This is a genomic window from Algivirga pacifica (assembly GCF_039543525.1).
GTDB lineage: Bacteria > Bacteroidota > Bacteroidia > Cytophagales > Flammeovirgaceae > Algivirga > Algivirga pacifica.
Genome location: NZ_BAABJX010000017.1, coordinates 115,344 through 173,014 on the forward strand (window position 1 = coordinate 115,344; position 57,671 = coordinate 173,014).

At 38.5% G+C, this 57,671-nt stretch carries 41 protein-coding genes (2 of these 41 cut by a window edge); 26 read left to right on the forward strand and 15 right to left on the reverse strand.

The window, feature by feature from the left end; all coding sequences use genetic code 11:
- From rfbB to ABD985_RS04700, 13 genes are all read left to right on the forward strand, one after another.
- Positions 1 to 795 carry the 3' portion of a dTDP-glucose 4,6-dehydratase gene (gene rfbB, locus ABD985_RS04640; RefSeq protein WP_345369597.1) on the forward strand. 258 nt of this gene lie to the left of the window's left edge, so the window shows 795 of its 1,053 coding nt (coding positions 259-1,053); the start codon falls outside the window, past its left edge; the stop codon is at positions 793 to 795.
- Positions 796 to 829: 34 nt separating this feature from the next.
- Positions 830 to 1,705, forward strand: coding sequence for a glucose-1-phosphate thymidylyltransferase RfbA (gene rfbA / locus ABD985_RS04645; RefSeq protein ID WP_345369599.1), 876 nt, complete (start codon positions 830 to 832; stop codon positions 1,703 to 1,705).
- A 68-nt stretch (positions 1,706 to 1,773) separates the two neighbouring features.
- The gene (locus ABD985_RS04650) at positions 1,774 to 2,679 is read left to right on the forward strand and encodes a sulfotransferase (protein ID WP_345369600.1); all 906 of its coding nucleotides are present in this window, start codon (positions 1,774 to 1,776) and stop codon (positions 2,677 to 2,679) included.
- A 20-nt stretch (positions 2,680 to 2,699) separates the two neighbouring features.
- Positions 2,700 to 3,251 (forward strand): dTDP-4-dehydrorhamnose 3,5-epimerase, encoded by a 552-nt coding sequence (rfbC, locus tag ABD985_RS04655; protein ID WP_345369601.1) that lies wholly within the window; start codon positions 2,700 to 2,702, stop codon positions 3,249 to 3,251.
- The gene (gene rfbD / locus ABD985_RS04660) at positions 3,248 to 4,114 is read left to right on the forward strand and encodes a dTDP-4-dehydrorhamnose reductase (RefSeq protein WP_345369603.1); all 867 of its coding nucleotides are present in this window, start codon (positions 3,248 to 3,250) and stop codon (positions 4,112 to 4,114) included. Before rfbC ends, rfbD begins: the two co-directional genes overlap by 4 nt.
- A 58-nt stretch (positions 4,115 to 4,172) precedes the next feature.
- Positions 4,173 to 5,420 carry a flippase gene (locus ABD985_RS04665; RefSeq protein ID WP_345369605.1) on the forward strand — a complete coding sequence of 416 codons (1,248 nt, stop codon included), beginning with the start codon at positions 4,173 to 4,175 and terminating at the stop codon, positions 5,418 to 5,420.
- Between the two features lie 76 nt (positions 5,421 to 5,496).
- A complete protein-coding gene (locus ABD985_RS04670; RefSeq protein WP_345369607.1) occupies positions 5,497 to 6,420 on the forward strand; it encodes a sulfotransferase family protein in 924 nt (307 codons plus the stop codon).
- A 76-nt stretch (positions 6,421 to 6,496) separates the two neighbouring features.
- Positions 6,497 to 7,795, forward strand: coding sequence for an O-antigen ligase family protein (locus ABD985_RS04675; RefSeq protein WP_345369609.1), 1,299 nt, complete (start codon positions 6,497 to 6,499; stop codon positions 7,793 to 7,795).
- Complete coding sequence (locus tag ABD985_RS04680) at positions 7,761 to 8,696, forward strand: glycosyltransferase family 2 protein (protein WP_345369611.1); 936 nt, start codon at positions 7,761 to 7,763, stop codon at positions 8,694 to 8,696. Before ABD985_RS04675 ends, ABD985_RS04680 begins: the two co-directional genes overlap by 35 nt.
- A gap of 110 nt (positions 8,697 to 8,806) precedes the next feature.
- Positions 8,807 to 9,631, forward strand: a complete 825-nt coding sequence (locus tag ABD985_RS04685) for a sulfotransferase family protein (RefSeq protein WP_345369612.1) — start codon at positions 8,807 to 8,809, stop codon at positions 9,629 to 9,631.
- Between the two features lie 151 nt (positions 9,632 to 9,782).
- Positions 9,783 to 10,667 (forward strand): putative capsular polysaccharide synthesis family protein, encoded by an 885-nt coding sequence (locus ABD985_RS04690; RefSeq protein WP_345369613.1) that lies wholly within the window; start codon positions 9,783 to 9,785, stop codon positions 10,665 to 10,667.
- Positions 10,643 to 11,803 carry a glycosyltransferase family 4 protein gene (locus ABD985_RS04695; RefSeq protein WP_345369615.1) on the forward strand — a complete coding sequence of 387 codons (1,161 nt, stop codon included), beginning with the start codon at positions 10,643 to 10,645 and terminating at the stop codon, positions 11,801 to 11,803. Before ABD985_RS04690 ends, ABD985_RS04695 begins: the two co-directional genes overlap by 25 nt.
- 15 nt (positions 11,804 to 11,818) lie before the next feature.
- A complete protein-coding gene (locus ABD985_RS04700; protein WP_345369618.1) occupies positions 11,819 to 12,916 on the forward strand; it encodes a DUF1972 domain-containing protein in 1,098 nt (365 codons plus the stop codon).
- Positions 12,917 to 13,007: 91 nt separating this feature from the next.
- On the opposite strand, the gene ABD985_RS04705 is transcribed toward ABD985_RS04700, so the two are convergent.
- Both ABD985_RS04705 and ABD985_RS04710 read right to left on the reverse strand, forming a co-directional pair.
- Entirely contained in the window at positions 13,008 to 14,207 is a 1,200-nt protein-coding gene (locus ABD985_RS04705) for a DUF1501 domain-containing protein (protein ID WP_345369620.1), read from the reverse strand.
- A gap of 38 nt (positions 14,208 to 14,245) precedes the next feature.
- The gene (locus tag ABD985_RS04710) at positions 14,246 to 15,628 is read right to left on the reverse strand and encodes a DUF1800 domain-containing protein (protein WP_345369622.1); all 1,383 of its coding nucleotides are present in this window, start codon (positions 15,626 to 15,628) and stop codon (positions 14,246 to 14,248) included.
- A gap of 244 nt (positions 15,629 to 15,872) precedes the next feature.
- On the opposite strand from ABD985_RS04710, the gene ABD985_RS04715 reads away from it, so the two are divergent.
- A complete protein-coding gene (locus tag ABD985_RS04715; protein WP_345369623.1) occupies positions 15,873 to 17,330 on the forward strand; it encodes a capsule assembly Wzi family protein in 1,458 nt (485 codons plus the stop codon).
- 70 nt (positions 17,331 to 17,400) lie between these two features.
- On the opposite strand, the gene ABD985_RS04720 is transcribed toward ABD985_RS04715, so the two are convergent.
- The 8 genes from ABD985_RS04720 to ABD985_RS04755 form a co-directional block, all read right to left on the reverse strand.
- Complete coding sequence (locus tag ABD985_RS04720) at positions 17,401 to 17,598, reverse strand: hypothetical protein (protein WP_345369625.1); 198 nt, start codon at positions 17,596 to 17,598, stop codon at positions 17,401 to 17,403.
- Positions 17,599 to 17,779: 181 nt separating this feature from the next.
- Positions 17,780 to 17,980, reverse strand: coding sequence for a hypothetical protein (locus tag ABD985_RS04725; RefSeq protein WP_345369626.1), 201 nt, complete (start codon positions 17,978 to 17,980; stop codon positions 17,780 to 17,782).
- Positions 17,981 to 18,127: 147 nt separating this feature from the next.
- Positions 18,128 to 18,364, reverse strand: coding sequence for a hypothetical protein (locus ABD985_RS04730; RefSeq protein WP_345369628.1), 237 nt, complete (start codon positions 18,362 to 18,364; stop codon positions 18,128 to 18,130).
- A 74-nt stretch (positions 18,365 to 18,438) separates the two neighbouring features.
- Positions 18,439 to 18,708: a hypothetical protein gene (locus ABD985_RS04735; protein ID WP_345369630.1), complete on the reverse strand. Its 270-nt coding sequence runs from the start codon at positions 18,706 to 18,708 to the stop codon at positions 18,439 to 18,441.
- Complete coding sequence (locus tag ABD985_RS04740; protein ID WP_345369632.1) at positions 18,705 to 19,004, reverse strand: hypothetical protein; 300 nt, start codon at positions 19,002 to 19,004, stop codon at positions 18,705 to 18,707. Before ABD985_RS04740 ends, ABD985_RS04735 begins: the two co-directional genes overlap by 4 nt.
- 1,220 nt (positions 19,005 to 20,224) lie before the next feature.
- Positions 20,225 to 22,753 (reverse strand): penicillin-binding protein 1A, encoded by a 2,529-nt coding sequence (locus ABD985_RS04745; protein ID WP_345369634.1) that lies wholly within the window; start codon positions 22,751 to 22,753, stop codon positions 20,225 to 20,227.
- 120 nt (positions 22,754 to 22,873) lie between these two features.
- On the reverse strand, positions 22,874 to 23,383 hold the full coding sequence (locus ABD985_RS04750) for a hypothetical protein (protein WP_345369636.1): 510 nt from the start codon (positions 23,381 to 23,383) through the stop codon (positions 22,874 to 22,876).
- A gap of 145 nt (positions 23,384 to 23,528) precedes the next feature.
- On the reverse strand, positions 23,529 to 29,057 hold the full coding sequence (locus ABD985_RS04755; protein ID WP_345369638.1) for an Ig-like domain-containing protein: 5,529 nt from the start codon (positions 29,055 to 29,057) through the stop codon (positions 23,529 to 23,531).
- 478 nt (positions 29,058 to 29,535) lie between these two features.
- Between ABD985_RS04755 and ABD985_RS04760 the strand changes: the two genes are divergently transcribed.
- The gene (locus ABD985_RS04760; protein ID WP_345369640.1) at positions 29,536 to 30,885 is read left to right on the forward strand and encodes a hypothetical protein; all 1,350 of its coding nucleotides are present in this window, start codon (positions 29,536 to 29,538) and stop codon (positions 30,883 to 30,885) included.
- A gap of 50 nt (positions 30,886 to 30,935) precedes the next feature.
- Here ABD985_RS04760 and ABD985_RS04765 read toward each other — a convergent pair whose 3' ends face one another.
- A complete protein-coding gene (locus tag ABD985_RS04765; protein ID WP_345369642.1) occupies positions 30,936 to 31,544 on the reverse strand; it encodes an SRPBCC family protein in 609 nt (202 codons plus the stop codon).
- A 324-nt stretch (positions 31,545 to 31,868) separates the two neighbouring features.
- Between ABD985_RS04765 and ABD985_RS04770 the strand changes: the two genes are divergently transcribed.
- From ABD985_RS04770 to ABD985_RS04805, 8 genes are all read left to right on the forward strand, one after another.
- On the forward strand, positions 31,869 to 32,495 hold the full coding sequence (locus ABD985_RS04770) for a hypothetical protein (protein ID WP_345369644.1): 627 nt from the start codon (positions 31,869 to 31,871) through the stop codon (positions 32,493 to 32,495).
- A 143-nt stretch (positions 32,496 to 32,638) separates the two neighbouring features.
- On the forward strand, positions 32,639 to 34,768 hold the full coding sequence (locus ABD985_RS04775; RefSeq protein ID WP_345369645.1) for a flotillin family protein: 2,130 nt from the start codon (positions 32,639 to 32,641) through the stop codon (positions 34,766 to 34,768).
- Positions 34,769 to 35,006: 238 nt separating this feature from the next.
- Positions 35,007 to 39,938, forward strand: a complete 4,932-nt coding sequence (locus ABD985_RS04780; protein WP_345369647.1) for a DNA repair ATPase — start codon at positions 35,007 to 35,009, stop codon at positions 39,936 to 39,938.
- Positions 39,939 to 40,245: 307 nt separating this feature from the next.
- Entirely contained in the window at positions 40,246 to 42,195 is a 1,950-nt protein-coding gene (locus ABD985_RS04785; protein ID WP_345369649.1) for a DUF3857 domain-containing protein, read from the forward strand.
- A 42-nt stretch (positions 42,196 to 42,237) separates the two neighbouring features.
- Positions 42,238 to 44,220, forward strand: a complete 1,983-nt coding sequence (locus tag ABD985_RS04790; RefSeq protein ID WP_345369651.1) for a DUF3857 domain-containing protein — start codon at positions 42,238 to 42,240, stop codon at positions 44,218 to 44,220.
- Positions 44,221 to 44,467: 247 nt separating this feature from the next.
- Positions 44,468 to 45,430, forward strand: a complete 963-nt coding sequence (locus ABD985_RS04795; protein ID WP_345369652.1) for a GIN domain-containing protein — start codon at positions 44,468 to 44,470, stop codon at positions 45,428 to 45,430.
- A 523-nt stretch (positions 45,431 to 45,953) separates the two neighbouring features.
- Complete coding sequence (locus tag ABD985_RS04800; RefSeq protein WP_345369654.1) at positions 45,954 to 48,110, forward strand: S-layer homology domain-containing protein; 2,157 nt, start codon at positions 45,954 to 45,956, stop codon at positions 48,108 to 48,110.
- A gap of 368 nt (positions 48,111 to 48,478) precedes the next feature.
- Positions 48,479 to 48,943: a MaoC family dehydratase gene (locus ABD985_RS04805; RefSeq protein ID WP_345369655.1), complete on the forward strand. Its 465-nt coding sequence runs from the start codon at positions 48,479 to 48,481 to the stop codon at positions 48,941 to 48,943.
- A gap of 131 nt (positions 48,944 to 49,074) precedes the next feature.
- On the opposite strand, the gene ABD985_RS04810 is transcribed toward ABD985_RS04805, so the two are convergent.
- From ABD985_RS04810 to ABD985_RS04820, 3 genes are all read right to left on the reverse strand, one after another.
- Positions 49,075 to 50,079 carry a HupE/UreJ family protein gene (locus tag ABD985_RS04810; protein WP_345369656.1) on the reverse strand — a complete coding sequence of 335 codons (1,005 nt, stop codon included), beginning with the start codon at positions 50,077 to 50,079 and terminating at the stop codon, positions 49,075 to 49,077.
- A 125-nt stretch (positions 50,080 to 50,204) separates the two neighbouring features.
- The gene (locus tag ABD985_RS04815; protein ID WP_345369658.1) at positions 50,205 to 51,047 is read right to left on the reverse strand and encodes a peptidyl-prolyl cis-trans isomerase; all 843 of its coding nucleotides are present in this window, start codon (positions 51,045 to 51,047) and stop codon (positions 50,205 to 50,207) included.
- Positions 51,048 to 51,296: 249 nt separating this feature from the next.
- Positions 51,297 to 53,216 (reverse strand): DUF3604 domain-containing protein, encoded by a 1,920-nt coding sequence (locus tag ABD985_RS04820; protein ID WP_345369660.1) that lies wholly within the window; start codon positions 53,214 to 53,216, stop codon positions 51,297 to 51,299.
- A gap of 240 nt (positions 53,217 to 53,456) precedes the next feature.
- Between ABD985_RS04820 and ABD985_RS04825 the strand changes: the two genes are divergently transcribed.
- The 3 genes from ABD985_RS04825 to ABD985_RS04835 all read left to right on the forward strand — a co-directional run bounded on the left by ABD985_RS04825 (position 53,457) and on the right by ABD985_RS04835 (position 56,868).
- A complete protein-coding gene (locus tag ABD985_RS04825; RefSeq protein ID WP_345369662.1) occupies positions 53,457 to 54,098 on the forward strand; it encodes an outer membrane beta-barrel protein in 642 nt (213 codons plus the stop codon).
- Positions 54,085 to 54,714 (forward strand): Riean_0653 family protein, encoded by a 630-nt coding sequence (locus tag ABD985_RS04830; RefSeq protein ID WP_486303786.1) that lies wholly within the window; start codon positions 54,085 to 54,087, stop codon positions 54,712 to 54,714. The genes ABD985_RS04825 and ABD985_RS04830 overlap by 14 nt, the downstream gene beginning before the upstream one ends.
- A 102-nt stretch (positions 54,715 to 54,816) precedes the next feature.
- Entirely contained in the window at positions 54,817 to 56,868 is a 2,052-nt protein-coding gene (locus tag ABD985_RS04835) for a T9SS type A sorting domain-containing protein (RefSeq protein WP_345369665.1), read from the forward strand.
- Positions 56,869 to 57,455: 587 nt separating this feature from the next.
- Here the strand turns inward: ABD985_RS04835 and ABD985_RS04840 are convergent.
- On the reverse strand, positions 57,456 to 57,671 hold the final stretch of the coding sequence (locus ABD985_RS04840) for a DUF5009 domain-containing protein (RefSeq protein WP_345369667.1). The gene runs 1,239 nt beyond the window's last position; the window shows 216 of its 1,455 coding nt (coding positions 1,240-1,455); its start codon lies beyond the right edge, outside the window — the gene reads right to left on this strand; its stop codon occupies positions 57,456 to 57,458.

Below are 57,671 nucleotides of genomic sequence, written 5' to 3' on the forward strand. Positions count from 1 at the left end.
CATGTTGACCGTTCGATTACCGACCCGTTGGCATTTGCGAAGACCAATATTTTGGGGACAATGGTATTGTTGAATGCATTCAAAACATTGTGGCAAAATAACTGGGAAGGCAAGCGTTTTTATCATGTGAGTACTGATGAAGTTTATGGCACCTTAGGAGAAACAGGTTTATTTGAGGAAACAACTCCTTATGATCCTAACTCTCCTTACTCAGCATCCAAAGCAAGTTCTGACCACTTTGTAAGAGCTTATGGAGAGACCTATGGGTTGCCTTATGTAATTACAAACTGTTCGAATAACTATGGACAGAACCAGTTCCCTGAGAAGCTAATCCCTCTGTTTATTAATAACATCCTTACAGGTAAGTCTCTTCCAGTATACGGTGATGGAAAATACACCAGAGATTGGCTGTACGTAGTGGATCATGCTATAGCGATTGATTTGGTATTCCATAAGGGAGAGAATACGGAAACGTATAATATTGGAGGCTTTAATGAGTGGCAAAATATTGATCTAATCAAGGTGCTTTGTAAGCAGATGGACCAGAAGCTGGATAGAGCAGAAGGAACTTCAGAGCAGCTGATCACTTACGTCAAAGATAGACCAGGGCATGACCTTCGTTATGCGATTGATGCTTCCAAAATCAATAAAGAACTAGGGTGGGAACCATCCGTAACATTTGAAGAAGGGTTGAGCATTACGATTGACTGGTACCTAAATAATAAGGAGTGGTTGGAAAGTGTGACTTCCGGAAACTACCAAAAATATTATGAAGAGCAGTACGCTGCCAAATAACTAACAAACAAAAACTAATTGTAACTGATATCCTATGAAAGGAATAGTATTAGCCGGAGGTTCGGGTACGCGTCTGTACCCGATCACCAAAGGAGTCTCAAAGCAGCTTCTACCAATTTATGACAAACCAATGATTTACTACCCGATTTCAGTCTTGATGTTATCAGGTATTAAAGACATTTTGATTATATCAACACCTCATGACTTACCCAATTTCAAAAAACTATTGGGAACTGGATCTGATTTGGGGGTTAACTTTTCGTATGTAGAGCAGCCAAGTCCTGATGGATTGGCACAAGCTTTTATTCTGGGAGAAGAGTTTATTGGTAATGATGACGTTTGCTTGGTCTTGGGAGATAATATCTTCTATGGACATGGCATGACGGAGTTGGTGAAAGCGGCTAAAAAGAATGTAGAAGAGCTTAGAAAGTCAACCGTATTTGGATACTATGTGAATGATCCTGAAAGATATGGAGTAGCAGAATTTGATAAGTCTGGCAATGTGACCAGTATTGAGGAGAAGCCAGAAAATCCTAAATCAAACTATGCTGTGGTAGGATTGTATTACTATACGAATGACGTAATACAAATCGCAAAAAGTATCAAGCCTTCTGCTAGAGGAGAATTAGAGATTACTACTGTCAATGAAGAGTATCTAAAGAAAGATGCTTTGAAAGTAGAATTGATGGGAAGAGGGTATGCTTGGTTAGATACCGGTACACATGATTCTTTTATTGAGGCATCTACTTTTATTCAGACGATTGAGAAAAGGCAAGGATTGAAGATTGCTTGCTTGGAAGAAATAGCTTTTGACCAAGGGTTTATTTCTAAAGAACAAGTGTTGGAGTTGGCTAAGCCGCTAATGAAAACAGGATATGGTCAGTATTTGGTTAAACGGGTACAGCAGTAATTAATTATTACGTTTTAACTGTATACTTTTTATTGTTTTTAGTTTGTACTATTGTTTTTTATTAAGGGATGGATAATACTCTTTATTTTCATATTGGTTATCATAAAACAGCAACAACACTTCTTCAAAAAAATTTTTTTTCTAAGAATGACTCTACAGCCCTCTTAAATGATTTTAAGAACCCATGGAGCGATGATTTGGTATCACATTTAGTGAAGCCTTCGTTACGATCGTTTTCAAAAGAGCGGTTTCGACAGATTCTTATGGAAAAGACTAAAAATAATAAAGCCAAAAAGTTAGTTGTAAGTAGTGAGCGTTTATCTGGGCAACCTTCTTCAGGTGGCTTTGATAACTTTATCATTGCAGATAGAATTAAGAGTGCATTTCCAAATGCAAAAGTAATTATAGGTATTCGGAATCAAAAAAGTATGATCCTTTCAATGTATAAACAATTGGTACATGAAGGATATAGAGGAAGTATAGAAAGTATGCTTACGGAGAATTACTGGCAAATACCTTCATTTTCTAAAGAGTATTTGGAGTATGATTTATTGCTCCAAAAGTATTTTGATTTGTTTGGGGCTGAAAATGTATTGGTACTTCCATATGAACAATTAAGAAAACAACCAGAAGTATATTTTAGTCGATTGACTAACTTTCTTGAGATAGCTCCGGTTGATATTAATGAAATTACGAGTGCTCAAGTAAATGTGAGTAAAAATCATTCTTATTTGATAATTCGAAGGTTTTTAAATCACGTTAGAAAGACAGAGTTAAATCCAACACCTATCTTTGATTTAAAAACAAAAAATATAAACCTATTAACTAGAGTAGTGTCAAAACTGACACCATTTATTTCAGATTATTCATTGTCTAATGATCTTAAAGAAGAAATCGAACAATATTATCAACAATCAAACAAACGATTAAAGATTTTATTACCGGATTTGGACTTGAAAGATTATTTATCATAGAATTCTTATAATAAATACATATGAATATTATTAAAACATCCATACCTGATTTAGTAATTATAGAGCCTAAAGCATTTGAGGATGATCGAGGCTATTTTATGGAGGCTTATAAAGAAAGCTGGTTTCAAGAGAATTTCCCACATATTAAATTTGTGCAGGATAATGAATCTAAATCAGAACGTGGTGTATTGAGAGGATTACATTTTCAAAAACCACCCTATGCGCAGACAAAGTTAGTTCGTGTTATTCAAGGAGAAGTATTGGATGTGGCGGTAGATTTGAGAAAAGATTCTCCTACGTATGGGCAACATGAATCTATTATCCTGAGTGCTGAAAATAAAAAGCAGTTTCTAGTACCAAAGGGATTTGCGCATGGGTTTATTGTTTTAAGTGAAACAGCTATTTTTTCTTATAAAGTAGATAATCCTTATGCACCTGAACACGATGCAGGGGTATTGTGGAATGACCCTGCTTTCAACATTGATTGGAAGTTAGATGAAAGTGAAATTTTGCTTTCTAAGAAGGATGCTATTCAGCCATTATTGTCAGAAATAGAAAAAGAGCTGGTATGAATATTTTAGTTACGGGAAAAAATGGTCAGCTAGGATCGGAGATTCAAGTTCTGGCAAATGATTGTCCTAATTTCAACTTTATTTTTACAGATGTTGTTGAATTGGATATTACTGATAGAGATAGAGTACAGACTTTTTTTGCTGAAAATACAATTGATATTGTCATCAATTGTGCAGCTTATACGGCTGTGGATAAGGCAGAGGATGAATATGAGTTAGCAGATAGAGTAAATAATCAAGCAGTTGAATATTTGGTAGAGGCCGCAACGACAGTAAATGCGAGATTTATTCATATCTCTACAGATTATGTCTTTGATGGAAGTGGAAATATTCCTTACACGGAAGTAGATGGTGTGAGTCCGTTAGGTGTCTATGGGAAAACTAAATTAGCTGGCGAACAACATGTCTTAAAAGCGTCTATTCCAGGTATAGTAATCAGGACATCTTGGGTTTATTCGTCTTTTGGAAATAATTTTGTAAAAACGATGATGCGCTTGGGGAAAGAGAGAGAGGAGTTAGGAGTGATTGTAGATCAAATAGGTAGCCCGACCTATGCTAGGGATTTAGCAGAGGTATGTTTGTCTATCTGTGTTAAAGAAGACCAATGGAGAGATTCAAATGAAGTGTATCATTATTCTAATGATGGTGTATGTAGTTGGTATGATTTTGCAACTACGATCATGGAACTAAATGGTATTGATTGTGTGGTGAAGCCAATAGAAACCATTGATTATCCTACAAAAGCAGAGAGACCTTTGTATTCGGTATTGAATAAGAAAAAGATCAAAGAGCACTTTTTGTTGAGTCATAAACATTGGAAAAAGTCATTGGTAGATTGTATATATTTATTGAATGGTAACTAAAATTAGAAATAGACTTGATATTCATACATTTGAGGTGTTATTAAAGTCTTCGAAAACAATGATAGTAAAGGTGGTGGGAATGTCATCAGCTTTACTTATTAGTGTTTTTCTTGGAAGAACATTGGGACCAGAAGGACTTGGAGTAGTGAATTTAGCTAATCAGCTAGGCATGGTTTGCTTGGTATTGACGATGTTCGGTTTTCAGTTTGTCATAGTTAAATTTATATCTATAGCGAAGTCCCAAGAAAATTATCAAAATATTCTCAACACAATTAATTCTGCCTTATTTGTTAATACGACCTTTGCAATAATAATAGCAGTATTAGGTTGGCTTTTAAATCCTTTTTTAATTAAGTACCTTTTTCAAGGTAGGGTAGAGCTGACAGTACCTATATTGCTAACCTTTTTTATGCTTATTCCACAAACTGTTGCTAGGGTTTTTTCTGCGGCACTAAATGGGTATGGGAAAGTTTGGCAATCAAATTTAGTAGAACAAACATTAAGTTCAATACTAGTATTAGTTGGGTTGGCTATATATTGGGTCTTTAGTGTTGAATTTTCTTCGATATCTGTCTTGATTCTTTATTTGGTTAGTAGACTGATAATGGTAGTGGTAGTGAAATTGTTATGGCATCAACAAATCAGAGGAAAAGTTTCTGCTTTAAAAGGGTCTTTGAATTTAAGACCTATGTTTAAAATGGGGCTTCCAATGCTAATGGTGTCAGGTACTTCTGTTATAGCAAGTAATCTGGATACTATGATGTTGGCGTCTTTAGGGACAATGGAAGATGTTGGTTTGTATAATGTTGCCGCAAGATTAGCTTTTTTAACCTCCTTTTTGTTACAAGTGACTAACACTGCTATCTCACCAAAATTAGCGAGTATGTTTCATGAGTCTAAGTTAGATCAAATGTCAAAAATGGTACGAAAAATAACATTAGGATTGGTTGTTATTGCGCTAATGGTCTTTTTGTCATTTGTCCTTATAGGAGGTTGGATGTTAAGTTTTTGGGGTGAAAATTTTGTTGAGGCTCAAGTAATATTGATAATACTGGCTGTTGGTCAATTTTTTAATATAGCAACGGGGTGTTCAGGGTTACTGCTTGTGATGTGTGGGTATGAAAAAGAACATGGCTACATTTCAGTACTATCATTAATCATGAATGTTATTCTAAATGTTCTGTTAATAAAGTCTTATGGCGTGATAGGAGTAGCAGTGGCTACAGCTATTACGGTTTCATTGAGTAATATCTTTAAAGTAGTGATGGTGAAAAGAAAGATATCGATTTCAATATTACCATTTTAAGTGTAGGGGCGTAAAATTTAAAGTGATCAGTACTGTTGGAGCATCCTAATTGCTTTAATATATAAATGATTTCAAAATGGAAAATGGATTAATATTAAATAATAAAAAAGTAAACTTTTTTGTTGTTGGAGCTGCGAAGTCGGGTACCACGACTTTATATCAAATGCTAAAAAAGCACCCAGAAGTATTTCTTTGTCCTATTAAAGAGCCAAATTTTTTTAGTACTGAGTTTAAAATTGAAGATTGTAGAGAAGATATTCAAAACAATATAAAATTTGACTTTGATCAATATTACTTGGATACGCCTCTAAAAGAAAAGCATAATGCTTGTATTGACACATTAGAACAATATGAAAAGTTATTTAAGGATGTTAAAGATCATAAGCTAATAGGGGATTTTTCAACATCATATTTGCCTAGTAAAACCGCTCCAGTTGAGATATACAATTATAATAAAGAGGCAAAAATTATTATAATTTTAAGAAATCCTATTGCCAGAACAATTAGTCATTACTTAATGGATAATAAGGGATTGGAAATGGATGAAGATAGTATAATTGGAGAGCTAAAATCAGATTTTAAAACAAAGAATAAAGGGTATTTTAAGACCAATATGTATTTAGACCTTAGTTTATATTATGCTCAGGTTAAAAGGTATTTGGATATCTTTCCAAGGAATCAGATTTTATTTCTAGACTTTGATCAGCTAAAACGTAATTCTAATCAAGTTTATGAGTCTATATGTAACTTCTTGGATATAGAAGCTACGCCTTCTGATTCAAATGAAGATGAGATACATAATCAAACTTATTTGTATCGAAATGTATTACTCAAAAGTATTGCTAGAATACTACCTTCAACATTCAAGTCAAAGCTGGCTTTTTTGAAAAGCTTTTTTATGAGACCCTATAAAAAGCAAGAAATATCACCTAAGGTGAAGTCATATATTGATAGTGTTGTTGGTGAAGACTATATAAAAGTGAAGGAACTTATAAAGTAGAAGTAATCTTTATTTTGAATAAAGCAGTCTTAATAAGATGTGTTTTTTATAATTAATTTAAACTATAAGATACGTTTTGGGTGGATCATTGAAGTTTCGTAACAGTAGTCTTGACAGGTTATTGGTAAAATCTTTATTTGTTTTTTTAGCCATATATGTGTTAGTGCCTACATATATAGGAGGTTTACCTATTGCTGGTGTTTATCTTACATATGATAGAATAGTCTTTTTGTATTTAATGTCAATTAGTTTATTAATAATGTTTGTGTCCTCTCAAAAACGGAGTAGGGTATTTAATATATTAATAAGTAACCCATTCTTTTTCTTTGTATTTTTTGGCTATGTTTTAATCTGTCTAATTTCATCTGTTCAATCAACTTATGAAGATTCACTAAAGCTTTTTGTGAATTATAGTCTCTATACATTTTTTATTTTTTTTATAGTATGTACAATTAAAATAGATGACTACTTCTTTCGGGTATTTAATAAATTTATAGTAGTGACATCAAGTGCTATTATTATTGTTGGGGTAGTTGAATATATATTGGGGTTTAGTCCTTTTACACCTTTTATTAATTATAATGCTCTTACTGAATATCAGAAAACTGCTTTAGAAAGTCTTACATTAGATGGTGTTATCCGTATCAAGTCAACATTTGTAAACCCTCTGGATTTGGCACAATACATTGTTTTTATGATACCAATAATAATTTCATTTAAAAATGGGGGGATAAACAAAAAAAAGTTATTACATAACAGTATTATTTTTGGTTTATTGATTTGTAGTTTATTGACGAAAAGTAGAACATCATTAATTATTTCAGTTTTTTTAGTGGTATTCTATTCCTGGGAATACATAAAAACACGTCACCCTATAATAAAATTCTTTGTACTAGTAGTATGCTTATTAGTCGCATTAACATTATTATTGACAAGTGTAGATCTGGCTTTTGTAGAAGATTTTTTTGGAGGTAAAAAATTAACCGAAGACTCCAATCGAATGACACAGATTGAATTAGCTATACCATTAATTAATAATAAGTTTTTGACGGGATATGGTTTTGGTGTAGGCGGAAAGGTTTTGGGATTCGGAGATTTAGATGGCTCTGCTACAATTGATATTTATTACCTTTCTCTTATTCTTGATTCAGGGATCTTAGGTTTACTTTTATTTTTGATCATGTCAGCAATGATTTTTTTTAAAAGTAGGAAGCTACCTTTTAATCTTAGACATTATCAAATGAGTATATTGGTATTTTTTATCACACTGTTCACGCTATCAAATAGGGGGAATCATATTTTTTTATTTTTAGTTTTTGCATTAGTTATTTCTATAGTTTATGATTCAAAAAGAAACCGTCATTATTCTAGTTAATTATAATGGCTATCAGGATACATTGGAATGCATTCAAAGTATTTCTAAAAGTGAAGGTCAAGAGCCTTTTATTGTAGTGGTAGACAATTGTTCGCAAGATGCTAATAGAATTGAAAATCTATACGATTATTATTCAAGTTTAAAAGTAATTATTAGCAAAGAGAATATAGGCTTTGGTAGAGCAAACAACTTGGGGATTAAATGGGCTCAAGAAAATATTGATTTCGAATATCTTTTATTGCTAAATAACGATACGATCATAGAGAGTAATACATTGTCAGAGTTGAAGAAACCATTTCTTTTTGATTCAGAAATAGGTATTTCTACTTGTAAAACAATGTATGAAGGGAATAGGGATATAGTGTGGTATGGTGGAGGAACTGTAGATTACAAGATAGGGTGGCCAATTATAAAAGACTTTAATGTACAGCCAACTGATTCAGGAGCTAATCAGTCTAAGTATGTAACATTTATTTCTGGTTGCTGTATGATGTTTTCTAAAAAGTCATTAACCACTATTGGCGGGTTTGATGAGCATTTTTTTATGTATTGTGAGGATCTGGAAATGTCTATCAGGGCAGTTGATTTAGGCTTTAAATTATACTATTCTAGCGATGCCAGAATTTTTCATAAGGTACAAAGAAGTTTGAAAGGTAGTGAAGGGGCAAAAGCTAAAGGGATGTCTCACAAAAACCCCAATTTGAGTTTTCTGTTTAAGAATATGAAAATGAATCAGTATTACACTTTTGTGAAATACTTATCAGGTAGACGACTTTTAATTTTTAAAGTAAATTATTGGTCACGATTTATATATAAATCTTTATTGTTTTTGCTAAGGGGTAGGACAGATCTTATGAGTACTATTTTTACTGTAGTAAAAGCCAATCTTGCTGTGAAGTGAGGGTGGCTTTAATTATCTATGATAATTAGAAAAAGGAGATCATTTTGTGAAAACTGTAGAATATTAAAGGAGATCTTTTATAGGTTATGCTATTAAATTAGAATTTTTTTATGACAAATAAACCAAATTTATTTATTGTAGGAGCTCCCAAGTCGGGATCTACTTTTTTATTCCAGACTTTAGGAGAACATTCCGATATTTTTTTTCCGGTAATTAAGGAATTAAACTTTTTCTCGAAAGATTCCTTAGAAAAGGACTCTTATTATAAAGATTACAAAACACAAGATCTTAATAGTTACTTGAAGGGGTTTTCAAAAAATACAGGAGAAAAGTATTTAGTAGATAGTAGTGTGTCTTATTTTACTTTTGATGATGTTCCTCAAAAAATAAGAGACTTTAACCAGGATGCTAAAATTATTATCATTACAAGAGATCCATATAAAAGAGCCTATTCTCATTATTTGATGGATAAGCGAATGGGATATGCTAGTGGTGATTTTAGTGATTATCTGACATCAGAGGATTCTTTTCATTACAATCAATATGTTACGAATAGTCTTTACTATCAAAATTCTAAAAGGTACGTAGAGCTTTTTGGGCGTAAAAATGTCTTATTTCTTCGATTGGAGAATTTAAGAGAGGATATGAGCAGTTTATTTGAGTTTTTAGATATACCAGCTATTGATATAGATTTTGATAAGAAGGTAAATGAGAACAAAGCTGCTAGAAATATTTTCGGTAGATATGCTCAGCATAATCGAGAATTGGTACAAAAGATGAAATTGTATTTACCAAGTCAGTTTTTTGAGCTTGCAAAGCTTTTTGTGTACAAGAAAGAAGCTAAGTCTGATAGAATTTCTACTGAAGATCTAAACTTATTAGAATCACTTATACATGATGATTACGAAATCTTTAAAAAAGAATTCTTTTCGTAAAATTGTTTGCTCTTTGGTGTTAAACACCAGTTATAAATAAAAAAATATAATTGGGCTTGTTCTATATTGGATTCTAATTTTATAGTTAGAAGCCAAATCAATATTATATCTTCAGTGTTCTGGATACTTATTAATTAATTTTAGAAATTTCATGAAAGGCTTTATTTCATATTATAAACGAAAATTGAGAATTTTTATCTCAAAGAATTTTGAACCACAAATTTTAAAATTTGAGAAGAGAAGAATTACGAAGTTATTAGAGAATAAAAAGGAAATCGTCCTTATTTATTCTATTGGTAAGGTGGGTTCGTCTTCAGTGTATAGTTCAATTAAGTCATCAGAAGTCAATATTCCTACATTTCATCTTCATTCGTTAGCCCCAGAAAGAATAGAGGAACAAAAGGAGTATTATAGATCGGGTGTTAGAAACTCTGTACCGTTTCATTTGATTCAGAGTACAGCAATGTTAGAGGCTTTAAAAAGCTATAATGGTAAGATATATTTGTTAACACCAATTCGTGAGCCTATTTCTAGAGAACTGTCTAGTATTTTTCAGGATTCTTTTAATTTTTCTAACTCTAAGGATGATCTTAAGAATGATTTATCTAGTACAGTAAATGACAAAGTGAAAGATCTTGTAAGTGAATTACCTGAATATGAGTGGTTTGAGAGAGAGCTTAAACAGGTGTTTAATATTGATATCTTTGATGTTAACTTTGACTTTGACCCAGATCAAGGATATCTTTATCAGACTTACGATAATTTGGATTTTTGTCTGGTAAGAGCGGAAAACCTGAATCAGTCATTTAGGGATATTACGAAGAAAATGTTTGGTGAACATAATTCTATTTCTTTATCCTCTGCTAATGAAGCATCTGATAAATTTTATAATACCAGCTACATAGAGATTAAAAAAGAGATTTCATTGGATGAAGAGCAGTTAGAGAAAGTTGTAAACTCTTCGTTTATTCAAAAATTTTATCCTGACTTTATTTCCAATATTAGAAGAAAATGGCAGAGAGAAATCCACGTATAGCGTTAATAGAACCAGTAGGAGGGCATGGAGGAATGAACTATTATGACTATGGCCTGGCGAATGGTTTATATCATAATGGAGTAGAGGTATATTATTATACTTGTGATGAGACCGATAAAATCTATGAAGACAAGGTAAAGACATACCTTTATTATAGAAAAATATATAACAAGTCAATTAATAAGTTTAGAAGGCTATTACTTTTTGTGTTTGGGGCAATAAGATCATTGACTCATGCCAAAGTGAATAAGATTAAAACAGCGCATATACACTTGTTTGGGGTTGAACCAATAGATTTTCTCCATATTTTTCTTATTAAGTTATTTGGATTTAAGTTAACAGCTACGGTTCATGATGTAGAGTCTTTTTATTTGTCTGATAAGGATAAGTGGTATCGTAACAAAGCATTGAATTGGATTGACAAGTTTATTGTTCATAATGAGATTTGTAAAAAAGAACTATTAGAATCTACAACTGTAGAGGTAAGTGATATAAGTGTGATTAAGCATGGTAATTACTTACCTTTTGTGGAGCCTTTACTTTCAAAAGAAGAAGCGGGGAAGCAGCTTGGTATGCCAACAGATAAGATCAACTTACTGTTTTTTGGGCAAATCAAAACGGTGAAAGGGCTTGATGTTTTATTGAATAGTTTAAAATATCTAAGCGCAGAGGAACGATCAAAAATCAATTTGATTATTGCGGGTAAAGTTTGGAAAGATACGTTTGCAAATTATCAGCAAATCATTGATGAGAATGATCTTAATGAAGTTTGTATAACTAGAATAGAGTATATTCCTGATGAAGAGGTACATCTTTTTTACAGCCTTGCCGATTTTGTAGTTCTTCCTTATAAAAAGATCTATCAATCAGGGGTATTATTGATGTCTATGAGTTATCAAAAGCCCGTGATTGTATCCGATCTACCTGCTATGGTTGATATTATTAAGGATGAGGAAAATGGATATGTATTCAAAACGAACGATACGCAGTCTTTAGCAGCAACGATTTCTAAGGTGATTGCTAACCCTCAAAGGTCGGGGGATATTGCCCAAGCTGCAATAGATACGGTATCCAATGAGTTTGATTGGAAATTGATAGGAAAAAAAACCACTGAAGTTTACCATAGTATCCTGTAAGGAGGCTTAAATGTTATGAGAAAAAAAGTTAGTATTATTGGAAGTGTAGGTATTCCGGCTAAGTATGGTGGGTTTGAAACCTTGGTGGAGTATTTGACGAAAGATAAAATCAATAGTGATATAGAATATCACGTTTTTTGTAGTTCTAAAGCTTATTCGGAGAAACTACCTGTTCATAATAATGCAAAATTGCACTATGTGAATTTTGAGGCAAATGGAGTATCCAGTATTATATATGATATTATTTCTATAATTAAGGCAAGTTTTTTTTCAGATACCATGCTGATTCTTGGGGTATCTGGGGCTTTAATTTTGCCAATACTTCGTTTATTTTATAGGGGGAAGATTGTTTGTAATATAGATGGGTTAGAACATCGAAGAGATAAGTGGAGTCCTTTTGCTAGAAAAATGCTTAAGTTTTTTGAAGGGATTGCCGTTAGAAATTCAGATGTTGTAGTAGCAGATAATAAGGGAATTTATGACTACGTGAAAGAAACGTATGCGAGAGAAAGTAGCGTTATTGCTTATGGCGCTGATCATACGTCTTATGTAGAATTACAGGAAGCTACAAAAACGAAATATAAGATTCCGGAGAAATATTACTTTTCTGTTTGTAGAATTGAACCTGAAAATAATACACATATTTTATTAGAAGCATTTTCACAAAGGGGAGATGACATTGTATTCGTTGGTAATTGGGATAATAGTGAGTATGGTAGAGAATTAAAAGTAAAATATTCCAGCAAACAGAATATTACGTTATTGGACCCTATTTATGATCAGCATATTCTAAATCAACTTAGAAGTAATTGCTATTGTTATTTACATGGGCATAGTGCCGGGGGAACAAATCCATCTTTGGTGGAGGCAATGTATTTGTCTTTACCTATTATTGCATTCGATGTGAATTATAATAGATACACTACTTTTGGTAAGGCAATGTATTTTAAAAATGTTTCTGATCTTCATAATGTAATTGATACGTTATCCTTTGATAAAATCAAAAGCTGTAGTGCAGATATGCAAGATGTAGCATCGTCTCATTACACTTGGTATAAAATTGCTGAAAAATACGAGGAACAATATGCGTTAGAAGTAACTGTAAATCGTTAAATACTTTATTTTTTCAATTGACATAAAAAATCCCGAACCATGTTTCGTACATGGTTCGGGATTTTTTATATTTCTTACTGTAGACGAGTAGCTACACGATATTCATACTTTTAAAAGTTTCTCCTAGAATTGTATTTGATGGGAATTCTAACCAGTTATCTAGTAGTTCGGCATAAACTCGTCGAAAATCAATTTTATATTGAACATCCCCTTTTTCTAAGTTTTCTAAGTCAATAGAAGCGTTATAAATACCCGAGGATTTCAATTTACCACCTAGTAGAAATAAACTTCCAGCAGCACCATGGTCAGTACCTTTACTACCATTTTCTTTGACTCTTCTACCAAATTCCGAAAATATCATCACACGGGTACTATTCCATAATCCTGATCTTCGCAAATCCTTAACGAAGGATTGTATTCCGTGGTTAAGTTGTTTCAATAGACGTTCTTGTCGTGGAAGTTGGGAGTTATGTGTATCAAATCCGGAAACTTTTAAATAATAAATTTCTGTATTACATCCTGCAGTAATTAAGTCAGCGGTTTGTTTTAATTGTTTCCCTAAGTTGTCAGAGGGATATTCTTGATGTGAATGTTTTGTTTTCATTTTCTCCAGAATGTATTCTGAGGAGCTATAGGTATTAGCCAATACTTGATAAAGGTAATCAACCTGCGAATTAGTATGTTCTTGGTGATGCTGTATTTGTTGTAGGAAATGATCATTAGTTCCTCTGATTAATTTACCACTATTAATTCCGAAACCGGATCGCTTTTGCCCTTGTAATGCTAATATGGAACCACCGCTTAAATCAATGGCTTGGTGTGAATATATGTTTTTATTCGTATTGCCTTGAAATTCATCTAAATATTTTCCTAACCAGCCTTCACTGCTAGATGCTGAGGAAATATTTGCGGTATGCCAGATGTCCATTGATCTAAAGTGAGAGCGGTTGGGATTAGGGTAACCTACTTGGTTAATGATATTCATTTCTCCTTTATCGAGTAGATCTTGAAAAAAGGAAAGAGAATAGTGTAACCCCAGTTGTTTGTTCAGTTTAAGAACTTTTTGTTCTGCTATAGCTAATGTTGGACGGTGTTCATAATAAAGGGAATTATTATAAGGAATAACAGTATTGAGAGAATCATTACCTCCAGAGAGCTGAATAATGACTAATCTTCTATTATTTCCATCTAGGTTTAAGGGGGAATAAGCTTGAAGAAATTGTGGTAGAAAAAAAGCCCCTACAGTAGTGATAGCCGACTTTTTTAAAAACTCTCTACGATCATTGTTCATATTAATATTTGTTTACATTCTTTAGGCGACATGTTCGTTTAGCATACTTGGTATTCAGGAAGCTTGCTGGCTTTCGATAAGAAGGATTTTAATTGCTGCTCATTAGTTATGTTTCTTCTTAGTAGTGGTATTGATGACGGATTGGGGTTTACTTGTAAGAGATAATTAAGTAAAATTTCATGACTGTCCTTTTTATCGGTATTACCTGTTACATAGTTCATAAATTCGTCTAATTTTACCTCTATTCGCATCTTACCAGCCTCTTTTGTTTCTTGAAAAGGGTCGTTGTCATCTCCTATTTCTGGTGGCTCCAACGAAAGAGGGACTGCTTTTAATAAGGACTCTACCCATTTTAGTCGAAACATCAGTCGGTTATTATCAATCCAATAAGTTCCACTTTTCCATCCGGCTACATTGGGAGGAGATAATAATATTTGGCCTAGTATCCTCTGAACATATATTTGTTTTTGGGGAGGAGAAATTTTCAAGTTAAGTTGACGCTGTGTTCCTACTATAAAAGTAATGGGAGATTTAATCTGAGTTCCTATGTTTTCATTTTCATAGAACCAATTAGATAGAAAAATAGCTTTTAGGACAGGTAAGATTTCATAATTTTCTTGATACATCAACTTAGCGAGTATTTGTACTCTCTCTTCACGAATGTGTTCATTGACTAAGTAGCTATAAAGCTTTTTACATATATAATAAGCCGTTTCCTTTTGCTTAAGAAGAAGTAGTAAGACATCTTCACCTTCAAGGGCATCAGTTACTCCCAAAACAGTTTTGACTCCGGTATCATGTTTTTTACGATGCAGAAAAAACTGTCCCTCTTTGTTGATTTTCCACCCTGTAAAGCATCGTGCAGCTTCTTGTATATCTTTTTCTGTATAAACAGTATCCCTCCCTAAGGTAAATAGTTCCATAACCTCCCGGGCAAAGTTTTCATTAGGAGACCCTTTTACATTCTGTATATTATTGAGATAAGTTAACATCGCAGGTGATTTAGAAACTTCGATAAGCATCGTTCCAAAATTACCTAAAGCATTTGCTCTGAGTATCTCTACATATTGTTGTGCAAAAAGAGGGTTTCTGGGAGCACAAGCAAAGTGATCATGCCAAAATAAAGCCATCTTCTCTCTTATGCCTACGCTATTGACCATATACTCTAGCCATTGTAAGTTGAGTTTTTGTATCGTTTTTCCACTTTTAATTCTTATATCTTTTTTGTTGGAGGTTTGTCTGATATTGAATGGAGTGAATTCGGAAAGATCCTTAAAAGGAAGCGGTTTGTAAAGAGAAGAGTTACTAATTAATTGATTGATAACTTGATTTTTTGATTGTTGTTGTAGTGTACTTACTAGGTTTAGAGGAATACCAAAGCTAGCACGCCAATAAAGGTGTTGGATATGTTGCTGTTCCATATGCTTGTGATTTTAATTTATTGACAGTTACTTTAGAGACTATGACAATGGAATACAATTTAAGGGATAGGTAAATAATGTTAAGTCCGAGTTGCAGATATTTTTAGGAAGTATACTTAGATGGTAGATAAGCTGTGTATTGAACTCATTTTAAATGATTTAATATATAGATTTTAGATGAATAATTATTTATGAATAATTTCAAGTACCTTTGTCAATTATTAAATATGTATTGAGATCGCTAATGAAAAGATTTTTTATTCCCATTTTTTTTCTACTGATAGCTCCATTTTTATTAAGTAAGGGTTTTTCACAACAGGATTCTATCCAAGTAAAGGTGTCTGCCCAAGCTGTGGTAGCTACAACCGGTTTTCTCCCACATTACATGATATTCAGTCAAGGAGGACGTTGGGCTGATCAACAAGCAAGTGCTCTTTGGGGGGCTGAAATGAATGGAGGTTATACGTTGGTCGATGGAAAGTTGCCTTTAAAGGCTTCTTATGGAGTAGAAGGGCTACTGAATACCGCAAGTGGTCAAAGCATGCTTAGAAAAGCTTATGGAACCTTACAATGGGAAGATATCATCATTAAGGCAGGTTTGTTTGAGCATACTGTAGAGCAACATTCTGATTTATCCTCTGGATCTTTAGCGATCAGTAACAATGCTCGTCCAATACCGGGTATAGGAATTTATACGGATGACTTTATGGATGTTCCTTTTACTTATGGATTTTTTCAGGTGAAAGCTGGTTTGGGACATTTTTGGATGGGGCAAAATAGATATGTTCCAGGTACATTACTCCATGAGAAATATTTGATTGGTAGTGTCAATGGAGGGAAGTATGTGCCTGTGAAAGTATGGGGAGGTTTGGTGCATTTTGGACAGTGGGGAGGTACCCATCCTCGTTTTGGAGAAGCTACAATCAATTTTGAAAATTACATTAGAATATTATTGGCTCAAAGTGCGAATATCAATGATGAGTCAACTACGGGTAGCGATCAGGTTAATGCCTTGGGTAATCATTTGGGAATTTGGACTTGGGGTTTAGAAGCAGATTTAGTGAAAGATGTTAGTCTAGGCTTATCGATTCAAAAACCTTATGAGGATGGATCTGGACAAACGGATGCTGGGTTTAGACACTTTGATGGACTATATGGGATGGTTGTTAAGCAAACAAGATGGAGCTATTTACCTTCCGAGTTTACATTTGAATATTTAAATACTACTGAGCAGTCGGGACCTACACATGATCTATCCCAAGGGCTTTATGGAGGTGATAACTATTACAATAATAGCTATTATCGATCGGGTTGGACCTATAATAACTTGATTTTAGGCTCTCCACTTATGACTACAAAAAAGAGAGAATCTCAAATTACAGATGAGGAGGAGTTGAATGTTCAAAGCATTATTAATAATCGTGTAAAAGCCTTCCATATAGGCCTTAAAGGCTCTGTCAATAATCAACTAGTTTATCAACTGTTGGCAACTCACTCTCAAAACTATGGTATCTACGAGAGCCTAGGCGGCCCCTACCGCTACGAATCCGGCAAGAACCAAAGCTACCTCTACCTCCAACTGGACTATCAACTCAAGAAGGACTGGAGTGTAAATGCCTCTATAGCCCATGACTTTGGAGAGATCTACCAAAGTACAGCACTTAGAGCTGGTATAGCCTGGACTGGCCTGTGGCGCTATTAATAGCTTTAAAGTAAGCCCTACCTCCCATCTCGGTAGGGCTTTTTTTGTGAATTGTTCAGACCTATTATTTCTACAGGAAGTAATAGGATTTTTTGCTTCTGGAAAAGCCTATGGGTTTCTTTATGGTTTCTTCCACTTCTTTGAAAATGGCGAATAATTCTCTAGTTGAGACATTTAATTTCTCACCTAGTTCTTGAGGGGTGCCTGTACTTTGGCTTTCGATTAGGTGTTGAAGTAGGATAACTTTACTTTTTGCTGCTTTGGTCATTCTTTATTGATTTTAATGGTGGTTAATATTGTATGTTTAGGATTGATTATGTCGCTGTCTACGGAAAATGATCAGGCTCACCTGTTATGATTTATCGTTTATAATCGATGCGACAGCGCTAAGCTTAATGACTATAGTGCGGGCTGATTTATCCGTAGACCTTTTTGGTGACATTTACTGCCTATAGGAAGTAGTAGGATTTCTTCGTTCTGGAATATCCTACAGGTTTACCTAGGTGTGTTTCCATCTCCTCGAAAATAAAACAGAGCTCTCGTAATGAGATGTTGAGCTTTTTTGCCAGTGTCTCAGGGGTACCTGTGTTCTGGTTTTGGATTAGATATTGTAGTTGATCAACATAGGTATTATTTGCTGCTGGTGTCATGTTGTTTTGGGTTTAAATAGTGGTTGATAGAATGAGATAAATTGATGTAATCACGAGATATTTTATTTATCGGTTATTACTTATCGTTTAGGGTTAAAATAACTGTTTGATCCGATCCTCGATCTTTCATGATTAGCTTATGGCGTTTTATTTATTGATGGGAATCGAAATGCTATCCCCTTCCTGAAAGAAATAGTAGGTTTGTCGAAATCGGGAATATCGTATATCAGCCTGCATAGTGGATCTGATTTCAGAAATAAGTTGGAAAAGGTGTCGTGTGGAGATACCCATCTTTTCAGCACATTCCTGAGGGGTTCCACTGCTTTTGGTTCGAATAAGATAATCCAAGTGATTGATGCGATAAACGTATTTCGTCAGGGACATTTGTTTTCTTTTTAAGGGTTCAAGTAAAGATTAATTGTTCTAAGTAGATCTATTATGGACTTTGTGTTACTTCTTTATAGGAAATAATAGGATCTCTTCTTTTTGGAATATCCAATGTTCGTCGTCCAAATAGCTTGAGCGTCTTGCATACGCTTGAATAACTCCCCTCCTGAGATATTGAGCTTTTTGGCAAACTCCGTAGGGCTACCGGTACATTGCTGTTGAATAAGTTGTTGCATTTTGTTGACTACCTCTACATAGCTGGCAAGTGGCATAATATGTTTTTTAAAGGTTGGTGGATAAATATGGTTAGCTATTTCCAATACCCCTAAGGCTTGTTTCATTTTTGATTATCACTTAGCGGTGAAATAGTATTTTTAACGGGGAACTGCTTTTTCGGTTTTAGCTTCTCTACAGGAACTGCTATACTATCGCCCTCTCGAAAGAAGTAATAGGTTTTACCCTGACGGCAGTAGCGAATATCGGTGTTGAACGTAGACTGTACTTCTTCCAAAAATTCGTAGAGGTGGCGTTCAGAAATTTGAACTTCTTGGGCAAAAGCCTTAGGAGGTCCCGTTCTCTTAGCTTTTAGTAGGCTGTCCATTCGGTTTAATCGTTCGATATAAGTCTCTAATGACATAAGATAGCTGTTTAAGGATTTATAAAGTATTTGCGTTGAAAAGGCAGAAACGAAGGAGATAACAAGTTGTTGATCTGTGTTTTTAATGGTTAAGGTAAATGATTAATTGTTATCAGTTGATCAACAATGCGCGTTGTTCTTCTTGTTGGCTATGTTATAAAACTATTCTTTGTTTAAGGTTATTTACAAATGCTTGTTCAGTATTTTCCTACAAGGAGAAAACAATTACCGTGAACAAAATGATGCTGTGGGATTTTTGTGATGATGTGAACTTGGAAATGCTGCTGACACAAATAGTGCAGTAAGGGTAAAGAATAAGGATGTTTGTGTAGTATTGAGATGTAAGAAAGCCCTAAGTAGTTATGCGTAAACATGGCAGGAAATGGGCTATCTCTAATGCTTTAATACGTGAAGAATATGATTATAATTTCCTTGTGATTTTACTGTTAAAGTACCCCTCCATTAATTCATTGTAGTATCTCAGATACTTTACAATAGAAATGTGAGTATAAAAGCACAGTATCAAGGAAGGTAATATTAGTCGTTTGAAGCCTTTTTGCTGAGGTATTTTTTGGAGTGAATAATATGTCGAAAAATAAGGTCTTCGATCATAGTATTTATGATGAATATAGAGAAGAGTATATAGTGAATGTACTTACAGCCATAGTTTATATAGACTAGTTGTTTACAGTGTTATGGATTGATTTACCTTGATTTCAGAATTGATTACGTAAAATCTTACATATGAAATAAGGAAGTGCTCCACTTTTTTGAAGGATATTTTTGTGGCTGTCTTGGTCGTTCTTTTAGGATAGGGGGTATAGTACAAGAAAATCTTGTATTATTAGTACCTTTAGTTAAAAGGCAATAAGTGTTTTCTATATAGACATCGGACCGGACTATAAAAATATCATTAGAGTTTATCACGGTTAGTTGTCTATAAGTAGGAAAAAGCGATGAACTGGTTCAAGAGTTCAAATTCCGAACGAGGTACGAGTAAGGAATTGCTCTTGGACCAAGCGGTTTACTACCTCGGTTAAGGTTTACCGTACTACTTTTGAACTAGTGGACTAAACGTTAAATAAACTGTTAGTTTACTGCTGTTTAGCTCTAAGAGCGTTTCGCCTTGCTCGTGCCTCGCAGGCTACACTGAACTCTTAGAGCAGATGTCTTTTTTGTATAAGGAAACTTAGCAATTAGTCCACTAGGGATGTAGATATTTATCGCCTGTTAAAAAGACGCTCAATAAAGTTTTTCTTTTTAGGAGGCTCCTCATACCTTCTTCTATAAGTAGGATAGTTATTTTTTCTTGGGGAAGAAGGGGTCGTACGTTCATCGTTACTCTGACTACTTACATCTTCATCTTCATTATCAGAAAGGCGTTCAGGAGATTGTCCTCCACCAAATAATCCATCGAAGAAATTCCATGTTTTCCTTCTTCTTTCAATAGGTTCCATACTGAATTCCTCACAGTCCAGGGCCCTTTGGCTAAAGAAATTAGTATCAGGAAACTTACTTCTGGTATAATGATAGAAGCGAGAGTCCCTATTCAATTGCTGGAAGAACCTAGCAGAAATAGGCAGGGCCATGACAGCCCCCTGACCCAAACGAGTACTTCGGAAATGAATGGAAGGATAAGCAGACCCCACCCAAGTACCTGTTACAAGGGTAGGGGTAAAGCCCATAAACCATCCATCAGCTTGTGATTGAGTGGTACCTGTCTTTCCTCCCATATCATTGGGTAATCGATAGGAAGTGCGGATACTTTTGGCAGTACCTCTGTCAACAACACCTTGCAGAATCTCTCTCATATAGCGAGCGGTTTTACGGGAAAGGACTCTTTCCCTAGGCTCTTTTCTAGCTCTCCATATCACCTCTCCCTCTTTATTGGTAATGTAGGTGATAATCACTGGCGCTACTTTATACCCCCCATTGGCTAAAGGGCTATAGGCATTAGCCATCTCAAATAATGATAGGGAGGATGTTCCCAGTGCAAGAGATGGTACTTCTTCCATCGTACTCTGAATACCCATAAGACGGGCTTGTTCTGCTACCTGCTCAGGGCCGACCTCCATCATTAATTTCACGGATACGGTATTGACAGAGTTAATCAAGGCACCTTTTAGGGAGTAATAGCCTTCATGTTGCCCGTTGGCATTGGATGGCGCCCAACTGTCGTATTCTTCATAGGTGACTTTTTCATTTGAAAAATAGTCACAAGGAGTGTAGCCATTTTCTAGTGCCGTGGCATATAAGAAGGGCTTAAAGGTAGACCCTACCTGTCGCTTGGCATTGGGGTGTACGTGGTCATAATGAAAAGTGTCGAAGTTAATACCACCCACCCATGCTTTTACATGTCCATTTTCGGCATCCATCGCAACGAATCCACAATCCAGAAATCTTAGGTAATGCTTGATAGAGTCCAGAGGGCTCATGCTCAATTCTTTATCCCCTTGCCAGGTGAAAACGTTCATTTTCAAGGGTTGTTTAAAGCTATTCATAATCTCCTCTTTGGAAAGACCTTTTGCTGATAGCGCTTTATAACGTTCTGATTTATAGATCTCCTGTTGAATGACTTGTGGTGTTTTCTCCCAAGGTTCCCTTCCCTTCCAATGTTGATCAAAGAGTCCCTGAAGCTTTTTCATATGCGTTTTACTAGCCTTTTGGGCATACGATTGCATACGACTGTCAATCGTAGTATGAATGTTGACACCATCGGTATAGATGTTGTAGAACTCTCCATCTTCTTTTTCGATCGTTTGACAGATTTTTTGAGCCTCTTGACGAATATATTCTTTGAAATAAGGAGCAAAGTCTTGATTCTTTTTATTAGACGAATAACGAAGCTGTATAGGCTTAGAAGACAGTTTCTGATAGGTTTTTTCAGACAAATACTCATTTTTGACCATTTGCTTTAACACTACATTTCTTCTTGTTTGAGCACGCTCTGGGAAGAGTCGTGGATTATAGTAATAGGTAGCTTTTAATAGACCAATTAACACGGCAGCCTCCTCTACACTAAGTTGCTTAGGTGATTTACTGAAAAATCGTTCAGAGGCCGTATGTATACCATATGCCCGTTCTCCAAAGGGAACGGTGTTTAGGTATAAAGTCAGAATTTCTTCTTTACTATAGACTTCTTCTAATCTTAAGGCTAGGATGGCTTCTTTGAGTTTACTGATAGGAAGACTAAGTACACCCCAATCCTCTCTTGGATAAAGATTTTTTATCAGTTGTTGACTGAGTGTACTTCCTCCTCCAGCGCTTTCTCGTTGCATGAGGATAGATTTGACTAAAACACGGGCATAACTTCTCCAGTCTATACCATGGTGTTCATAAAAACGTTCATCCTCTGTGGCTACAAGTGCTTGAATAACGTGAGGGCTAATAGCCTTATAGGCTACGCCTGAACGTTCTTGGAAATAATACTTCCCGATAAGCTTTTGATCGGCACTAAAGACTTTAGAAGTTTGAGCATGTTCAATTTGCTTCAATTCTTTCTTGGAAGGAAGTTTTCCAAAAAGTCCCAGGTATACGCTAGTCGTTAGTAGAAGAGTGAAAACAAACCCTCCGACGACGAGTAGCTGTAATGTTTGTAAAATTCTTTTGCGAGGAGATTCCTGGTAGTAGTGTACGACTTTATAGGATGCCTTTGTTACATGATGGAATAAGACCTCTCGCCCACGAAGAAGGTAAGGAAGTAAAGGTGTTAGGAAGCTGATAAGTTGCTTGAATAGTTTGTTAATCATAGCTGAAAATTAGGGATTTTCCGAAGGACTCTTGATAAATGAATGAGTCCTTCTTTTATACTCTAATTTCTTGCCAAAATGTAATTTTGATAGGAACAGGATTGTTAATAAGTGGAAATCTTATAGCTCTTGCTCTTCTTTCACTTTATTAAGCTTCAAATCAAATTGATACCCATTTTTATCAATACGAATCAATAAATCTTCAGGAGTACCTTTGATCATTGTGACAGAGCCAACTTCTTCGAAGGTTTCTTGTTTCTCAGGCTTTAGTAATAGAATAGAATCTTTTTCTACCTTATAGTCCAATGTGATTTGCAGAGGGATAGAGTCCTTGCTTAGTATCTCTAGCATTTGAACAAGATTTTTGTCTAGTTCCATGGCACATTTATCTCCTTCTAAAAAATGGACATTAACCTCGATGGAGGCTATCATGATTTTAATAAAGCTTTTGGCGAGAACTTGCTGTTCGGTACTTCCTTGTTGTTGTTCTATAAGCTTGTCTACCGCATCACTAAGATCCACATTATAAGTACCATTAACACCTTTAAATGGTTCTTCGGTAGAGGTGGTGTCACATTGGGATAAAAACAGTAAGCTGCTTAAAAGGAAAAAATATACTCGTAGTTTCATAAGAATAAAGTTATAGTCTAGGAATAAAGAGTTCTCTAGTCAAGAAACATGCAAAGGAGAAGTTTTATTTAAAGAAAAGAAAAATAAGATAAAAAAAACCAGCTGTAAGGGCTGGTTTTTTCATTAGGGTAATTAACTGAATTGATTAATGTTGTATTATGACTTTTTTCATGATACTCTGTTCAGCTTCCTGTATTTGAATAAAGTAAACGCCATTAGGAAGTGTTTGAAGGCCATCAATTTTATACTGATTTCCACTTATGTAACCTTGATGTATTACTTGTCCATTGGTATTGTACAAGTACACAGGTGTATTTTGTCCTAGCTTGCCTCTTGCTATAAATACCTCATTTTGGGCAGGGTTAGGGCTAATTGAGTAGGTAGTTTCAGCTGATTTGGCACCAAGTCTACTATTGAAAGCATAGGAGAAGTACTGTCGGCACCCTTCAGTATCTGTGGTCATTAAGTGGTACATGCCTGCTTGTAGACCGTAAATAGTACTACCTTTTGCCGCAAATCCATTAGGACCACTCCAATCATAGCTCAAACGTGCAGCTCCTCCTGTCACGGTAACGGCTAGTATACCATCTGTGCTACCAAAGGTTGTGGGAAGCTGTACGGATGCAATTTCGATCAATGGAGTTTGTTGACAAGTGCTATCTTCGGTTGTATTACTATCTGAGCTACTATATCCAATCATATAGGTAAAGCGTTCAGTGCAGAGGTTATTATCAGTAATGCTTACTGTATATTCTCCTGAGGCTAAGTTATCAATGCTTGGTGAAGTGGATGAGTAGCCGTTAGGACCAGACCAACGATAGGTATAAGGTGCGTTCCCCCCTTCAATTGTAATAGATAAGGATCCATCGGCTGTACCATTGGAGGAGGCGTGTCGGTGTTTGACCAGAGCTTCCATGAAGACATCTTCACATGCGATAAGTGTTGTACTATCTGTTATAGATGGAGTGAAATTAATAGCAATATTACTAACACATTGCATACTATCAATGACTAATAAATAATAGAGTCCTGAGTCAATCGCAATAATCTGTTCGTCTTGGGAACTGAAGCTGTTGGGTCCTGACCATTGATAGGAGTAAGGGGCGGTGCCATTTGTGATGATCACACTGAGGAGACTATCTACAGAGTTGTCTAACAATGACATTGTACATACAAAGCTGCTATCGTTGGATGTGGAATCGGAAACCGTTACATCAAAATAAGCAAAGTCAAAGCATTCCTCGCCACTGTATACAATAACCATGTAACGGCCAGAAGCACTAACTTCAACAGTAGCCGTATTGGCCTGAAAGTTATTCGGCCCTGACCATTGATAGGTATAAGGTGCGTTCCCTCCGGTTGTGGTAATATCAATAGAGTTGTCTGTGATTGTACCACTTACCTGAAGGTCACATTCTTCTTCTATACTTATCGCAAAGGTGGCTGAATCTAGACACCCCTTATTATCACTGACAAATACAGTATAGTTTCCGGAAGTCGGAGCGGTGATATTGGCTTTGTTGGTAATAAAGTTATTCGGTCCTTGCCAGAAGTAGGAATAAGGAGCTGTTCCTCCTGTGATAGTGGTATAGATGGCATTGTCCGTAATACTTCCGCTTACTTGTAGGTCACATTGTTCGGGAAGGTCTACTAGGAAGGATGCTGAATCCATACAATTTTCGTAATCGCTAACGAAAACAATATACGTACCTGATGTAGGTGCAGTAATATAAGGTTTGTTGGAAATAAAGTTGTTGGGACCTTGCCAGAAATAAGAGTACGTGGAGCTGCTTCCCGATACAGTGGTTGTAATAAGATCTCCTTGTACGCTACCGTCTACCTGAAGGGTACAAGGAGCTTTAACTTCTATATTGAATGTAGCAGAATCCAGGCAGCTTCCATCACTTTCACTGACGAATACAATGTACTTACCGGATACGCTAGCAGTAATGGAAGACTCCTCTGAGGTGAATTTTTCAGGGCCTGACCACAAGTAAGTATAGCTTCCTGAACCTCCATTTACTGAAGTCGTAATGGTATTTCCATCAATAGTACCGTTGATATTTAACTCACAAACCTCTGCAGCTTCCACAAGGAATGAGGTAGTTATACTACAGTTATTAGCATCGCTGACGGTAACGGTATAAGTACCAGAAGTGGGTACGAGTACATCTTCGGTAGTAGCCGAAAAGTTGTTAGGTCCTGACCAACTATAGGTATAAGGTGCAGTTCCTCCGCCACTGTTTAAATCAATAAAATATTGCTGTACTTCTCCTTCTGCTGTAAGTGCACAAACCTCAGGGATAGTAACACTAAAAGAGGCCGTGTCACTACAATCATTGGCGTCTTTAACAATTACAGTATAATCGCCGGAAACAGGTGCGGTGATGTTTTTCTGGATTGAAGTAAAGTTATCAGGCCCAGACCAGCTGTACGTATAGGGTGCTAAACCCCCTTCCACATTGGTAGTAATAATATTATCATTTATGACACCCGATAAACTAACCTGACAAGGTTCAGGTACTGTAATGTCGAACTGAGCTGTATCAGCGCAACTTTGCTCACTATCAGTAACGATAAGGGTATAGCGACCAGAAATAGGAGCAACAATAGAAGCTTCATTGGAGCTGAAGTTATCAGGCCCAGACCAAACATAGGTATAAGGAGCAAAACCTCCGGATACTGTAGTGGAAATGTTATAGTCAACGATACTTGCTTGTATGCTTAAGTCACAAACGGGAGTGTTTACTTCTACCGTGAAAGAAGCTTGTGCGAAGCAATCATTACTGCTACTGACAAAGACCGTATATTCTCCTGAAATAGGGGCGACAATATTAGCTTCAGAGGAGCTGAAGTTTTCAGGGCCAACCCATAGATAAGTATACTCTCCGTTACCTCCCTCTACTAAAGTAGTTATCGCTGCTTCGTCAACCGTTCCGCTTACTTCTAAAGAGCAGATCTCAGAGATGAATACCTCAAAGGAGGCGGTATCCTGACATTGTTCACGATCGCTAACAATCAGGATGTAGTTTCCAGAGACAGGAGCAGTGATGGTTGAGTCTGTACTGCTAAAGTCATTGGGGCCAGACCAAAGGTAAGTATAAGGGGCTGTACCTCCTTGAACATTACTGGAAATAACATCTTTGACTACATTACCTTCCACTTGTAAGTCACATGGAGTCATAATTTCTACGTCAACTGTGTCGGAGGCAAAACAATTGCCACTTTGAGCAATGACAATATACTGTCCCGATGATACAGCAGTGATCTCATCGCCGGTAGCTGTAAAATCGTTAGGGCCACTCCATGAATAGCTGTATTCTGAAGTACCTCCGTTGGCAGAGGCTGTTAGGACAGTTTCATTGGAGCTAATTGCCACATTAAGGGTACATTCTATGGCTGATATAGTAAAAGATTCTTCAGTAGAGCAGCCGTTTGCATCAAAAACATAAAGGGTATAGATATCAGGAGCTACATCGCTCAAATCTTTGGAAGACCCTATAAAGCCATTACTGTTGGACCATGCATAGGTATAAGGAGCACTGCCACCATTTACAGAAATCGTGATATTATTATCAGTGACAGTTCCTTCAATCTCAATAGACGACAATTGCATAGGAACTGAAACAAAAGAAGAAACACAACCATTGGAGTTGCTACGCACATAAAGTGCACTGCTATCAACTTCTTCTATATAAATACTGCTGCCACTATAGTCTGCTGTATTGCTAAGTGTATCGATAAACCATTCGTAAGTAAGACTGTCATTGGGATCGTCGACTGAAAGCGTAGCCTCCATACCATAGCAAACAATAATTTCCGATAAAGAAGGAGTCTCAGGAGTGATGGAAGTAAATAATTCCATGGATGTAAACTCACTTTCACATGATCCATTGGAGGCTTGTAAGTAAATCGTGGATAGGGTATCTCCCACAGTAATACTGTTACCACTTCCAATAAGTGTCATTGGAGATAAACTGCTATACCAATTATAAGAAAGGCCATCTATTATGGTCAGCACACTTAGCTCAGCGCTATTGCTACCACAATCACTTAGGTTGACAATTTCTGGCGTTTCAGGGGATGCTGTTACGTTTACAGTGACTACCTGATAAGTACTTTCTTCTTCCCCCCTGATAGATTGTACATAGTAATCTTTTGAAGAAGTAAGAGGCCCTGTTTCAAAGCTGTCTCCTTCTGCAATAGCAGAGGATAAAGTGTCAGAATACCAATAGTAGGTATACTCATCAATAATATTGGAAATAAGAAGTGCCGCTGTTTGTCCAGAACAAATTTCCTCGGCGGTTACGCTCGGAGGTAACAGGATAATCTCATTGTACTCATAAGCTCCAGGGTCAGCAGCACCTCCGGTAACTCTGGGATTACCTGCTTTATCAGTATCAAATGGAAAGCTTGCTACAGAAGCGCCTCTATCAATAATGTTAGTGGATGTAGCAGTTAAATTATAGTCATGGTTGGCAGGAGAGACAAAGGCCACCTGATCTATAGATGTGACGGTTAAGTTGCCTGCAGTATCTAATGTTGTTAGATCGTTATGGTTTGGAGGGACATAAAGTGCATTTTCTCCAGAAGCAACCCATAGGTTATTATGAATAAAGTTGCCTTGCATAAGCTCAGATTGTACCATCATACTATTGATGCCTGCATTGATCACAGTATTGTGATATACATAAAAACTTCTGCTGCTTAGGGTGGTTTCAGGATATTCATCAATCTCAATCCCCATCATACCGGCATTGACTACCACGTTGTTATAAATAACATTTCCTCCTATTCCAATACAGTTAATGCCATTGGCTCGCGCATCAATGACCGTATTATTGAAACACGTACCTGCAGTGCCTTCTCCAATTTGTATACCGTGGTTTTGAACAGCACTATTATTCAAGGTTGAAGTACCAGTGACTTCGATATAGTTATTATAAATTTCACAGTCGTGTGTAGCTCCACCTACTTGTATGCCATCTCCTCCTGTATTGCGTATGGTGTTATTGTAGACCTTGGCTCCGTGGATAAGGTGGGGAGTGAGTGTGCCACAGGTTTTTTTTACTCCCTTGGCAATAGAGGTATGTCCGATGTAAAGACCTTGCCCTTGTTCGGTATCATAAATTAGATTGTCATGTATAGAGATGTTTCTCATTGTGAAGTTCTCTCCCCAGGTAGAACTGTCATTGCACTGTGGGTCCGTTTTAATCATCATTCCGGCAAACTTAGAACCGTGTACTTCTACATGGTCGATTTCGAAGTTACTGGAACGCTCCTCAGCATGTATACTCATGCTACCTCCAATGACCTCAAAACCATAGGTTAATGAGGGGTCTCCAGTTCCAGTAAAGCGAAAGAAAGAACAGTTGGCTAAACGGATAGCGTAGGCCTTAGCGGTAGATACTTCAAATTTGACTAACCCTCCGCAGTTCTTGATGGTAATAGGGTTGCCTTCTATGCCTTTTACATTTTCCAAGCGTAAACTGTAATCACGGACTCCTGCTGCAAGACAGATAGTATCACCGGGTGCTACTTCTTTAGCATCCCATTTTCCTGAGGGTAGTTCAACTGGAATAGTGTGGTCACATCCACAGTCCTGAGACCAGGCATTCAATGAGGTGAAACCTAATGTCAGTAGTAGGACAAAGAGGTATTGATACGTTTTCATAGTGGTTGTTTGTAATGGGTTGTAATGGTGTTTTTTTCAGAGCAATAGCGTCAAAGACACCGAATGGTTTTTCTTCTCATTTAGGTTTATTTGAAGGTACCTATATTTAATTTTTGAAATAGAGACGCATTGTTAATATTTTTTAAAAAGTAGGTATTGAGGGAACTTTTCATCAAAAATATTCGACTACGATTCTATCAATGTAAAGCCTTTATGGATTCAAATGTAAGGGCAGTGATCAGGGAATTATGCTATTAAATTGACTCATAAGTAGTATTATACAATGTTAAAACCTGATAAAAAAGAGTTATGCAACCGGTTTCTTTAAAGTTGTTTAAGGCTATTAACGCCTATTAGCGGAATAATACAACGATTACGGCCTGATTTGTGTCTAAGTAAGTGAATAACAACAATCATCAATCATGCTTTCAATCGGATTGATAAACAGAGTGTTACAATTCATTAAACAAACAGGCTTATGCAGTTGAGAAAGATATTAGTGAGCGCATTGTTGAGTTCTTCAGTGATATTTTTAGGAGTGTCTTGTTCAGATCAGTTAGGGCATCAAGAAAAGATTACTGATAACGAGACCGTAGAAGGAGGAGACGAAACCAACAATGGGGGAGATGAAGAAACAGAAGAGGAGAATAATGGACCTATTGTGGATATAGAATTGGCCGATGACGAGGTACTTTTGGACGGAGAGGTTGTAAAGGTCGATCATTGGATTGAACCATCAGATATTTACGTGAGAGCTTCTGAAAAAGCAGACTGGAACAAGCCAGGAACTGTTTTGGCTTTCCGTGAGGGAACTGGACCGAGACCAAGATTGACAATGATTGGTTTCAAAGGAACTGAAGCAGAACCTATTGTAATTATTAACAAAGATAAGGTAGAGATTGCTTCGGCAGATGCAGGACAACACGCAGTCAAGTTCTTGGATACGCAATATATTCGTGTATTGGGAAATGGTAATCCGGAGATATATTACGGGATCCATATCTCTGAATCAGGTTCAAGTGGGTTTTCTTTTGATAACTACTCTTCTGACTTTGAGGTAGCTTATACGCATATTGAGAACACAGGGTTCGCAGGAATTCTAGCCAAGACGGATAATGCCAAGGGATGGACGATGAAGAACGTTTATCTGCACCATAACCATATTCATGATGTACATGGAGAAGGGATGTATATTGGACAAACAGCAGTAGACAATGCACACGATATTCAAACATTGAGAGTGCATAATAACTTGATCCACGACACAGGGTGGGATTTATTCCAGGTAGCCAACGTTACGGGTGATATTAGGGTATATAATAATACCATGGTAAATGGTGGTGTTGGAGATGTACCGATGCAGAATCAAGGTTTCCAAATTGGGGACTGGTCTACAGGAGCGTATTATGGTAATATTATCAGCAAGACCAAATCTAGATTCCTTTTCATTAAGGGGGGACATGATATTATCTTCAGTAATAATTACCTTTCTAGTAGTGGTAATGATGTAGAAGGAGTATTCCTGAAAACTGAAAAGAGAGTTGATGCCAATGCAACATTGGAAATCTCTAATAACTTCTTCCGTGATTATGAGGGAGTTTTGTTTAAATCAATGATCTCAGAACATAGAGTGACGATTAGAGACAATCAGTTCTCTCCAAGAGGAGAAGCAGAAATGATCACTTATAGTGGTGGAACTCCTGCAGTACACGAGTTTGATAATAACAATGTCACATCTCTTCCTGAGATTGAACTAGATGATAATTATAAGATTAAGTCTGGCTCATTCTATGATGGTTTGGGGATGGGTTATGAGATAGAGGAATAATCACCACAATATCCTATTGATAAAAAAAGGTCACCAATTGGTGACCTTTTTTATTGTAATTTACTGAGTAGGTTTTGCATGGTTTTTAAAGGTGTTCTTGCTGTAGACATATCAGATAACCAAGATGGAATTTTTCCACCAGGATCCGTACTGGCTTGATACGTAATGGTAAACCATTCATTTTCTTGTACCAGTTCCCAAAAACCGGAGAACTTGCCGATACGCGTAAACCCCTTGTGCTCTGGAAGGAAATCAGGAGCAGCTTGTTGGTATACAATCACACTGTCTATACTTTCTTCCATTTGTACATTTAAAATAAGATCTCGATTACTTACGGGCCAAGGAGCGTCGTAAGTAGTATAATGATAATAAGACTCTTCTTCAGTACTGATTAGCTTGCTTTGATTGCAGGCAGGCATCCAGCTTTGATAAGAGTTAAAGTCCAATAAGATTCCTTTTGCTTTTTCCAGATAACTCCCTTTAATGCGGGCGATGACCTTGAATTCCTTGAAGCAAGAAGAAGGGTGAGGACGGTTGTATACTTCAATGTTATCGGCTTGGTTTACGAGTTCCCATGGTTGGTTTTCCTGGGCTTGTACTTCTAGAGTAGTGAGTAATAGTATTAGTAATCCGAGGGTTATTCCGCTGGACTTTTTCATAGTTAATCGAAGGATAGTCATTGGTTAATAAATGATGTGCAAGATCCAAAATAACGGAAAGGAATGTATTCACTGTACTTGTGTAGTGTATTCTATAGAATTGTATTTTACGGTATTAATAGATGTTTTTAACTGAATGTTTAAATGTGATTTTTCAAATAAAAAATTGCACAGATCGATTGATTGATTTTTTAATTGTATATAATCTTATTGCATTTTGTAACTATCTTAGAATTTTGTTCGTAATTAGTATTTATGTGAGATATGGTATTTCTCTTTAGATAGAGAAAGTAGAGATCGAGCTAGACTAAATAACGAATAACAATGGATTTTTTATATGCAGCCTTACAACCAATAAACCTTCCATTTACCGCACTAATGGCCTTTGTACTACTTTATTGGTTAAGTGTTTTGGTGGGAGTATTGGATCTGGATACTCTGGATGTTGATCTGGACGTGGATGCGGATACTGATGTAGATACAGACGTTCATTTGGATGGAAATGCATTTGCACAAGTACTTCACTTTTTCAACGTAGGGGAGATGCCAATCATGATCATCTGTAGCTTTTGGTTTCTTTTCATGTGGGTGATTTCCATTTTTTCCAATCATTTTATGGATAACCAAAGTGGAATTGTGGCTATGGGATTAGCTTTTCCAAATATTGTGTTATCCTTATTCCTGACCAAGTTTTCTACTTGGCCATTTAAGCGTATTTTTCAGCAGATGACACAAGCGGAAGATACCTCTGCTGTGGGTAAGGAATGTGAGTTGATCTTGCCAGTATCAGCAGAGCGTATGGGACAAGCGAGAGTACAGGCAGGGAGTTATCATCAGACCATTTATGTCAAGACGGCAGATGAAAGTATGATTTTACCCAAGGGTAAAAAGGCTTTGGTTATCGCCTATGACGAAACGGAAAAGTGCTATTGGATAGAACCAGTTTTTTAAAAATTAGAATCTTTAATTACATATTCTTTAATAATAATTTGCTTTCAGAATAAAGTATACGATGGGTGGAGCCTACTCTTCCTTGTAGCGGATACCTATTGCCCATACTTTTTTCGCACACCTTTTAACCATTACATTTAAACATGATACAAGAAGGATTACTCATTAGTGTCGGTATGGTTGTACTGATTGTTTTTGGTACACTAGCCATGATTGCTAAATTCTATAAGAAGGTACCTCAAGGTAAGGCATTAGTTCGTACCGGTATGGGGGGCTTGAAAGTCTCTTTTCAAGGAATTATTGTTGTGCCTGTGATCCATAAGTCAGAGGTGATGGATATCTCCCTAAAAACGATTGAAATTAATCGTGAAGGAAAACAAGGCTTGATTTGTAGGGATAATATGAGAGCAGATATTCGTGTAGCTTTCTATGTTAGGGTCAATAATGATGAGAAAGATGTCGCTAACGTAGCACAGACTATAGGTTGTGAGCGTGCTTCAGATAAAGACTTACTGGAAACTATTTTTGAATCCAAGTTCTCGGAAGCCCTGAAGACGGTCGGTAAACGATTTGAGTTTGTAGATCTATACAGCTCAAGAGATGAGTTCAAGCAAGAAGTAATCAATATTATTGGTACTGATCTAAACGGATATGTTTTAGATGATTGTGCGATAGATTACTTAGAGCAGACTCCTTTAGAATACCTTGATCCGGATAATATTCTGGATGCAGAAGGCATCAAGAAAATCACGGACCTTACTGCTGCCCAAAAGATTCAGGCAAACCTGGTGAAGAACGATGAGATGAAACGCATCAAGAAGCAGGATGTAGAGGGTAAGGAAGCTGTTTTGGCTCTGGAAAGACAACAAATTGAAGCAGAGGAAAAACAACGCAGGGAGATTGCAGAAGTGAGGGCAAGGGAACGCTCTTCATCAGAAAGGGTAGAACAGGAAGAACGTTTAAAAGCAGAGCAAGCACGTATACAGTCTGATGAAGAACTGGAAGTGTTGGAGGAAAATAAGAAAAGACAAGTGCTTGTTGCTGAAAAAAATAAGGAAAGAACGGAAGCGCTTGAAAATGAGCGTATAGAGAAAGAGCGTGAGCTTGCAATGAATGAGCGTGAGCGTGTGGTAGAGCTAGCGAAAATTGAAAAAGAAAGAGCGCTGGAAGAAGAGCGTAAGAGTATTCAGGATGTTATTCGTGAACGTATTGCTGTACAGAAGGCCGTGGTGATGGAGGAAGAGCGTATCAAGGATACACAGGCATTGGCTGAGGCAGATCGTAAGAAAGCTGTGGCCATCAAAGAAGCAGAGCAAAAAGCAGAAGAAGGGCTAGTGCAGCAAATGAAGGCGGCAGAAGCTGCGAAAGAAGCTGCTAAGTTGATTGCAGAGCAGAAGAAAGTAGAGGCCGAAACAGAATACCAGACGTCTACACAAAAAGCGGAGTCCATGAAGATTCTGGCAGAGGCGAAATCAGCAGAGATTGCAGCACAAGGATTGGCAGAAGCACAAGTAATAGAGGCAAGAGCCGCAGCCAAAGAAAAAGAAGCAGAAGCAGAAGCAAAAGGTATTGCACTCAATGCAGAGGCCGAAGCCGAAGCAAAGAAGCAAATGGGAGAGGCAGAAGCAAGCAATACAAAACTATTGATGATTGCAGAAGCAGAAGGTATGGAAGTGAAAGCCAAGGCAATCGAGCAGGAAGGACTGGCAGAAGCATTGGTACTGAAAGAGAAAGCAATGGTGGAGGCACAACGTATAGAAGCCGAAGCCGAAGCGATGAAGCACCTGGACAATGCAACCATTGCCCTGGAGCAATTCAAGTTGAAACTGAATACAGAGAAAGAAGTAGCCTTGGCACAATTGGAAATGCAGCGTGAGCTTACACAAGCACAGGCAGGTGTAATGGCAGAGGCTATGAAATCAGCGAATATTGATATTGTTGGTGGAGAAGCAGCCTTCCTTGATCGTATCATGGGATCAATCTCCATGGGTAAATCCGTAGATAAGTTCATGAGCAATAGTGAGACGATGCAGGAAGTGAAAGCAAATCTGCTGAATGGAGAGAATGGAAATGTGATCGAAAAAGTAAGAGGGTATATTGATCAGTTCGGCTTGGGTACAGAGGATATCAAAAACCTGAGTATCGCTGCCCTGCTAAACAAGATGTCCAACATGACAGAGGACAAGCAACAACAGAATGTTTTGCAATCAGCCTTGAAGAATGCCACTGACATGGGGGTTTCTCAATCACTGGTAGGAGACTGGTTAAGGTAAGGTGTTGAATCGTTGAATTGTTTAATGATAACTGGTCGTAGGCTGATAACTGGTCGTAGCGTCCACGCTGATAACTGGTCGTAGGCTCCAGCCTACGACCCACCAGCGATTTCACGGAGGCTCCAGCCTCCAGTTTCACATTACTGGTCTTTGCGTCCTCGCAAAGACCAAACCATCAATTGAGCGTCCACGCTCAAGAATGCTACCATTCTACCAATAAAACACATCGCATAACGCTATGGAAACAACAAGTACTACTCCCTCAGCTACCGAAAATTCCCAGATCTTAGATGCTGGGACCTATGAAATACTCCGAAAACGATTAAATGTACAGGCAGATGGCTTACAGCAGCGTTTACAGCAGTTAAACGAAGCCCGGAAAGAAGTCTTCGGGGCGATGGAAGCTCGCTTGATTGCCACCGAGCGTATTGCCACGGACCATAACTGTGTGCCTCGTGATATGGTGCCTTTGTCCAATGGCTTGTTTCTGTTTGGGTATAATGTGCACATGGGCTTAAAGCAAGAGGTGGCACTCAAGGATGTTTTTAGTATTTATGAATATAGAAAAGAAGACCATTCCTTTCACCCCAAAGAGCTAGGAGGATTAAGTGTAGAGGCATTTCACAAAGACTTTACAGAGCTCTATAAGTATTATAAGGATACCGTATTCTCCAAGTTTTTTGTGCAGGGACCACATCTGTACATGGTTTTCCAGATTGGAAAAACGGCTAAAGATATTAAGGCCTTCAAGTGGTTACTACAAGCTGACGGATTGACGTACGTGGATAACCGTAGCGACCACGAAATACAGTACCCCCGACAGCATGAGTTTGAGTGGAAACGAACCTCCCGAGATTTTCATAGGGAAGGGGCACACCCTCATATCTCTATTGAGGATAGGGTATTCGTAGAAACTGTAGGAGGTGACCTGACCATAAAGGTGGAAGACAATACGGATACTGGAGAGGGAATCTATGCAGAGGAAGTAGAGCTAAAGGAACAGACACTGGATGATGCGGATATTTACTATGCGGATCTGGGAAATCTGATTCTGTTGAAGATTAGACCATTTCAGGAAAAACAATGGCGTTATATCGTATTCAATGAGAAGCTGAAAACAGCGAAACGCATTGATGCCATAGAAGATGCTTGTGTCCTTTTGCCGGATGATCAGGGAATTGTTTTTTCCAATGGATATTACCTGCAAACAGGAGATTATAAAGAATTTGATAGTGAGCTCACGGGGTTACATTTTGAGCGTCGGATGCATTCTCCCAATGGAGAAGATCATTTGTACGTATTTTACCAACCGGTATTAGGGGAGTATGTACTCTTGTCCTATAATGTCATTGCACAAGAAATAGAGGCACCTATCGTATGTCATGGTTTTTCTTTTTTCCGAAATGGTGAACTGGCCTATTTCAAGACCGATAATGAACCAAAGAAAAACCATGGGATACAGGTATGGCAAACGCCTTACTGTCACCCTGATTTTGTGCAACCTACGGAGCATGCCGATAGCTTCTTATTTAAGTTGGGAAATAAGGAGATCGTAAGGGGGATGGCCGATGGATATGCCTTATTAAACCTTTGTCGAAAAGAGGATTCTTATGAGGGATTGTACGCAGATATTGCGAAGCAAGCCATGTCTCTCACCGATAACTACTATTGGACAGCCAAGGAAGAGGCTTTTACCTTACAGGCCTCTTTGGAGGAAATTCGTACTACAGCCACCACGGCGATTGAGGAGTTTGAAAAAGTAGAACGTCAACGAAAGGAAGCAGCCGTAAAAACCAACGCTTTTGAAGAGCAAGCCACACAGCTGCTTCGAAAAGTAGAACGTCACCATTATCAACATATCGATGATTTTGTCCAAAGTCTAATTTCATTAAGAACCCTTAGAGGAGAAGCGATTTCCTTGAAGGAGGTACGTTATATTGACTTGGCATTGCTGGAGGGGTATGAGAAGAAACTTTCTGAGAAAACAGACCTACTTTCCCAAAAGTGCGTATCCTTTCTACTGGAAGAGGAAGCTCTGCAACCTTATCGAGATAAGGTGATTACCGTACAGGAAGCAACGGAACAAGTAGATAAAGTAACCGAGGCAGATGCAACGGCCAATGAGATTGCCAATGTGGGAGGAGAGTTGGAGTTGATGATTGAGATCGTCTCCAACCTTAAGATTGAGGATGCGACACAAACCACTCGTATCATTGACGATATTTCGGATATCTATGCACAGCTCAACCACGTAAAAGCTCGCTTGAAGGCCAAGCGTAAAGAGTTACTGGGGACGGAGGCGGTTGCTGAGTTCAAGGCCCAAATGAAGTTGTTGGGGCAATCTGTCGTGAACTACCTGGATGTAGCAGATACCCCTCAGAAATGTGAGGAGTACCTGACCCGTATCATGGTGCAACTGGAAGAGGTAGAAGGAAAGTTTACGGACTTTGAGGAGTTTTTGGAAGAACTTTCGGCTAAGAGAGAGGAAGTATACTCTGCCTTTGAGACCCGAAAGACCCAGTTACAAGAAGCGAGGAATAAGCGTAGCGCCGCTATGGTTGCTGCAGCGGAACGTATCCTGAAAGGAATTGGCAATAAGCTAAAAGGCTTCAAGGAAATCGCAGAGATCAATGCCCACTTTGCTGCCGATATGATGGTGGATAAGGTAAGGGACTTGATTGAGAAGCTGCATGAAATGGAGGAATCCAACAAGGCAGAGGACTTACAGAGTCAGCTGAAAACCTTAAAGGAGGACGCCGTCCGACAATTGAAAGACAAGCAAGACCTTTTTGTGGAGGGGGAGAATGTCATCAAACTGGGACGTCACCACTTTGCCATCAATACCCAGGAACTTGATGCTTCTATTGTGCAGAAGGGGGAAGATATGTTCTATCATCTGACGGGTACCCAGTTTTATGAAAAGATAGAGGACAAGCCATTACTGGATACCCGTTCCGTATGGAACCAAAGTCTTCCTTCCGAAAATCAAGAGGTGTATAGGGGAGAGTTCTTGTCCTATCAGATGCTTACAGCCATGATAGGACAGCAGTTGCCGTATACGGTACAAGACTTTCTGGAGATGGAGACGAGTGAGCAACTGAAGTCGGTACAAACGTTTATGGCACCTCGTTATCAAGAAGGCTATAACAAAGGGGTACATGATCAGGATGCTTTACAAATACTAAAAGTACTCTTGACGATTTATCAACAGATAGGCTTACTGAGATATGGCCCAGCGAGCAGGGCTTGTGCTTATCTGTTCTGGGAAAAATTCTTGAGCAAAGAAGAAAAGCAACTGTTCAAAAATAGAATTGAAGGAGCAGGACTGATCTTGCAGGTATTTCCAGATGCGCAGGAATATAAAGAGCTGTTGTTTGATCTGGAAACAGGGATCGCGACTTTCCTTGCAGAGACCGATTTATTTGAAACCACAGTACTTAAACAGGCAGCCGAATACCTTTTCCATCAGTTGGTCACTACGGATCATTTTGTAAGTAGTAAAGAGGCTTATACTTGCTATGTTGATTTCTATAAATACCTAAAATTAAAGAGAGTAGAGAAGGATTTTGAGGGTGCGCTTAAAAAATTAAAACAGGCGAAAATAGTACATCAAGTAGATTTACTTAGAGGATGGGTCAATGCTTTTATGACCACATTGGATACTTATAGTAGGGAAGAGTTGTCTCCGTATAAAGAGGAGATCGTCACTTTGCTATTATCTGAAAAGGTAGAGGCTTCCAATGTGCAGGAAGTAGTGGTACGTGAGACGGTAAAAGGATTGGCAGGGGATCATTCCGTGATTCAACAAGGAGAATACTTGTTGGACTATAATGCTTTTATAGACCGCTTGATGACCTATGAGTTGCGAACATTACCACAGTACCATGCTTATTTACAAGTGAAAAATGAGTTGGTGACGACCTTTAAGAAGGCAGTAAAGTTGGAGAGCTTTAAGCCAAGGGTATTATCTTCTTTTGTTCGTAATAAACTGATCAACGAAGTATACCTTCCATTGATGGGTGATAACCTGGCGAAGCAGATGGGTACGGTAGGAGAGAACAAGCGTACCGATTTGATGGGACTGTTATTATTATTATCTCCTCCGGGATATGGAAAAACAACTTTAATGGAGTACGTAGCCAGTAGGTTGGGACTCATATTTATGAAGATCAATGGTCCGGCAATAGGGCATCAAGTGACTTCCTTGGACCCTTCTGAAGCACCGAATGCCACAGCGAAAGAGGAGCTGGAAAAGCTTAATTTGTCCTTTGAAATGGGGGATAATGTAATGATTTACCTGGATGATATTCAGCACTGTAATCCGGAGTTGCTACAGAAATTCATCTCCCTTTGTGATGGGCAGCGAAAGATTGAGGGAGTCTATAAAGGCATTACTCGCACCTATGATTTTAGAGGAAAGAAAGTGTGTGTAGTTATGGCAGGGAACCCTTATACAGAAACGGGAGAGAAGTTCCAGATTCCGGATATGTTGGCGAACCGTGCCGATACCTATAACCTGGGAGAGATTATCGGTGATTCGGATGAGGCCTTTAAGTTGAGTTATATAGAGAACTCCATTACCTCCAATCCTACGTTAAGTAGTTTGAATACGGTGAGTAAGGAAGACCTATACAACTTGATACAAGTGGCCCGTACCGGAAGTAGAGAAGGAATTACGTTTGAGAGTAACTTTTCTGGAGATGCCGTGGATGAGTATGTCAATGTATTGAAGAAGATGCTGAAAGTACAAGACGTAGTACTTAAGGTGAACCAGCAATACGTACGTTCTGCCGCTCAAGAGGATGCTTATCGAACAGAGCCAGCCTTTAAGTTGCAAGGGTCTTATCGAAATATGAATAAGCTGGCAGAGAAGGTCGTTCCCGTGATGAATGAAGAAGAGTTGGACACCTTGTTGCTATCCCATTATGAGGGAGAGTCCCAAACATTGACGACCGGAGCAGAAGCCAATATGCTTAAGTTCAAAGAAATGATGGGGTGGTTGACGGAGGGAGAAGCCCAACGTTGGGAGAGTATCAAGCAGCAGTTCTGTGAGCAACTGAAGGTGAATACCTTGGGAGACCAGGCACAAACACAGGAACTCATGCAGCAAATCAAGGCATTGACCATAGGGTTGCAAGGCATTCAAAATGCCATCGAAAATAAAAAATAGAACGTAACTTCTGTACGTTTTGCGATTATATATTTGGTTCGTAGGAATGTGATTGTCAACGATGAATAAATAACTGTCATACTACCAACTAGCTTTGTTGAATCCGTTACACGGCGTCTCGAATTGAGCTTTGCTCGTTGAATCGTTGATTGAAACCTTACTAAGGTAATCAAACAACAATTCAACTCGAATCAACGAATCAACTCACCGAAGGTGAAATTCAACGATTCAACAAAGCTGACTAGTAGTATGATAGTTAATTATTCACCCTATAGAGCAAATTGTTTTTTAACCAATTAATTTTTTCATGAATTATATACAAAGGGGACTACTTACATTGGTAGGAGTTTTTTCCCTAATCACCCACAGTATGGCCGACTCCGGCGATAAACCCCAATATGCTGTCAGTAAAATTGATCCTGAACTCAAAAAAGGAAAATATTCCGTGGTCAGGGTGGATGAGATGGAGCTAGACGTAATTACACCCACAAAGGCTCTTTTCAAAACCCATTATGTCATCACGATCTTCAATAAGAAAGCAGAAGATTTAGCGGAGCATGCCTTTACCTATGACAACGAAACAGTATTATCCTTTGCAGAGGCCAGGGTATATGATCAAAATGGTGATTTGCTGGATCGTATCAAGGCTAAGGACATGAAGGATGAGGGGACTTACAGACATACTTCTTTGTTTGATGATAACCGTAGAAAAGTAGTTGACCTGAAGCGAACGACCTATCCCTATACGGTAGAGTTTGTAGAGGAGAAAGTGCTGCATTCGACCATGTTTTTACCTTCTTGGGTTGGATTCTCTGATCGCAAGATGGGGGTGGAATCTTCAATATATAAGGTAACGGCTCCTGCAGGAGTATTGAAGTACAAACAGAATGAAATGGCGCCAGAGCCTGTGATTTCCAAACAAGAAGGAAAAGAAACCTACGTATGGAAGCTAGAGCAGGAAGAAGGGATACGAAAGTTTGAAAAGCGCTACCCAATAGCTGAACAGCTGCCTAGCGTAACACTTGCAGCCAATGTTTTTGCAATGGATGGCCATCAGGGAGATTATACGTCATGGAAGACCTTTGGAAAGTGGATCTGGGGGCTAAACAAAGGACAGGACGTCGTTCCAGAAGAATTAAAATACACCATTCATAGCGTAACCGATACGTTACAGACCTCTAGAGAGAAAGCAAAAGCCGTTTACGAATTTGTGCAGCAAAATACCCATTATGTAAACTTGTCATTAGGTATAGGAGGTTTCAAGCCTTTTAGCGTAGAGCAAGTATACCGTACTGGGTATGGAGATTGTAAGGCGCTGACAAATTATACCTATTCATTATTGAAAGAAGTGGGGGTGCCCTCTGTTTATACTTTGGTAAGGGCTGGGCGTGATGCTAATCCTATCGATACGACATTTGTTGCTAGTCAATTTAATCATGTTATCCTATCTGTTCCCTTAGACAAAGATACGGTGTTTCTGGAGTGTACCAGTCAGGACGTACCTTTCGGATTTATTGGTGGGTTTACTGATGACCGTGATGTACTATTTATTACAGAAGAAGGAGGGGAATTAGGTAGAACAAAGCGATATACCCAAGAAGAGAATGTATGGAGCTCAAAAATGGAAGTGTTGCTCGATGAGGAAGGAGTTGCCAGAAGTACCTATTGGTTAAATGCCACTGGAATGATGTATGATAATTTTTACTTCATGTTAGGGGTAAAAGAAAGAGAAAAGCAAATCAAGTTTATTAATCGTTTGCTGGAGGTGAAAAGTATGGAGATTGGTGAGATCGAGATGGAAGAGGAACGGGATGTAATCCCCACATTCCACTTGAAAACAGATTTTGAATCCAGGTTAATGGTGGAGAAAAGTGTGGGACGATTTTTCATTACGCCCAACCAAGTCAATGCGCTGACGAGCACGCCTAAAAAAGCCAAGAACAGAAAGAACCCTTTCTATCAGTACAATGAAGATATAGAAGTAGATACCGTGGTATGGCAGCTGCCAGAGGGGTATAGTTTAGAAAATAAGCCTGCCGATATTCAGTTGAAATGTCCGATGGGTACCTTTGAGGCAACCTATAACGTGGAGGGAAGCCAACTAACATATACTAGAAAACTGGCACTTCAAAAAGGGGTATATGCCCCCGAACTATACAACGAATATGTGGAGTTCCTGAGAAGCGTCAAAAAAGCAGACCGAGAAAAGGTGACCTTTCACAAACAAGAAGAAGACTCACCTAAAAAGGATTTATAATTAGAGCTCATTCAATTTTTTTTCATTTTTAATTTTAACCAAATGCGATTAATCATTACACTGCTTTTATTATGCTTTTTATCTACGGCTTTTGGGCAGTTTAAAACGGCTAAATGGGGTAGGCTATTTAAAGAAGATGTAGAATATACTACATGTGAATTTGAGCCTGAAGCTAAGGCGGTTATTTTGTTTCATGTTGGGAAGTATAATTTCATAGGTTCAAGTAATCAAATACATACAAATATCTATAAGCGTATAAAGCTTTTAACTGATGACGCTGAAGAGTACGCTAATATTGTTATTCCTATTTATACTAAGGATGATACAGAACGCATTTCAGGACTGCATGCTCAAACGTTGGTTGTAGACCCCAATGGTAAATTGCAGAAGTATACTCTAGATAAAAAAGATATATATTATACGAAGCTAAATGAGAATATAACTTTAGTGAAATTCACTTTTCCTCAGGCACAGAAAGGGGCAATTTTAGAGTATAAATATCGAGTAAGAGACAAGAATATTGTTATGCCTGATCCATGGTATTTTCAAAGTGAGAAGATGCCTACAGAGTTCAGCCATATTAAATTTACTTACCCAGATTACTTGGGGTATAAGATAAAGACACAAGGTCATCGCTTATCCTTAAAGTATATGGGTAAGAATAATATTAATGCTTGGGAGTTAGAGAAAATACCTTCAATGAAGGATGTGGATTTTCTTTTTTGCGAGGATGATTATCGACTCCAGCTTTCAATTCAGCTTAATTCCTACAGGACAAATCAAGGCTACGACAAGGAATTCGGTAATAATTGGAATCAAATAGCGAAATCAACACGTCTAGCAGACGCATTTTATAGTTACAATCGGAAAGGGAAATACAAAAAGATTGTAGAAGAGATTGTGCAAGATGATGATTCTGAGCAAGTAAAAGTGTCAAAGCTTTATGCTTATGTAACAACACACTTCAAATGGGACGAGAAGTATGATCTTTACCCTTCACAATCTTTATCAGAGTTGCTAGTAAGTAAAAAAGGAAGCTCCGCAGAACTGAACGCCTTGATGAAAGGCTTGTGCGAGGTGGCAGGTTTACAGGCTGAGTGGGTGGCGAACAGTACGCGTACACATGGAATGATTTTCGAACATATTCCTATGTTTGATGCTTTCAATAACCTATTGGCAAGTGTTGTTGTGGATGGGAAACAATGGTATATAGATACCACACATCCGAAACTTCCATGGAACTTGCCTCACCAAAACTTGCTAACGACTAAGACATTTGCTTTTGAACGCTCAGGAAGCTTCTGGGGAGAGGTAGCGACGGATGAGAGAAGTATGGTGAATATGTACTTTCAGATGGACTATACAGGAGAGGAACCAACCTGTAAGGCCAAAATTAGCTACCAAGGATACGATGCTTACGATAAGAGAAAAGAGCTGTTGAAAGAAAAAGAAGCACTGGAAGAAGAAGAGGATGAGGACGAAGACGAGGAGGAAGATGAGGAGGAAGATGAGGAGGATGCAACCGAGGACGAAGATGATGAAGAGTTTATGCTGCAAGGGTTTGAGGTTGTGAATGCTGAATTGTCTGACCTTGAAAATGTGAATGAGGATGTAACCCTTAGCTTGGAGTGGAAAGCAGACCCATTGACTGAGGAAACAGGAAACATCTACCTGGAGGCCGTAGCACCTACGATATTCAAGGATAACCCTTTTACACAAGAACAACGATTATTCCCAATAGAATTTGATAGCCCGTGGCATTTTAATTATGTAATGACGGTTAAAATACCGAAAGGGTATCGTATCGCAGATCAACCCAAAGGAACAGCTGCCCGACTGCCAGCGAATGTAGGAAAGGTAGTCTATGTGGCTAATGAGAATGCGGGGATTCTAACGGTACGTATGAAGGTAGATATCAATAATACGTATATGCATCAGGATTTCTATCCAAACCTGAAGCAGTTCTTTGATTTACTGTTGGATTACAGTAACAAGAAAATTGTGATGGAGAAAGTAGATATATAATTAGAAATTAATGACGCTATATTTTATTTAGATCATAAAAAAGTGCGCTAACGACTTCTCGTTAGCGCACTTTTTTGTAATTATGCATTAGAGTTTGTTTGGAATGGTGATTAGAGGAATTTTCTTTCTAAATCAGTATTCCAGATAAGATCTTATGTCCTTGAGAAATAAAGGATTACTATACTGCGGGGTACAGCCCTGTGATACAATTAACCAACCCAACAGCTTTAAAAAAGCCCAAGTAACCATGAAATCCTTAAGCTTATGTTTTGTCTTAAGCCTTCTTGTGAGTATAGAAGGCGTTGGACAAAATCAAACCAATGATGTAGCCTTAAATATTAACAAAATACCGTTTCATAGTATCAAAATTCACGGAGATGGAAATTATATAATTCAGTATCATCCAATAGCAGCCATAACGATGGACGCTCGGGTGAGAAACTTCGTGGAACTCAACCATCAGGATGGCACACTTGCTATACGATTAAAAGATAATATCCCTCAGCCTTTATTAAAGCACAAAGCGATACTCTTGGAGTTACCAGATTTACAAAAACTGGAAATCATAGGGGATGGCGATGTTCGCTTACAAGAGTGCCTGGGAAAATCCTCACTCACCATGCATAAATTTGGAAATGGGGATCTGATAGGTAAGGTTATCGCGGAGGTGTTACTTGTCGGAATTAATGGAGAAGGCATTCACGACTTATCAATTCATGCTAAAGAAGCACGCCTGGTACAGAAAGGAGTATCTGAGGTCACTATGAAAACCGAAGGTGGTTATACGATAATAGAGAAGTATGGAACTGGTAGGTTGCAGTTAAACTCCAAGGTAGAGAAGGTGCAAGTGATCGTACAAGATGAAGGAACTATTGACTTGGATCTTGAGGCAAAGGAAGCTGGTCTACGATTAGCTAATGAGGCTAATTTGTCGGGTAAGATGAAAGCCATGGAGCTAACACTAAACAAAAGCAAGGAGGGAGATGTGCAATTGAGTGGAGAAGTAGAGCAAATGAATCTACAGGTTTCAGGAGAAGGTCATGTAAATTTGGAAGGCTTGAAAGTGAACCATTGCCTACTGCATAAAAAAGGAAGTGGGAATCTGAAAATGTATATTCTTCAAACGTTGTCCATGGAAATCAAGGGGAAAGGCTCTGTGCATTACTTGGGGAATCCACAAGTATCTAAGCTCTTGGTACATCAGGAATAGGTTGTTGAAAAATTTACAATGAATACATCAGGGTTTCAGGGTTGAGATCCTTTTTTTATTCAATAACGAAGATATTAATAGACTTAAAGTGTGATTTATACAATTTACCTCCCTGTATGCAGGGAGTTTTTCATTTTTATTTGTCTATATGATAATTTTGTTGTGATAAATAAAATATATGTAAAGGTCTTTTTGTTGAAATATTTTGTAATAAAAATGAATTAAAGTAAAATTTTATCATAAAAATCTTCTTTTAATACTTCCTGATCCCTGAATACAGTGATTTGTAGTGATTTAATAGGTGTATATTTTTTATGTGAGGATTAATTTTTTATAAATTATGTATATCAAAATTAAAAGTAACCCATTTCAAAACCCTTTCCGATAGGTTTTGAATATTCATTGAAGTACACTTATTATTTACTTTATCGACATGCATTGACAAAAAAGGCCCGTTTTGTCAACTGATCTCCTATTGCCTTTATTGAACGCATGCATGTCTTAAAACCCACAACAAACACTTATGCAATTTTGGATCAACACCAGAACACTAAGCATCATTACAATCTTATTGATGACTTTTACAAGTTGTGTCAAAGAACAAGAAATGCCTCTTGTTCAAGTACAGGAGAAGGTAAGTCTTGTTACCAAACGACATGACCGACCAACTGTAGAGCAAGAAACTCCACCATTAGCAAATACAACTCGTCCAAAGACTAGTGATCTTTCCTCAAATGCCCGTACAGCTTTGGGAGGAAACAATGCGCTAGGAGTATGGCTATGGTATATTGAAGGGACAGGGTATTCTTCTCATGCGCAATTAGCCGATCAACTAGCTTCTATGGGAGTCAATAGAATTTATGTAAAGGTAGGAGACGGAACCAATCAATGGGCAGAAGCTACCAATACAAACTTGGTGCAAACCTATAAAGCCAGAGGTATAGAGACATGGGCTTGGGGGTATAATTATCCAGGGAACGTAGAGGCTCAAGCAGACATCGTTTATCAGGCAGCTAAAACGGGGTATGAAGGATATGTGACCGATATAGAGATTGAGTTTGATGGGAAGTCTACAGAACTACATGCCATTTTGGGAGAGTTTAGGGAGGCTATCAGTCAGGCGGTAACCGATGGACATACGACTAATGACTTTAAGCTATACTGTACTTCCTGGGGTAACCCCGTGGATCATGGTATGCGAGTGGATATCATCGATCAATATGTGGATGCTCATATGCCGCAGACTTACCTGGAGGTTTGGGGAAGTTCATATATGTCTAATGCGACTTATTGGGTAAACTACGGTACGCAGGAGTATAGAGATCAGGGCTGTGTTAAACCTATTCACCATATTGTAAGTAACGAATATGATAACATTACGGCGGCTCAGATGAATGAGTTTATTGCTGCTTCAGGGGCGGAAACCTCTATTTGGAGAATACCGGGGGGAGAGTCTCCGTTAAGTATCTGGAATACTTTGGAGCAGTTAAATTGGCAACAGGATATGGGGTATGAGTCTGGAGCAGGATCAGGGGCTGGAACACCGACCGATTATGATGAGCACTGGGCAAGTGTTGAAATTAGCTATATGATCGATAATGGGTATATGTCTGGATATGGAGACGGTTCCTTTAAACCTGATAACACTTTGACAAGAGCAGAATTTGCGAGTATGATTGTAGCAACACTTAATCCTGCTCAAAAACCAGAATATGCCAGCAGAAGTTTTAATGATATCAGTGGACATTGGGCAGAAGCTAAAATATTGCAAGCCGCAAGAGCAGGCTATCTTTCGGGGTATGCGGATGGTACTTTCAGGCCTAACGATCAAATCACCCGTGAGCAACTGTTTGTATCGCTAGCAGGAAATGAAAATATAGTAGCAGGTTGTGAGGCGTTATTGGATGAGTATACGGACAAAGGGAGTATATCTTCTTGGGCCAAAGGAGGTGTAGCAGATGCTACCAACAATAAATTAGTGGCTAATTACCCTACAAAAACAAGCCTATATCCGATGGAGGCAGCTTACAGGGGAGAGGCCGTAACCGCCTTGTATCAGTTAATGGTATTAGAAGGAAATGCTCCGGCATATACCAATGCTTATACGGTAGAATCAACAATTACATGTGCTGGAGGTGGCGGTAGTTCAGCAGGGTATATTGAAGGAGTGCCCTATTTCTATCAGTTGAATAACAGTGTTAACCCTTCTGGGTCTTGCCAAAATACGGGTATGGCTATGGTATTACGTTACTATGGAGCTAATGTGACACCTGATGAGATATCCAACTATTATGGGACAAGTCAGGCACAAACTGTATCTGGTTTTGAAACAGTGTTTAATTCTGAAGCGGCTTATTTTGGTTTGAATGTGAGGGACCAGGGAACAACAACGGGGACCATACAGCAATTGCAACAATTGGTGGCAGAAGGAAAACCTGTCGTAGCTCACGGATATACGACAGGGTATGGACACTTGATTGTATTCTTAGGATTTGACGGAGAATATTATACCGTACACGACCCTTACGGAAAATGGAATCAGGTGCCGTACAGCTCCGGCTATACCAATACATCAACAGCGGGAAAACTGACCCGTTACCATAAGGATGCTATCCGAGATGCGTTTGCGCCTGATGGGTACGTATGGCTACATGAGATAGTCTTTACGCAAGGCAATTAAGCTTATTCGTAATGTTGAATCGTTGAATCGTTGAATTAAGCTTTGCTTGTTGATTCGAGTTGAACCGTTGATTGGCCTCAATAAATATCAATCAACGGTTCAACTCGATTCAACTTATCGAAGATAAAATTCAACGATTCAACGATTCAACTAAACATCCCCAGATTAGTGTGATTCCGCTTTTTTTACAGAAACATGTCTTTTTCTTTGCTGACTTTATTATTTTAGGCGGCAGAAATAAAAAATGCTACTAGAGACCTATTAAGTACAATACTGGTCTTTTGGAGATAAGTTCTTCCTGCTCAGAGGAAGAGCTTTTACTTTAAAATATTTTTTTTACCGGAAGGTCACAAAACTGATTGAACACAATGAGTATTACTGTAAGAAGCTTTGAGGAATTTAAACAATATGAAGGGCAGGAATTAGGCGTTTCAGAGTATTTACAAATCACACAGGAGCAGATCAATAAATTTGCGGATGCAACCCTGGATGATCAGTGGATACACACGCAGCCGGAGAGAGCGGAGAAAGAAAGTGCCTTCGGAACAACCATTGCACATGGATACTTGACCTTGTCATTGGTGCCTCACCTATGGAACCAAATCTTGCAGGCAGAGAACCTAAAGATGATGGTGAACTATGGCGTAGAGAAGCTACGTTTTGCACAGCCTGTAAAGGTAAATGACCGTGTAAGACTGAAAGCAAGCTTGCATTCTATTGCTAACTTGAGAGGTGTAGTAAAAATTGAGGTAGATGTGAAATTGGAAATCGAAGGACAAAGAAAACCAGCGTACTCTGGTATCCTTGTACTACTTTACCATTTCAACGACTAATAATTGACCCATGGCGATGCCATGGGCTAGCCCACGGCACCGCCGTAAATTATAAATAGCCCACGGCAACGAAATGAAATTCAAATAGCCCACGGCAATGAAATGTAAATAGCCCACGGCAACGCCGTGGGTCACCAAAAATTGATCACTCGCTCCACCAACCAAAAGGATGCCATAATGCCAATCCCATAGGCAGGAACCTTTTGTAGATAAACGGGCCAGTGCTTGTAAAGAAGCAGTAACTTGATCCCTGCCAGCACCACAATGACAAATGCGATTTGTCCCAGTTCTACACCTATATTAAAAAAGGCTAGTGCTAAAGGAATCGCTGATTGAGGTACTCCCACTTCCGATAGTGCCCCCGCAAATCCAAATCCATGCAATAGTCCAAAAGAAAAAGCAACGAGCCATGGCTTTCGGCTACTGAGGGTTGATTTTCCTTCCTTATTTTTTAGAATTTCTACGGCCAGAAAAACAATACTTAATGCAATTGTAGCTTCTACCGGAGGTCCTGGAATACTCACCCATCCCAAGGTGGCTAGACTTAGCGTGATGCTATGGGCAATCGTAAAGGCTGTAATGGTTTTTAGAATTTTACTGAATCCTTTCGTAATAATCATTAAAGCCAAGACAAATAAGAGATGGTCAATGCCCTCCCAAATATGTTCTATACCAAGTATACTGTAGTTGTAAATCACCTCCTTACTATTTGGAGAGGAGGGTAATAGGGCACTTGTTTGCTTGGGATTAAGTAGGAGTGTTATGTTTTCCCCATTGAGAAAAGTAGCATTGACAAGCACATCGACCATGGTTTTGTCCAACTGATCAATATGTAGTGTGGTGCCCATTAAAGGAGTGCTTCCTTTCAGTTCATAGGTATAGAGTAAAGCACCTTCAATAGCCTGAGGCACAGCAGAGGCTTGCAGTTGAAAAGAAGGTGCAAAAACAGGTTGTAAACGAAGCACCATATCTCCTTTTCGGGGGACTTTCCACATCACTTTATAGGTACTATCATTACTTTGAGTGATATGCAAATAGGCAGGGCGAAGTTCATGGGCATCGCTTAGAGATATAGAAGTAATCAGTAAAAGGATTATCAATGAGAAAAGGTGAAGAAGGGGGGAGGTCTGTTTCATATTGTGTTTATCGGTTATTGCTTAACGGTTACCGTTTAAATAATTTGCTCACTGCTCACTGCTCACTGCTCACTGCTCACTGCTCACTGCTCACTGCTCACTGCTCACTGCTCACTGCTCACTGCTCACTGCTCACTGCTCACTGCTGAGTAAAGTTCCGTTTCTATTTTTATCTTATAATTATTTTTCATTTGCTCATACATCGCTTCACGGTTTTGTTGAGCCCGATTATACTCATAGTCTCTTTGCAAGACTTTTTTGACTTGCTCAAAGGGAAGGTCTTTTGGAGGCGTTTTTTGGGTAAGATAGAGGATATGTGTTCCATAGGCAGATTGTACTGGTCCATACCACTGTTCCGTAGGCAGTTTTGAAAGTGCTTGATGAAGCGATCCTCCGAAAGTATTCTCGACCTGTTGTTTATTTTGTTCTTGAATAAAGAAAGGAAGCGCACGCAGACTGCCATAGGCATGCAGAACTTCAGGAGAAGCATCTGGCATATTACGCAATAGGCGTTTTGCTTCTCGCATAGGCTCTTTGTACCGATCTTCGGAGAAAACCACTTGATAAAAGCTATAGGTTTCAGGACTTTGATAGCTGCTTTGGTTTGAGGTATAATACCCTTTCAAGGTTTCATCCGTTACTGGATCGGATAAAGTAGTAAGGTCATCAGATAGGAATTCCATTTTTTGAGCCAATCGGCTTTTGATCATCTCATCATTATGGTCCAGGTTCATCCGCAAAGCTTCCCTGTAAAGGATTTCCTGTCGAATATATTTTTGAACGATGCCATTGAGTTCTTCTTGAGTAGGAGGACGTTGCCATTTGAGTTGCCACAAAGAAATCAGATGGTTGAGGTGATTGTCGTCAATCACGATTTGCTTCTCTTCAGTATGCGTTTCTTGTGTTCTATCATAAACGAAAAATAATACTGCCCCTATAAGTAAGAAGTGGAATAGGGGTTCTTTCATCAGTTTTATCATAAGTAGAAGTCTTTGGGTTGGATGCTGCTTGCTAATTCACGATAATTTATTTGTTCATATTGTTTAATTACACTTCGTGTGTTCATGTTGTTTAGTTGAGTTGAATAGAGCTCTGATAAGATCATTTTTCAACTAAACAACATGAACGAGCGAAGCTCAACTAAACAATATGAACAAAAGTGCTCAACCTATTGAAGGTGAAATTCGAGATGCCGCATAACGGATTCCATACCACTATCAAGGGGTATACCAGATTGGGCTACTATAAGCACGTTCCTGCCCGCTAGTTTCAGCTTCTTTCGGTAAGTCTATACCATAACGAAAGGCATCATAGACAATCCATCGAGGAGTAGGAATTTCCAGCACCCTTACGTAGTAGAAAGCTTTAAGGGATGGATCAAAGTCAGGGTCTTTCCATACCGTGGCTAGTTCAGAAGCACCGATAGTGTTGGTCCAGGTGGCACTTTTGAGGTCAACGGTATTACCTACAGCAGGAAGCTTTCCTTTTTTATCGGGTTTGCGGTCGCCAGACCATACCACATCATAGACTTTTTCCTGTGTATTTCCTTGCTTGTCTACCCACCCTTTAATGACTTGAATACGGTCCAGGTTAGCACCTATAGGGTCCTTAAGGGCATAGATCATAAAGGTCGGACTTCCTTTCTGACCCTTAGAACGTAGGTCCCCTCCCATAGGAACACCTTTTTGGTAGCCAGCAAAGGCAGGGTTACGGCTATTGATATCATTTTCGTTAAAGTCCCATCCTCCAAAGAAACGAAGGATCATTCTTGGACCTGTCGTGGCATATACCTCTTTGCGGGCAAGGGCATCCCAGATCGCTTCCCGGGTATTTTCTTTGGCCCATACGCCGGTATAGCCGGAAGATACGAGTTCATACCCCTCGTAAACCCCTATATCGGTTTTGACAAAAGGATGGTGCATACGTTTAGGAGAAGGTTCTGCACTGGTAGCCTTTCCAAAGAAGTTGTCTTCTTCTGCTGTTGATAGGGAGGTATGACTATCGGTGGAGCCCACCGATCCAAATTTATAAGGATTCACGCCAAGCTTTTTCTCCAACAGCAAACCATTCTTCAAGGCTTCTCTTGCGTATTCTCCAGCAAGCATCTCCTCTGTTTTCTTCTGGGTTAAATCCAGGTTGCCGACATCCCAGGTTTCATAATCTGCAAACTCATCAGCAGGCGATAGAATAGGGTGGGTTTCTCCATCCCCCTTGATCTGCGTCCACTCATATAGAGGCTCCCATTTTGCTCTTAAGCGAACATAATTTTCATCGATTTTCTTTCCGGTATATTGCTCGTCCATGGGAAACATGAGACCATTAGAAAGGTTTCCGTTATGTGCAATAGCAAAAGCAGAGCCCCCCGTTGTTTTCTCATAGTTCTCTAGCCAGGCATAAAGGTCTAAGGGATCTGTAGAACCTACAGGAGGTTGCGTGACCATAGGCATCACCTGTTTAGCACGTTCCGCTCCATCCCGAAGCAATACGTTACGGTGAAGGTTATTTCCTTTGACCAGAGAAGTCCACTCAAAACCAATAATCGTGGTGAATTTTCCAGGGTCGTTAAATTCCTCAGCCGTTTTGATCACCCGATTCCAGACAGAGGCATAGACCTTGGAGCCAGGAGAGTATTCCTTGACTAGTCCTTCTGGTAAGGTTCCTTGGGAGAAATTAGTAATTAGGTCAATGGCGGCATCGGCGGCATTATCTCCTCCCGCTTGCAGTCCCTCATACCATTTTTTTCCTTCTGGATAGGCCAATACATTGGAGGCTCCTTTAGCAATATCTTCCGAAAATCCCATCATATCGGAGTGATCTGCAATCACAAGCCAATCCAAAGGTCTGGATAATCGAACGGGTTGATTGGTAGAGGCAACCACCTCTTCCCCTCTGGCAAATCGGAATGCTTCCGCTAGTCCCAAGGTATTGCCAAAGAGTCCGGCATCGGCAGATAGACGGGTATGCAGGTGGGTGTCTCCCCAATAAACTTTGTCAGAGAAGTTACGGGAAGCATAAGGGGAGTAGGATTTTCCCGGATACATGCCGGACAAAGACTCCTTGCTCGGAGTGATTTGTGCGTTTAATGGAAGTATACACCCTAAGAGGAATATACTTAACAGCGATAAGGGTTTGTTCATGGTAATGGTAAGGATAATAAGCTAAACTTGGGTTTATTAGAGTAATCTCCACAATGTCATGTAATTATCCAAAAAATAATAATCAAAAAACTCGTAGAGACACCTTATCAAGGTGCCTTTATTGGATACAGGAGACTCTAGAGTAAAATCAACCATTATTTTGTGAGTGGGTATTGTCAATAATCAATATTTAATTGTCTTTAGAAAATAATAACCACCTCATCTAAAACTATCAACATTATGCGATTCATTGCTATCGTAACGCTTTTTTTACTATTCTTCTCTTCCAAGGCACTACCACTGAATGCTCAGCAGACATCAGCATTGGATAAACGCTCCCAACCTGTATTTGGATTACTGGCAGGGAGCAGTTATTCTCATATACGATATGAAATAGATTTGAGAAACATTATGCCTTCTACAGGCTATTATGTTGGACTTTCCTTGACAACTTATCCGTTTAAAAAATTAAATAGACTTACGTTACTTGGTGAGTTAGGAGTGGTTCGAAAAGGTTATAAACAGGAGCTAGGGCAGCGTTATGATTTTAATTTTAACTATCTGACACTACCAATATTATTGGAGTATGACTTGATAAAAAGTATATCGCTACAAGGAGGAGTAGCAGGAAATAAGTTGATTTCGACCAGTGTAGAACAGGGTACTTTAACCTATAATAATTACGACCTAGACCTTATTGGAGGAGTCAACTTTTTTAAGAATAGGAAGATCAATGTATTTACACGAGTAGTTTATGGGGTATATTCTGTTCTTGATTACTATGAGATTGACCCTCTCGGTAACTTTACTTCCGAAATTCGTGATATTAAACACTTTAACATTATTGCTGGCCTAAAACTCAATTTCAATGATAATCAATAGACTCTTAATCGTGTTCATGATGATTTTACTATTGGCTTGCGATGGAACATTTGTTCCAGACCCAATAGACCCACGCTTACCTAAATATTCTGAAAGTGGAAATGAAACTGCCGGGGCGATGGTCAATGGTAAGGTGTGGGGATCTACGGTGACCAGGTTCTTGTGGATAGAATCTTTTGAGCCAATAGTAGTAGCAGATCCTTTAAGGGATAGCCTGTTTATTGAGTTTATAGGCTATATCGAAGAAGAGCAAACAACCATTCGTTTTCACTTATCAGAACAAGGAATTACGAAGTTTGATGATCTTGAAAATCTAAAGGGACAAAAAATTACCTTAGACGGACAGGATAATACCGCTCTTATAGGAACACGTTATTATTCTCGAAATGCTACCCCAAGAGGTGTGGGGCAAATTTTCTTTAGGTTTACAGATCTAGACTCTACCCGTTTGATCTTATCTGGAACCTTCGGGTTTACCACTACCAATGCATCAGGAAGTACAACAGAGGTATCTCATGGTCGCTTTGATTATAGAATCAACAAAGACAGACAGTTCTATCTGGATACGTCCTATGTTAATACGCCAGATTGGAACCCTGTTCGCATAGATATTTGAATATAGGAGGGTAGTAATACACGAGCGATCATTTCTCATTACAAAACGCTCTTTTTGACTCTTTATTAGAAAATAAGCATCAAAACCCAACCTTAATTTCTAATGAAGAGCACTTTTAAAATTCTTACCTTTTTTCTATTATTTTTCTCTGTTACACAAGCTTTTGCACAAACAAAATGGTTATACGACGGTGCTTTTCGTACCAAGGAAGAACGTCTTTTGGCAATGGGTCTTGCGGGTATTGTCAACCGGGATTCCTCCCAACTTTATCTTCAGAATGTCAACGAGACCTGGAGCTATACCCGAACGGATGAAGAGTGGGCAAAGCTATATGCGGCAGATGGTATTGAGTTTATCACAACAAATGATATTAATGCATTAGTGATTGCATTTAAGGAGCAGCTCAATGGAGTGATTACCTATGACTCCTTGCAGGTTGCCTCTAATTTTGAGGGGCAGCAATTTCTGTGGCAAGGAGAGTTTGCAGGGATGCTTGGAGGATTGACAGACCGGCTTCCAATGACAAAGGAAAGAGCCTTAGCCCTTGATTTTATCCTGACGGATTCTGTAGAAGTAACAGACTATCGTCAGTCCCTCGCTACTATACAATTTCCTGCCCGTTTGGAACTTGAAGCACATGACTGGAACAATACCTCCCTCACGTCCATGGAGCGTTATATTTTGCTTTTGCAAGATGGTGTGAATAGTTTACTGCCACGGAGTAATCCTAAGAAATTCTATATACGAGAGTTAACCGATTATACGGTCAAAGAGCAAATGTTTCAGGTGAATCTTGGAGGAACTTCGTCACTATACTTCGATAGCTTACCAGAAGAGAAGGCAACGATTATTGAGGATATTCTAAGGTATATGAGGCAGGAGAATAAAGGGCAGATCTTTCATATCTATGGATGGATGCGACCAGAACCTTTGATCCAGTGGTTTTCCGCTTATGGAGGGAGTTTTCATGAGACATTATTATCCAATATGTCCTGGCATACTTCTTATAAGGTAGATCAACCGCTTCCTGAACGAAAAGCCAATCAGTTCGACCGCGATTCGCTGTATCTGGAAGAGAAGCATTATGTACTGATGATTGGTTCGGAAGGAGATGCCGGAAACTGGACCTATGGGTTGCAGGCTGGTGCATGGCTGTCACAGGAAAGAGGAAATGTACCTATTGGCTGGGGCTTCAACCTACATTTATTACAGCAAGCACCTTTTATCGCCCACCATTACCTTTCTTCTGCTACGGAGCAAGATGGCTTTTTGGCGGTGACTACACCTCTTGGGTATACTTATCCCGATCTTTTTCCAGAAGAAGTACTGGATAATGCCATTCTCGAAAGCAAAGCCTTGATGGATACCTTTGATATAGCACAGCTCTATGCCTATAAGCACTACAATGGCAAAGGAGTCTCTGACTACCGCAACATTACGATTGACAATAGCTTTAACTTTAATAAACTTGGGGCTTTCAATAAGGCCATAGGTTCAGAGCTTACGTTCCTTTTTGATCCAAAGCTGCCTACCCAAACCACTACGATCAGAGAAGAACACCTACTCTTCAACCATGTGGATGATGGGACTTTCTATGGGGATATGAATAATACCTATACGGTGGCTGATGATATCATCGATAGGGTTGCTAAGAAAACGAAACCTTCGTTTACCCTAGTTGGTTATCAACGTCTCCGAAAAGATAATTACCTAAACAGAACAGCCCCTGAGAATGTGGATATCTCCCTAAAACGCCTTAAGAAAATCATCAACCTAGTAGAAGAAGATGAAGCGTATGGAAAAGAAATTATCTTTGTAACTCCTGAGAAATTTGCCAACCTTCTTCAGCAAAGCAAGGGCATTATTCCTCCCAACTATAAAGAATCTCCTGTTCCCGTCCATGTACAAACTCCTGAAGTTGCCTTTTCTGTTTATCCCAATCCAGCCAAGGAGTATATTATGGTGAAGGGCGAATTTATGGAAAAGAATGCGACCATAGAGGTGATGAATATCTATGGGAAACAACTCTTAAAGCAGGGGCTTCAGGGAAATAAATCGTTGAGAATAAATACGTCGGATTGGCCTAAAGGAACGTACTTGCTGCGTTATCAAAACGGGCAGCGCTATGGGGTTAAGAAAGTGATTGTTGTTTAATTATGTGGCCTATTTATAAAAATCCATACGGAGGTAATATCATTTCCTTTGCGGAGGAGCGGTGCTTTCGGATGCTTTTAAGTAATTAACGTTGAATAAATAATCGTCATAAATTCTTTTCCCAACTCCGCCTAGGACTAATTAAGTTTGAATATTTAAGCGTCATAAATGTTTCCCTCAACTCCGCCTAGGGCTAAAGCCCCAGGCTCTTTTAGAATTGCCACGTTGTGGCGATCTATAACCAACGTATATTATTTGTTAGACAGAAAAACAGTAGTATAGATCACCGCATAGCGGTATTTCAAACAGAGACTGGGGTTTCAACCCTAGGCGGGGATGGAGATAACTATTGTGTCGGTTATTTATTCAACCTTAATCAACCCGTCACTATACGAAACACAACGATTTTTCATTCAATTTATCACCAACCTTATTTTTCCACTTATACCATCCGAGCGTGGACGCTCGGCGAAAGCGCTTTTAGGTCTTAGGCAGGAGCCTAAGACCAGTGCAACTTGTTTATCCAAAATCACCCTCAACGCTTCAAGCAGCACATCATTGAAAATTGATAATAAAAAAAATGAAAATTAATTCTTCCAAAAGACCTTCCGCCTAGTAAAGAATACAGTCAATAGCCCTACGACGATCGTGATGATCGCTCCCTTAAGTATTCCTAACCAAGGATGCCATTCCTGTAGCTGGTGAAGGAATGGAGTAATATGGAGCAAAGAGAAAATAGGAATAATACAGAGCGCAGCCCCTACATAGGCAATCATAGGATTTTGGCCGTTCATCACGACAAA

Excerpts from the sequence above, each read along its gene's own strand:
- ABD985_RS04705 (WP_345369620.1), bottom strand. The coding sequence starts at position 14,207 with ATGAACAATGATCGTAGAGAGTTTTTAAAAAAGTCGGCTATCACTACT.
- ABD985_RS04665 (WP_345369605.1), top strand. The coding sequence starts at position 4,173 with ATGATAGTAAAGGTGGTGGGAATGTCATCAGCTTTACTTATTAGTGTT.
- ABD985_RS04720 (WP_345369625.1), bottom strand. The coding sequence starts at position 17,598 with ATGACCAAAGCAGCAAAAAGTAAAGTTATCCTACTTCAACACCTAATC.
- ABD985_RS04765 (WP_345369642.1), bottom strand. The coding sequence starts at position 31,544 with ATGAAAAAGTCCAGCGGAATAACCCTCGGATTACTAATACTATTACTC.
- ABD985_RS04745 (WP_345369634.1), bottom strand. The coding sequence starts at position 22,753 with ATGATTAACAAACTATTCAAGCAACTTATCAGCTTCCTAACACCTTTA.
- ABD985_RS04690 (WP_345369613.1), top strand. The coding sequence starts at position 9,783 with ATGAAAGGCTTTATTTCATATTATAAACGAAAATTGAGAATTTTTATC.
- ABD985_RS04795 (WP_345369652.1), top strand. The coding sequence starts at position 44,468 with ATGAAATCCTTAAGCTTATGTTTTGTCTTAAGCCTTCTTGTGAGTATA.
- ABD985_RS04780 (WP_345369647.1), top strand. The coding sequence starts at position 35,007 with ATGGAAACAACAAGTACTACTCCCTCAGCTACCGAAAATTCCCAGATC.
- rfbA (WP_345369599.1), top strand. The coding sequence starts at position 830 with ATGAAAGGAATAGTATTAGCCGGAGGTTCGGGTACGCGTCTGTACCCG.
- ABD985_RS04695 (WP_345369615.1), top strand. The coding sequence starts at position 10,643 with ATGGCAGAGAGAAATCCACGTATAGCGTTAATAGAACCAGTAGGAGGG.
- ABD985_RS04715 (WP_345369623.1), top strand. The coding sequence starts at position 15,873 with ATGAAAAGATTTTTTATTCCCATTTTTTTTCTACTGATAGCTCCATTT.
- ABD985_RS04670 (WP_345369607.1), top strand. The coding sequence starts at position 5,497 with ATGGAAAATGGATTAATATTAAATAATAAAAAAGTAAACTTTTTTGTT.
- ABD985_RS04700 (WP_345369618.1), top strand. The coding sequence starts at position 11,819 with ATGAGAAAAAAAGTTAGTATTATTGGAAGTGTAGGTATTCCGGCTAAG.
- ABD985_RS04740 (WP_345369632.1), bottom strand. The coding sequence starts at position 19,004 with ATGTCATTAGAGACTTATATCGAACGATTAAACCGAATGGACAGCCTA.
- ABD985_RS04820 (WP_345369660.1), bottom strand. The coding sequence starts at position 53,216 with ATGAACAAACCCTTATCGCTGTTAAGTATATTCCTCTTAGGGTGTATA.
- ABD985_RS04805 (WP_345369655.1), top strand. The coding sequence starts at position 48,479 with ATGAGTATTACTGTAAGAAGCTTTGAGGAATTTAAACAATATGAAGGG.
- ABD985_RS04725 (WP_345369626.1), bottom strand. The coding sequence starts at position 17,980 with ATGACACCAGCAGCAAATAATACCTATGTTGATCAACTACAATATCTA.
- ABD985_RS04750 (WP_345369636.1), bottom strand. The coding sequence starts at position 23,383 with ATGAAACTACGAGTATATTTTTTCCTTTTAAGCAGCTTACTGTTTTTA.
- ABD985_RS04790 (WP_345369651.1), top strand. The coding sequence starts at position 42,238 with ATGCGATTAATCATTACACTGCTTTTATTATGCTTTTTATCTACGGCT.
- ABD985_RS04785 (WP_345369649.1), top strand. The coding sequence starts at position 40,246 with ATGAATTATATACAAAGGGGACTACTTACATTGGTAGGAGTTTTTTCC.
- ABD985_RS04730 (WP_345369628.1), bottom strand. The coding sequence starts at position 18,364 with ATGTCCCTGACGAAATACGTTTATCGCATCAATCACTTGGATTATCTT.
- ABD985_RS04835 (WP_345369665.1), top strand. The coding sequence starts at position 54,817 with ATGAAGAGCACTTTTAAAATTCTTACCTTTTTTCTATTATTTTTCTCT.
- ABD985_RS04770 (WP_345369644.1), top strand. The coding sequence starts at position 31,869 with ATGGATTTTTTATATGCAGCCTTACAACCAATAAACCTTCCATTTACC.
- rfbD (WP_345369603.1), top strand. The coding sequence starts at position 3,248 with ATGAATATTTTAGTTACGGGAAAAAATGGTCAGCTAGGATCGGAGATT.
- ABD985_RS04830 (WP_486303786.1), top strand. The coding sequence starts at position 54,085 with ATGATAATCAATAGACTCTTAATCGTGTTCATGATGATTTTACTATTG.
- ABD985_RS04680 (WP_345369611.1), top strand. The coding sequence starts at position 7,761 with ATGATTCAAAAAGAAACCGTCATTATTCTAGTTAATTATAATGGCTAT.
- ABD985_RS04755 (WP_345369638.1), bottom strand. The coding sequence starts at position 29,057 with ATGAAAACGTATCAATACCTCTTTGTCCTACTACTGACATTAGGTTTC.
- ABD985_RS04800 (WP_345369654.1), top strand. The coding sequence starts at position 45,954 with ATGCAATTTTGGATCAACACCAGAACACTAAGCATCATTACAATCTTA.
- ABD985_RS04815 (WP_345369658.1), bottom strand. The coding sequence starts at position 51,047 with ATGAAAGAACCCCTATTCCACTTCTTACTTATAGGGGCAGTATTATTT.
- ABD985_RS04650 (WP_345369600.1), top strand. The coding sequence starts at position 1,774 with ATGGATAATACTCTTTATTTTCATATTGGTTATCATAAAACAGCAACA.
- ABD985_RS04775 (WP_345369645.1), top strand. The coding sequence starts at position 32,639 with ATGATACAAGAAGGATTACTCATTAGTGTCGGTATGGTTGTACTGATT.
- ABD985_RS04760 (WP_345369640.1), top strand. The coding sequence starts at position 29,536 with ATGCAGTTGAGAAAGATATTAGTGAGCGCATTGTTGAGTTCTTCAGTG.
- ABD985_RS04810 (WP_345369656.1), bottom strand. The coding sequence starts at position 50,079 with ATGAAACAGACCTCCCCCCTTCTTCACCTTTTCTCATTGATAATCCTT.
- ABD985_RS04825 (WP_345369662.1), top strand. The coding sequence starts at position 53,457 with ATGCGATTCATTGCTATCGTAACGCTTTTTTTACTATTCTTCTCTTCC.
- rfbC (WP_345369601.1), top strand. The coding sequence starts at position 2,700 with ATGAATATTATTAAAACATCCATACCTGATTTAGTAATTATAGAGCCT.
- ABD985_RS04735 (WP_345369630.1), bottom strand. The coding sequence starts at position 18,708 with ATGAAACAAGCCTTAGGGGTATTGGAAATAGCTAACCATATTTATCCA.
- ABD985_RS04685 (WP_345369612.1), top strand. The coding sequence starts at position 8,807 with ATGACAAATAAACCAAATTTATTTATTGTAGGAGCTCCCAAGTCGGGA.
- ABD985_RS04710 (WP_345369622.1), bottom strand. The coding sequence starts at position 15,628 with ATGGAACAGCAACATATCCAACACCTTTATTGGCGTGCTAGCTTTGGT.